Origin of the sequence: Pseudomonas fluorescens (assembly GCF_902497895.1) — a bacterium.
In the GTDB taxonomy this organism is placed as follows: domain Bacteria; phylum Pseudomonadota; class Gammaproteobacteria; order Pseudomonadales; family Pseudomonadaceae; genus Aquipseudomonas; species Aquipseudomonas fluorescens_BP.
On the sequence record NZ_CABVHQ010000048.1, the window covers coordinates 1 to 48210 of the forward strand.

General features: G+C 57.7%; 35 protein-coding genes and 3 pseudogenes. 20 read left to right on the forward strand and 18 right to left on the reverse strand.

What is annotated here, in order from left to right; genetic code table 11:
- A partial coding sequence (locus F8N21_RS21385) for a YSC84-related protein (protein WP_150644003.1) occupies positions 1-396 on the forward strand: 396 nt, incomplete at its 5' end.
- 242 nt (positions 397-638) lie between these two features.
- A pseudogene (locus F8N21_RS31045) lies at positions 639-764 on the forward strand (cupin); the annotation flags it as partial.
- A gap of 10 nt (positions 765-774) precedes the next feature.
- On the opposite strand, the gene cydB reads toward F8N21_RS31045, so the two are convergent.
- The 3 genes from cydB to F8N21_RS21405 all read right to left on the reverse strand — a co-directional run bounded on the left by cydB (position 775) and on the right by F8N21_RS21405 (position 5594).
- The gene (cydB, locus tag F8N21_RS21395) at positions 775-1776 is read right to left on the reverse strand and encodes a cytochrome d ubiquinol oxidase subunit II (protein ID WP_150644004.1); all 1002 of its coding nucleotides are present in this window, start codon (positions 1774-1776) and stop codon (positions 775-777) included.
- 11 nt (positions 1777-1787) lie between these two features.
- The gene (locus F8N21_RS21400) at positions 1788-3164 is read right to left on the reverse strand and encodes a cytochrome ubiquinol oxidase subunit I (RefSeq protein ID WP_150644005.1); all 1377 of its coding nucleotides are present in this window, start codon (positions 3162-3164) and stop codon (positions 1788-1790) included.
- 420 nt (positions 3165-3584) lie between these two features.
- Complete coding sequence (locus F8N21_RS21405) at positions 3585-5594, reverse strand: putative bifunctional diguanylate cyclase/phosphodiesterase (protein WP_150644006.1); 2010 nt, start codon at positions 5592-5594, stop codon at positions 3585-3587.
- Positions 5595-6677: 1083 nt separating this feature from the next.
- Between F8N21_RS21405 and F8N21_RS21410 the strand changes: the two genes are divergently transcribed.
- The 3 genes and pseudogenes from F8N21_RS21410 (at position 6678) to F8N21_RS30530 (ending at position 7551) form a co-directional block, all read left to right on the forward strand.
- Positions 6678-6968, forward strand: a complete 291-nt coding sequence (locus F8N21_RS21410) for a hypothetical protein (protein WP_150644007.1) — start codon at positions 6678-6680, stop codon at positions 6966-6968.
- Positions 6969-7170: 202 nt separating this feature from the next.
- Positions 7171-7362: pseudogene (locus F8N21_RS21415) on the forward strand (topoisomerase DNA-binding C4 zinc finger domain-containing protein); the annotation flags it as partial.
- A 51-nt stretch (positions 7363-7413) separates the two neighbouring features.
- Complete coding sequence (locus F8N21_RS30530) at positions 7414-7551, forward strand: hypothetical protein (RefSeq protein ID WP_191624371.1); 138 nt, start codon at positions 7414-7416, stop codon at positions 7549-7551.
- A gap of 236 nt (positions 7552-7787) precedes the next feature.
- Here F8N21_RS30530 and F8N21_RS31050 read toward each other — a convergent pair whose 3' ends face one another.
- The 3 genes and pseudogenes from F8N21_RS31050 to F8N21_RS21425 all read right to left on the reverse strand — a co-directional run bounded on the left by F8N21_RS31050 (position 7788) and on the right by F8N21_RS21425 (position 8854).
- On the reverse strand, positions 7788-7937 hold the full coding sequence (locus F8N21_RS31050) for a hypothetical protein (RefSeq protein WP_224788263.1): 150 nt from the start codon (positions 7935-7937) through the stop codon (positions 7788-7790).
- A 46-nt stretch (positions 7938-7983) separates the two neighbouring features.
- A pseudogene (locus F8N21_RS31055) lies at positions 7984-8161 on the reverse strand (SLC13 family permease); the annotation flags it as partial.
- A gap of 231 nt (positions 8162-8392) precedes the next feature.
- Positions 8393-8854, reverse strand: coding sequence for a PRC-barrel domain-containing protein (locus tag F8N21_RS21425; RefSeq protein ID WP_150644009.1), 462 nt, complete (start codon positions 8852-8854; stop codon positions 8393-8395).
- Positions 8855-9780: 926 nt separating this feature from the next.
- Here F8N21_RS21425 and F8N21_RS21430 point away from each other — a divergent pair.
- Together F8N21_RS21430 and F8N21_RS21435 are read left to right on the forward strand one after the other, a co-directional pair.
- Complete coding sequence (locus F8N21_RS21430; RefSeq protein ID WP_150644010.1) at positions 9781-10050, forward strand: hypothetical protein; 270 nt, start codon at positions 9781-9783, stop codon at positions 10048-10050.
- 650 nt (positions 10051-10700) lie between these two features.
- Positions 10701-12554 carry a hypothetical protein gene (locus tag F8N21_RS21435; RefSeq protein ID WP_150644011.1) on the forward strand — a complete coding sequence of 618 codons (1854 nt, stop codon included), beginning with the start codon at positions 10701-10703 and terminating at the stop codon, positions 12552-12554.
- A gap of 341 nt (positions 12555-12895) precedes the next feature.
- Here the strand turns inward: F8N21_RS21435 and F8N21_RS21440 are convergent, their stop codons facing one another.
- Positions 12896-14572 (reverse strand): MFS transporter, encoded by a 1677-nt coding sequence (locus F8N21_RS21440; protein WP_150644012.1) that lies wholly within the window; start codon positions 14570-14572, stop codon positions 12896-12898.
- Positions 14573-15032: 460 nt separating this feature from the next.
- Here F8N21_RS21440 and F8N21_RS21450 point away from each other — a divergent pair, with 460 nt between their 5' ends.
- The 4 genes from F8N21_RS21450 (at position 15033) to msrA (ending at position 17159) form a co-directional block, all read left to right on the forward strand.
- On the forward strand, positions 15033-15476 hold the full coding sequence (locus F8N21_RS21450) for an Ohr family peroxiredoxin (RefSeq protein WP_150644013.1): 444 nt from the start codon (positions 15033-15035) through the stop codon (positions 15474-15476).
- A 108-nt stretch (positions 15477-15584) separates the two neighbouring features.
- Positions 15585-16037, forward strand: a complete 453-nt coding sequence (locus tag F8N21_RS21455) for an Ohr family peroxiredoxin (protein WP_150644014.1) — start codon at positions 15585-15587, stop codon at positions 16035-16037.
- Positions 16038-16185: 148 nt separating this feature from the next.
- Positions 16186-16647, forward strand: a complete 462-nt coding sequence (locus tag F8N21_RS21460; protein WP_150644015.1) for a MarR family winged helix-turn-helix transcriptional regulator — start codon at positions 16186-16188, stop codon at positions 16645-16647.
- A 5-nt stretch (positions 16648-16652) separates the two neighbouring features.
- Positions 16653-17159, forward strand: coding sequence for a peptide-methionine (S)-S-oxide reductase MsrA (msrA, locus tag F8N21_RS21465; protein ID WP_150644034.1), 507 nt, complete (start codon positions 16653-16655; stop codon positions 17157-17159).
- Between the two features lie 228 nt (positions 17160-17387).
- Here the strand turns inward: msrA and F8N21_RS21470 are convergent, their stop codons facing one another.
- A complete protein-coding gene (locus tag F8N21_RS21470; RefSeq protein ID WP_150644016.1) occupies positions 17388-17717 on the reverse strand; it encodes a hypothetical protein in 330 nt (109 codons plus the stop codon).
- A gap of 590 nt (positions 17718-18307) precedes the next feature.
- Between F8N21_RS21470 and F8N21_RS21475 the strand changes: the two genes are divergently transcribed.
- Positions 18308-19525: a DUF3422 domain-containing protein gene (locus F8N21_RS21475; protein WP_150644017.1), complete on the forward strand. Its 1218-nt coding sequence runs from the start codon at positions 18308-18310 to the stop codon at positions 19523-19525.
- A gap of 65 nt (positions 19526-19590) precedes the next feature.
- Here the strand turns inward: F8N21_RS21475 and F8N21_RS21480 are convergent, their stop codons facing one another.
- Entirely contained in the window at positions 19591-20949 is a 1359-nt protein-coding gene (locus F8N21_RS21480; RefSeq protein WP_150644018.1) for an MATE family efflux transporter, read from the reverse strand.
- A gap of 248 nt (positions 20950-21197) precedes the next feature.
- On the opposite strand from F8N21_RS21480, the gene F8N21_RS21485 reads away from it, so the two are divergent.
- The 4 genes from F8N21_RS21485 (at position 21198) to argE (ending at position 24953) form a co-directional block, all read left to right on the forward strand.
- Positions 21198-22508 carry a flavin-containing monooxygenase gene (locus F8N21_RS21485; protein ID WP_150644019.1) on the forward strand — a complete coding sequence of 437 codons (1311 nt, stop codon included), beginning with the start codon at positions 21198-21200 and terminating at the stop codon, positions 22506-22508.
- 36 nt (positions 22509-22544) lie between these two features.
- Complete coding sequence (locus F8N21_RS21490) at positions 22545-22961, forward strand: RidA family protein (RefSeq protein ID WP_008027166.1); 417 nt, start codon at positions 22545-22547, stop codon at positions 22959-22961.
- 166 nt (positions 22962-23127) lie between these two features.
- Positions 23128-23805: a DUF1028 domain-containing protein gene (locus F8N21_RS21495; RefSeq protein ID WP_150644020.1), complete on the forward strand. Its 678-nt coding sequence runs from the start codon at positions 23128-23130 to the stop codon at positions 23803-23805.
- Positions 23802-24953 (forward strand): acetylornithine deacetylase, encoded by a 1152-nt coding sequence (gene argE / locus F8N21_RS21500; RefSeq protein WP_150644021.1) that lies wholly within the window; start codon positions 23802-23804, stop codon positions 24951-24953. Before F8N21_RS21495 ends, argE begins: the two co-directional genes overlap by 4 nt.
- A gap of 15 nt (positions 24954-24968) precedes the next feature.
- On the opposite strand, the gene F8N21_RS21505 is transcribed toward argE, so the two are convergent.
- On the reverse strand, positions 24969-25880 hold the full coding sequence (locus F8N21_RS21505; RefSeq protein ID WP_150644022.1) for a LysR family transcriptional regulator: 912 nt from the start codon (positions 25878-25880) through the stop codon (positions 24969-24971).
- 444 nt (positions 25881-26324) lie between these two features.
- On the opposite strand from F8N21_RS21505, the gene F8N21_RS21510 reads away from it, so the two are divergent.
- A complete protein-coding gene (locus tag F8N21_RS21510) occupies positions 26325-27740 on the forward strand; it encodes a purine-cytosine permease family protein (protein ID WP_150644023.1) in 1416 nt (471 codons plus the stop codon).
- 714 nt (positions 27741-28454) lie between these two features.
- Here F8N21_RS21510 and F8N21_RS21515 read toward each other — a convergent pair.
- Positions 28455-33224, reverse strand: a complete 4770-nt coding sequence (locus tag F8N21_RS21515; RefSeq protein WP_150644024.1) for a DUF3320 domain-containing protein — start codon at positions 33222-33224, stop codon at positions 28455-28457.
- A 275-nt stretch (positions 33225-33499) separates the two neighbouring features.
- Here F8N21_RS21515 and F8N21_RS21520 point away from each other — a divergent pair, with 275 nt between their 5' ends.
- Positions 33500-34837: an MFS transporter gene (locus F8N21_RS21520; protein ID WP_150644025.1), complete on the forward strand. Its 1338-nt coding sequence runs from the start codon at positions 33500-33502 to the stop codon at positions 34835-34837.
- Positions 34838-35014: 177 nt separating this feature from the next.
- Here F8N21_RS21520 and F8N21_RS21530 read toward each other — a convergent pair whose 3' ends face one another.
- The 5 genes from F8N21_RS21530 to F8N21_RS21550 all read right to left on the reverse strand — a co-directional run bounded on the left by F8N21_RS21530 (position 35015) and on the right by F8N21_RS21550 (position 41320).
- On the reverse strand, positions 35015-36334 hold the full coding sequence (locus F8N21_RS21530; RefSeq protein WP_150644026.1) for an outer membrane protein transport protein: 1320 nt from the start codon (positions 36332-36334) through the stop codon (positions 35015-35017).
- A 161-nt stretch (positions 36335-36495) separates the two neighbouring features.
- Entirely contained in the window at positions 36496-38397 is a 1902-nt protein-coding gene (locus tag F8N21_RS21535; RefSeq protein ID WP_150644027.1) for an acyl-CoA synthetase, read from the reverse strand.
- Complete coding sequence (locus F8N21_RS21540) at positions 38397-39353, reverse strand: fumarylacetoacetate hydrolase family protein (RefSeq protein ID WP_150644035.1); 957 nt, start codon at positions 39351-39353, stop codon at positions 38397-38399. The genes F8N21_RS21535 and F8N21_RS21540 overlap by 1 nt, the downstream gene beginning before the upstream one ends.
- A 175-nt stretch (positions 39354-39528) precedes the next feature.
- The gene (locus tag F8N21_RS21545; RefSeq protein ID WP_150644028.1) at positions 39529-40620 is read right to left on the reverse strand and encodes a VOC family protein; all 1092 of its coding nucleotides are present in this window, start codon (positions 40618-40620) and stop codon (positions 39529-39531) included.
- Positions 40621-40705: 85 nt separating this feature from the next.
- On the reverse strand, positions 40706-41320 hold the full coding sequence (locus tag F8N21_RS21550; RefSeq protein ID WP_150644029.1) for a TetR/AcrR family transcriptional regulator: 615 nt from the start codon (positions 41318-41320) through the stop codon (positions 40706-40708).
- A 322-nt stretch (positions 41321-41642) separates the two neighbouring features.
- On the opposite strand from F8N21_RS21550, the gene F8N21_RS21555 reads away from it, so the two are divergent.
- Positions 41643-42878, forward strand: coding sequence for an NADH:flavin oxidoreductase/NADH oxidase family protein (locus tag F8N21_RS21555; protein WP_150644030.1), 1236 nt, complete (start codon positions 41643-41645; stop codon positions 42876-42878).
- Positions 42879-43202: 324 nt separating this feature from the next.
- Here the strand turns inward: F8N21_RS21555 and F8N21_RS21560 are convergent, their stop codons facing one another.
- Together F8N21_RS21560 and F8N21_RS21565 are read right to left on the reverse strand one after the other, a co-directional pair.
- Complete coding sequence (locus F8N21_RS21560) at positions 43203-43850, reverse strand: TetR/AcrR family transcriptional regulator (protein WP_150644031.1); 648 nt, start codon at positions 43848-43850, stop codon at positions 43203-43205.
- Between the two features lie 2 nt (positions 43851-43852).
- Positions 43853-45508: a bifunctional 3-(3-hydroxy-phenyl)propionate/3-hydroxycinnamic acid hydroxylase gene (locus F8N21_RS21565; protein WP_150644032.1), complete on the reverse strand. Its 1656-nt coding sequence runs from the start codon at positions 45506-45508 to the stop codon at positions 43853-43855.
- 283 nt (positions 45509-45791) lie between these two features.
- Here F8N21_RS21565 and F8N21_RS21570 point away from each other — a divergent pair.
- A partial coding sequence (locus tag F8N21_RS21570; RefSeq protein WP_150644033.1) for an ATP-binding protein occupies positions 45792-48210 on the forward strand: 2419 nt, incomplete at its 3' end.

The following is a 48210-nucleotide window of genomic DNA, read 5'->3' on the forward strand; positions in this document are numbered from 1 at the left end:
ATCTCGCACAAAGCCAAAGCTGTGCTTGTCTTCCCGAAAATCATCAAAGCGGGTCTTGTATTCGGCGGCAGCTATGGCGAAGGCGTATTAATGAAGGGCACGAAAGTAGCAGATTATTACAACTCCGTTAGCGGGTCATGGGGGCTACAGGCAGGCGCCCAGTCCTATGGCTATGTGGTTTTTCTGATGACCGAAAAAGCGGTGAAATATGTAGGTGAAACCAAGGGTTGGGAAATCGGCGTAGGGCCAACAGTTGTTGTGGTTGATGAAGGGATTGCGAAGAACCTGTCCAGCTCGACGCTGAAAGACGATGCGTACGCGTTCATCTTTGACCAGCAAGGATTGATGGCGGGGATCAGCATCGAAGGAACGAAGATTTCCCTGATCAAGCGCTAAATCGGCTATTTAGTTGGGCGTCGGGCGAGTGATGGCGACCTATGCCAACACAAGTATGGTTTTCCATTCAGGTTGGGCAGCCACTCAGTCCTGGCGCACAGACGCATCAGTACATGAAAAGTGCTCTCGGCCGGAGCACGTTCACAACACGCCACGACGAACTCTTTTTTGGCCGATTTCTGTCAGACGTAATAGACATGAATCGGCCAAAAACAGACTGTAGACAGGTTGCCGCTGATGTCGATATCTGCCGTGAGGCGCCGAGCCCGGCGCAACTGGCGTATATCGACAAGCTACCGTTTCCCGACAAAGACCCGGTGCAGGGCCTTCATGGCGCAGTAGGCCAGTATTGGGTTAGCCAGCTTTGAAAGACTGCAGTCAATCACGAGCCGCACGAACCTTCCCGCTGAAGACTTTAAAGCCGTAAGTGTTGTATATGAGAGTCACCGGTATCAGCACGGCGAACCCGACCAACATGAAAATCTGACTGGTCGGACTAGAGGCGGCAGCTTGCAAGGTCAGATGCGGCGGGATGATTAACGGATATAGCGCTGCGATCATCAATGCGAACGCCAGAACGAAGACTCCCAATGCAGCGAACAGTGGCAGATACTGCCGGCGGCTTCGAAATCCCAGGATGAAGCTGATTAGCAGTGCAGTGAGAAGGGCTGCGGCCGGCAGCCAGATAAGATGATCTGAAAGCCGATGCGCATATTGAGTGTCCAGTGTCGTTGTCCAGGCAACCAACACGGCCAATAGCATTAAGGTTACGATTGCCAGCACCCTGGCCTGACGACCTGATCGTCGCTGGAGTTCTTCTTCAGTACGCCAGTAAAGCCAGCAAGCGCCCAGCCATGTGTAACCCAACACAAGCACTGCGCCACAATACAGTGGAAACATACCCAGCCACTCCCAGCCGTCACCACTGTACTGCCCGCCATGATTGGGTATGCCTTGAACAAGCGTACCCAAGACCAGCCCCTGAGATCCACCGGCGAGTAGTGAACCGCCCAACAGCAAGCTGTCGACGCCACGCTTGATTCTGTCACTGGGCGCGTAGTCACGAAACTCCAGCGCTACCGCTCGAAGAATCAAAGCCAGAAACATCAGGATAAAAGGCAGATAAAGCGCCGGCAGCAGGATGGCGTAGGCCAGCGGAAATAACGCCAGCAGGCCGCCGCCACCTAGCACGAGCCACGTTTCATTAGCATCCCAAATAGGCAAGATGGACACAGCCATGGTACGTCGCTGCTTACTACAACGGGTAAGGCCCAGCAGCACGCCAACACCAAGATCAGTGCCGTCCAATAGCACATAGCTCAGCACCGAAAACCCCAAGGCTGCGGCAGAAAGTAGTGTTATCCAGTCATTGTCCAACATGGATCATGCCCTCAGGATTCACCTGTCTCGTCAGCCAAGGTTGGCTGCGGCCCGGGCTCGTCTTCGTGCGGTGGCTCACGCAGGAGTCGCAGAAGAACCCAGAGGCCAACGCCGAATATCAGCAGGTAAAACGACAGGATGAACCATGTTGACCCGATCACCTGCTGTCGAGACACCGACGACAGACTGTCAGCGGTGCGCAGCAGACCATAGACGGTGAAGGGTTGGCGGCCAACCTCGGTCACTACCCAGCCACTCAGCATCGCCAAAAATCCAGCCGGCGCCATCAGCACACTCCCTCGGAGCATCCAACGCGCTGCGAACAGCCGTTGTCGCCAGCGCAATACCAAACTGGCCAGGCCCTGCCCCACCATCAATAGGCCCAGACCGACCATGAAGCGAAAAGCGAAGAACACCACTGGCACCGGCGGGATGTCCTGAGGCGGGAATTCATCCAGTGCGGCGATGGTGCCACTCAGGTCGTGCCGAAGGTATAGCGACCCTATGCGCGGAATCGCCACTTCCCAATGGTTGCGTCGCTCAGTCATGTCTGGAAGGGCGAACAAGCGTAATGGTTCGCCCGCACCATCAGGCGGGCGAGTCCAGGAGCCTTCGATGGCGGCGACCTTCTGCGGCTGAACTTTGAGGCTGTGTTGACCATGAAGATCTCCGACCACGATTTGCACAGGCGTGAGCAAGACAATCGCCCACAGCGCCATGGAGTATGCAAGCCGTGCTCGCGGATTTTTAGGCGCACGTAACAGCTGCCAGGCGCTGACTCCGGCCACCAGCGTGGCGCTGCCGAGCAACGCAGCCAACGTCATATGCGCAAGCCGATAAGGAAACGATGGATTGAAAATGATCGCCCACCAATCCTCGGCAATGAAGCGTCCATCGGCGCCAATGGAGTAACCGGTGGGTGTATGCATCCAGGAATTGGCCGACAGGATCCAGAACGCGCTGATCAACGATCCGAGGGCTACGGCGCAGGTGGCGAAAAAATGCAGACGAGGGCCTACCTTCTTCAATCCGAATAACATGATGCCAAGGAAGCCTGCCTCCAGGAAAAATGCGGCAAGCACTTCGTAGAACATCAATGGGCCGAGGATGTCTCCCGCCTGAGTCGAAAGCCGCGACCAATTCAGCCCGAATTGGTACTCCAGTATTATCCCCGAGGCGGTGCCCACCGCCACGTTGAGGGCAAACACTTTTAGCCAGTAAAGGTAGACGTCCAGGTAGATCTTTAGCCCACGCCACAGCCAAAGAGCTTCGAGCACCATTAGAAAGTTGGCCAAACCGATGGTGAGTGCCGCCAGCACAATATGAAAGCTGATGGTGATCGCAAACTGGGCTCGCGCCGCCATCAGCGCCGAATCAACGGCGTCCATGCCGTCCACTCACCGTTGGCCAAGGTATGCAGGAATAAGCTGCTGGCAGCAGCAAGCAATGGTTACGCGGATAGCTAAAGGTTTTGGCGGGTATAGGCATGGCACGTGTCCAATGCAGTATTTGTCGGTTGACTCTCCTCGATGCCAATGATTCCGAAAGTCAAAGCTCGAACAAAATATTACTCCCTGGACAAGCGGAATTAAGAGGCAGCTATCGTCCAGACCCGGTCGCCAGCTGCCAGCAATCGAACAGCGTCAACGACTCAGAGAGATGCTGAACGACGGCGATCCGACCAACGGTGCTGCCGAACCCGCCAGTCACTGACCCGATAGCGAATGGCGGCTACCGGTCTGGTTGTATGAATGGGCTATGCGATCGTTGTCAGCGGATGTACCCCGAAGCGGTGAATGGCTGTTGAGCTACTTGCGCTCTCGCTCTTCATACCACTGCTTGAACGCTTCGGCACTTACCGGTCGGCAGACGTGAAAGCCCTGGGCGATGTCGCAGTGATATACGCCCAGCGCATCGAGCACGTCGGCTGTTTCTACGCCTTCGGCGATGACCGACATGCCAAGGTTGTGGCCAAGGTCGACGACGCTTCGAACGATCATCTCGTTGGCCTGATCGCTTTGCATGGCCAGTACAAAGGATTTGTCGATCTTGAGTTCGCTGATGGGCAAGTCCTTCAACTGAGCGAGGCTGGTATAGCCGGCGCCGAAATCATCGATGGCGATATGGATGCCCATCGTATGGAGCTGTATCAGGATGGTACGAGCAGCATGGGAATCGAGCATGATGGCCGACTCGGTCACTTCGAGCACGAGCATATTCGGGGTCAGTTTGTGGTGCTCAAGCAGGTCGACGATCTGAAACACCAGCTTGTCGTCCAACAGGTTGCGCGCAGAAATATTGACGGCAACCGGTATGCATATTCCGGCGTCGGCCCAGACCCGCACCTGAGCCAGAGCGAGATTGAGCACGTAATGAGTCAGGGAGCCGATTATCCCGGTGAGCTCGGCGAAGGGGATGAAATCGTCCGGACGCACCAGGCCGCGTACCGGGTGTTGCCAGCGCGCCAACGCCTCGACGCCGGTGACTTTTCCTGTGCTCAGGCTGACCTTGGGTTGGTATTCCAGGAACAACTCGCCGCGACTCAGACCTCGGCGCAGCTCACCGAGCATCGCAAGACGTTCCGGTGTGCGCCGATCCGACTTCGGATCGTAGGCGAGTATCCCCTTGCCCTGCTTCTTGGCTGCATACATGGCGATGTCGGCGCGCTGCATGAGCGTCGAAGGATCATCACCGTGCATGCCGGAAACCACCACACCAAAGCTGGCTTCGACATCAAGGTCGACTCCGTCGATTTCAAAAGAGGCAGTGATCGCGGTGTGCAGCCGTAGCGCTGCTTTCAAAGCCCCATCCAGGCCCTCTACTTCGGGCAACAGAATGGCAAACTCGTCGCCTCCCAACCGGGCGACCGTGTCGATTTCCCGTGCTTCACTGATCAGCCGCTTGCCGATCTGGTCGAGCAGGCGGTCCCCGTAGTGGTGCCCCAGGGTGTCGTTGACTTCCTTGAATCGATCAAGATCGATCAGCAACAGACCCGTGGTTGACCCATGGCGGCGTCCCAGGCGCAGTGCCTGCTCGAAACGGTCGGCCAGGAGAGTCCGGTTGGCCAGCCCGGTGAGTTTGTCATGCAGCGAAGCGTGCAAGGCGTCCTTGCGTTGACTGTCGAGCTCGATACGAGTGCCCCGCAGCACCTGGGCGAACAGGCCGGCGAGGAGCAGCCCGGCGATAAAAACGATTGGAGTGGAATTGGCGTTGAAGGACTCCCGTGTACGCAGCTTCTCCAGCGCCACGATCGACTGCTGGTGGTGATCGGCCGATGCTTGCAGGACGACTTTTTCAATCTTTTCGAACAGCGGGTCGCACTCTTCGTTGTCGATCCAGCGCACCTGGGCGTCATCTCCACGATCGACGGCGTCGAACATCTTGTTGATACTTCCCAGGTAGGGAGTCAGTGCCGTGCGAACATCCTCGACAAGAAGGTGTTCCGCAGGTGATCCGGAACGGTGAACACGATCGAGTGCAATGGTCAGTTGCGTTACAACATTCTTGAATTTACGACGTACTTCCGGGCTGGGATCCAGCCGATATTTATTCTCCAGAGACTCGGCAGCTGCCACGGCAATTGCTGCCGCTATGTAGTGGTCGGACAGAGCGCTCGAGGCGATCGCCTCCTTCCCCAAGCGTCCGGTGGTAACCGAAGACCACACCGCAAAGCCGCTGATTGCCAGCAGCACGGCGACCAGACCATAGCGCGCCCACCTGCTGGGTATTGTTTTGCTCCAGCGCATAAGACTGGGTACGGCAATCACTTGCGCAAAGGCTTCAGGATGCACCGGAATTGCTGGCGGTAAATTGCTCATGCGCTACCTCAGGAGAAGTGGCTGATTCCATTCTTATTGGCAATGTCCGCCAAAACTTGAGCATTGTCGAACACCAAATTAATTTTGAGTATTCAATAATGGCTGTGCAACGTTAATGCATCTAAAAACAGTTAAGTGATATTCAATTGGATGTAAAACAACCTGAGTCTGAACAGACTCTATCAACCCTCCCCCCGCATCGTCTCATGCGCAAGCCGTGGATTCTATTGGACCTAAGCCGTAGCCTCTGGCAGCTTCGAGCCCTGCAGGCGTCAGGCAACTTGATAAAGGTTGTTGTAGATTTGCCGCAGACGTCACCCCATTTGGATATAATGATGATTACACTTCTGCGCGCCTGAAGCTAAAACAAAATCCTCAATACCAGGCACAAAGTTATTTACGCTATCAAGCCACTGACAAGTTAATTCTTCATGTAGGCGTACCGCGTTTATGGGGTGGCGAAACCGAAGTGGCTGCTTTCGGTCCGAAGGCAGCCTTTCTCGACTGGCGGCTCAGGGCCGGGATCCGCCCTTCGTGACGGGGCAATAATCGGCCCTTTGCAGCCACTCGCTAACGCCGCGTTAACCGACAGCAGGTTGCGGATGATTTCGGCAACGTGGCGGGCGACGCCCGTGCCACCATCGAAGGAACGGTGATGAGGCGGACGTTTACGTCAGGCGAACACAAACGATGAATAAAGCCGGTCTTCGAACCTATGCAAACCCGAGGAACGACAGAATAAACAGGACGATCACAACTGCCCCGACGATGTAGACGATGTTGTTCATGAAATCCACCTCTCAAGCTGAACAGGATTGCGCCACGAGGGTGTTACAAATACAAGGTACTGCACCTTTGCTCGCAATTCCATTCGGCAACACGCATAGCTCCGTTCCTCATTTGCAATGATCGTGGCCGCGTTTTTGCCCACTCTGACCAGGAGTTGCCGGTGGTCGTTGCATTTCGCTTGCCGCCGGCGTTTGGCTAAGCTGTACAGATCGAGACGAACTGAAAACCTGAGTGATAGCGGCCATCAGCGGATCTGGATTGGCATCAAGACGGTAACCCACAAAGGAGACGACTATGTATGCGGTGATAAGAACCTACTCAGGTCCTGGCGCAAAACAGCTTTTCGATTTTTTGGAAAAGCAAAAGGCCGACGTCGAAGCTGCCCTGCGCAAAGTGTCTGGCCTCGCCAGCTACACCCTGCTGCCTCTCGGAGATGGCGGTATGTCGGTGACTGTTTGCACGGACAAGGCCGGCACCGATGAGAGCATGAAAATCGCGCGCGACTGGATTCAGAAAAACGCCTCGCATATCCACGCGAACCCGCCGGTCGTCACCGAAGGTCCGGTTATTGTGCAGATCAATTAGCGCGCCCTGGCGATCCCGCACGACACTATCGCTATCGCAGTCATAGCTTTTGCCGGTCCTTGGCACTCTGCAGACAGGAAGCCCTCTCCCTCGCAGGAGAGGGCAACCGCGAACCTTTTAGTCGCTTGCGGGCACAGCGAAGGAGTAAATGAAAACGGGCGCCCTGTCGGGCGCCCGTTTTATTTGCGGCAGCGTGCGGCGTGCTACCCGGCGTGAGCATGTGCAACGTCTAAAGCAGCGCAGCGATCCATCGGCCTTACGCCAATGCCCGCGCTGCGGCAGTGCGCTGGTGGTGCGTACATTCAAAAGTGGCAGCAAAACCGGCCAACGGTTTTGGGGATGCAGTACATTCCCCAAGTGCCGGACAATGCAGCCCATAGCGCCAAGTAGCTAAGCTTTATCAGGAGGCCGCTTCGCGAAATTCTGAAAAGTCAGGAGGCTAAAAGTGAGCAAACAACCTCAACCCCGTAGCCGCTCCAACCCTCAGCCCAGATCCCGCCCGGTAGTGCCTGACCTGCCCGGCAAAACGGGCAACAAGTCCGGGGGCTTGCGCGGCAACTACCCGACGAAGAAGTCGAAATGACCTGAGGAGTACGGCAGGCTTTGCGACTATCACCATTGACCGTCTCAAGTCGTTCACTCTGGCCTTCACGATCTCCACTGTTTTGTAGTCTGCATTGCTACGTAAATCTGCCAGCGTTTGGTTAATCAGCAGACCTGAAATTTGCATAGGAAGGCGATTTTCGTTCCGGCCGACCACATTAAGGATATCGTCGCCACCCAGCAGTCTTATGCGGGCGTGTCCAGCGCATTCTCCGATCATCCAAAGCCGAACCTGCCGGTTACCAGACCAGCCATCAAGCCCACCACCATGACCGGAATCAGCGGGACAAACAGCTCGGAGGTATCAACCTGCAAGGACGCTGCGGCACGGGCCAGTGGACCGCCCCACGGCAACAGATTGGTCACGCTCGCCGCAAGTATCACCACAGGTGAGTGATAACGGCGAGTCGCAGGCGCTTGAACAGCGGCAGCATCGCGGTGACGGTAATCATGTAGGTCATTGAACCGTCACCATCCAGGGATACTAGGCCTGCCAGCAGCGCGGCAAAAACCACGGCCTTCATCGGGTCGCCGTTGATCAGCTTGATGAATTTTCGAATGATCGGATCGAACAGACCGGTATCGAACATTTACGGCGTAAGGCGCGAGCACGCCAGTGGTGCGTTTTATGAACTGGCGCTGGCTGGGACTTAGCCTTGGATTCGGCGGCGGTCAGCAGAATCCACCCTAAACCCTTGTTGCTGCCGACAGAGCCATTTGTCACCGCAATGCGCGCCTTAGGGTTTGGCACCCCCAACGCCAGCCTTGGCATGACGTTGTTTTGCTCGGCGCGCATCACTCTTCGTTTTGGATAGGGACGGTTAGCTCTTGTCGATACTTTGTCTCTGGACAGTATCGTAATCGTAGGGTTTAGTTCCATAGAAAGAATGGATTTCTGTTGCCCAAGATTCGTCGGCCATATTAGGCCAACTGTCCTTGTCAAAGCCTGGTGCATTTTCCAAGCGGTCTTTCTCTATATTGAGTATGAATCGCTTATTGAGTGTATCGAGTGACAATGCATTCCAAGGTACCGCAAACAGTTTTTCTCCCATGCCAAGAAAGCCACCAAAGGATAGAACGGCATAACTCACTCTACCGCTGCGAACATCCAGCATGATTTCCTTGATATCTCCCAAGTCTTCTTCATTATGGTTATAAACATCATTTCCAATGAGCGTGTCTGCACCCATCAGGTCGGGCCCAGGCCCCTGTTCCTCGGAGCCGGGGTCTCGTAGGAGGTTGGTTTTGTACATGCCATAGGTATCGCGATCTTCATAGTTCATTGCTATCTCCTATCAACAATCAACAATCAATCAGAAAATGTATATGCAGCCTTTATGACTGTATTGATGAGAGTCACCCGCTTTTGAAAAGTTTGAATTTTTTTTCGCGCGACGACGAATGGTAGATTGAAAATAAAAATAATATTTAATCAGCTTTTAATTAGGGTGCTATCCATCCATAAAATTGATGTTTTGTGTTTTTTTATATATTGACATTCGCCTACATTGCTTATCGTAGATACCTGAATAAAGCGATTTCCTGTTGTGGCAACTATGTCTCCAGCTTGCATATGACCTCATAAATATGACGATGAAGTTTTGCCCAAAACTGTAACCGACCTCGGTCAGCGGAGCGAACTAATTGAGTGATAGTCCATATAGGGAACTCCAGTAAAGTCCGGAGCAGGACATCAAGGCGGCAGGCAAATATCCGCTTCTGGCCGATTGCGGTCTTTCGCGAAGGGCTGCAATCGACCCATCGTTGGCCGTTGGGGATAGGAAGATCAGCCACAAACCATCATATGGATTCGGGAAAGGGTGGTGGAGGTTGAGTCTTCCTCCTTCCTTTTGAAAATGAGTAGAGGATACAAAAATATTTAGTTAACATTATAATCAATACCGTTCGCTTCGCTCACATGATCGTTAGATCTAATAGTAAAATGATTGAAGCTTACTTCCCTCCTGACGCCAAGATTGCAACCGTCTTAGTCGTTTTTGTTGTTTTGCTGGTGATATTTCATCTCCTAATGGTTTGGCCCCGACATCTGACCAAGAAGTCATGGAAACGTGTTGATTATGTATGACTAGCGTTTGCAGCAGTCGGGCTTGCAGGTGCTTCTGCAAGTGTTTGGATACATACAGCAGAGCAGGAACTCAAGTTTTCTGAACAAAGAATCGCCAATCGCTATGATTCATTTAGAAATCTCTTGGAATCATATGCACAGGAAGATGGATATATCTGCCGCTTGTTCATAAGAGCGGAATTTTTACCTCCAGAGCCTGAGTTTTCAGATACTCAAGCAGAGTTTGATCGTGTCTGCGCCTGGATGAAGCAGACAGAAAAAACCTTTCCGAAAACCCCTTCCAAGGATAGTGTTGATTACATAGAGCCAGGAAAAATTAATCCTATGACCACGAGTGGATCTCTTATCGCTGTCTTTGATATGTTGGAAACAACAATACTCTTATTATACTGATGAAGTCGCAATTGATCGAAATCTCCAATACGAGGCGAAGCCAAGTCAGGCCGAAATGGTCTTGGTTTTTTTTGGTCCATGGATGCAACAACCGGCCAGAAGCAGACCATCTGAAGTGTCTACAAAATTTGGGGCGATCCATAAAGTCTTTACCGTATGAGGCCATTGAGTCGTCGCAGAACTCAGGATAAACGCGACAATCCTGAGCACGGATGCAATTGACTCGAAGTCATGGATGCAGAAAATCGCTAGACGTACCTCGCTCAGCGATCTGTTGGTCATTTCCGACTTCCTGAGTCCCCGGCAACAAGGCCGGCCTGATAGTGTGGCGCTTACGCGCCAACCACGATTTGCCGACGGTGCCGGAGGAACAATAGCCTTCCATCGAATAGTTCCAGGCAGCGCTGTCGTTGGAGTTGAGCGATTCTCTGCGGGTATGGCACTCTGCAATCACTTTGGCCTCGGGCCACTACACGACTTTTCGAGCAGGGAATACCGGTACTAACGCCAGGAGAGGGGCGTGAGCGCCGGGGTATCTGCCGACTCCACTAGGGACAGTCCTTCTTATGCGCCTGCTTGCACACTCACGCGTTACTTATACTGGCCGCTTGATGGGTCTATATTCTGCGTACTTTTTGCTATCGGGTTGTGTGAGCTACTCGTTGGCGACCTTGCCGACCACTATTCCCGACGGGGATGGTTTTCACCGTTACCAAACCAGTGGCGACGTCTTTGAGTACACCGGCCAATTTAAAAACAGCGCACCTAACGGCCAGGGTTCGGCGCGCTCCTATAACGCTCAGGGGCAGCTAACGTCTACGTGCAAAGGCGAGTTTGCTACGTCAAATGCCCAGTTGAGCAGCGAGGGTGAATTGTTCCGCCCCAATGGCACGGTGATTTTCAAGGGGCAACTGAGCGGCAATCTAGTCCTTGGTATAGGTTGCCAGGCTGGCCCTAAAGGCCTCTACATTTCACCCACCGGCTGGACCCTGAATAGCAACGAGTTCTTCATAGTCGGTGCCGCCTCGGGCGTGTGGGTCCGGCCTGGGCCCTGCACGGTCGGTGATCCCCAAGGCAATACCTGGACCGGCAACTGCAACCTACCCAGTCAGTCCAAACATGCCGCTATCCAATACAACAACTACCCCCAAGCGCCGAGCTACTCGTTACCCGAGTTGGAGTTTTCCAGCAATTTCCTGAGGTTCACCTCCGGCGGCATCGAGCAATTCAAAATGGCCACCGGTCCTGGCGTTATGCGCTTTGCCAACGGCGAGCAAGTTGAAGGCAATTTTGATCTCGGCCACTTGGAAGACGGCTTGGTAAAAGTTACCGCAGCGGACGGCAAGGTATTCCAGGCAATCGCCAGCAACGGCAAACTCGGGCCGCGCCAATTGGCACCGGAACAACTCGCCAGCATCGGTCAAATCTGCGGCTTTCCTGGCTGGCGAATTGTCAGCGGACGCTGCGAACACAACACTTGGTCCGGTGATGTTGACGCCTACGACGCCACGGGCATGGAACGCATCAGCGGCTCGTTCAAAATGGGTATGCCTAGCGGCACCATCACTTGGTCGCGGCTGGACTCAGGCCTGCAAGTACGCGGCAAGATGGTCGCCAATAACGGCGGCCTAGGTTTTACCCAAGGCGAGGTAAGCGTTGCTGGCGTTCAAGCCTACGAAGGCGAAATGAGTGGCTTCGCGCCCAATGGCAACGGCATTTGTACCGTCAGCGGAAGCCCTGAGCGCTGCGAATTCGCTCAGGGCGAACGAGTAGATGTCCTGTACAAAACCCGCCTGGAAAACGACCGCCTACGTGGCGAAATCGCCGCCAACCAGCAAGCCCAACGACGTACCCAACAACAAGCTGCCGCACGCCAACAAGCAGCCGCCGAAGCCGAAGACGACAGCGGCGACATGTTTGGCAAGGTCCTGGCCATCGGCATTGGCGCAGGCGCAGTGAGTTCGGTGTCCGGCGTTTCCAGCACCATCCGCAACCAGATGATCACCGGCATGGCCGCCGACATCCTCACCGACGGCAAAGCCGGCGCAATAGCCACCGCCCAGCGCAACCTCGGCGTACAGAGCAGCGCCGGCAGTATGCAGCCCGTATTGTCCACCCTCAGTGGCGCTACCATGAGCAACAATGGCACTCTCAAAGGCAGCTCTGCAGTCGGTAGCAACGCTGGGGGCGACGCTTCCACTGCCACCCTACAAAACATCGCCGGCATGGGCAGCACTGCCGGCCACGCTGAACGCAGCCAAAAGCTCGACGACATTGTTGCCAAAGTCGCCGCCGACAGCGGCATGAAAACCCGAAACGTCACCTACCGTTGCGCCCCCGGCGACCCCGAGCAAAGCGTCACCGTACCGTACAAAACCGAAGCCTGCGCCGCCGCGAAAGAGAACTGGTTTTCCGTCTACGCCTGCAACGACGTCGAGCACATGAGCGCCGCCAATCAGCAGTGCATTCAGGGCTGCGGCAACGCTAATTGCGACGAACAATAAGCGAATTTGAATTGCTCATAATTTCGGAGTCAGCATTTTAGGCAGAATCAGGAACGGCCTGTTTCGAACGGCCGCTCCTGGCCGATTGCTGCCTGTCACGACTGACCGGTTTGGGTCGATTGCAGCCCCTTGCCAGAGGCAGCAATCGGCCCAATTGCTGACATTCGCGAAGGTCTGTGGGCAGGAACAGCGCGGCGATCTAAAGCGGCGTGTAGCCCAGTCGTCGGAGGTGCAGCACAAACTTGCGCAGTGCACCGTCGCCAAGGGGGACCTGGTAACTGCCAGTTACCAGCAGGCAGGAGGACCGCCCTCCCCCTCACGAGAGAGAGCAGATGCCAACCTTATGTGTGATGAATTTCCCGATCCTTGGTTTCCGGCAGGAAGAACGTGCCAAGAATAGCGGTGATCACGGCGATGACGATGGGGTACCACAGCCCGTAGTAGATATCCCCCGTGGCCGCGACCATGGCGAACGCCACCGTGGGCAGAAAGCCGCCGAACCAGCCATTGCCGATGTGGTATGGCAGCGACATCGAGGTGTAGCGGATGCGCGCCGGGAAGAGTTCCACCAGCCAGGCGGCGATCGGGCCGTAGACCATGGTCACGTAGATCACCAGGATGGTCAGCAGCAGTAGCACCATCGGGTAGTTGGTCTTGGCCGGGTCGGCCTTCTCCGGGTAGCCGGCGTCCTTGAGGGCGGTACCGAGGGTGGCGGTGAAGGCGTCGTTGCGGGTCTTGAAGTCGGCGGCCGGCATGCCGCTGCCCTCGAAGCTCGGGATCACCTTGTCGCCGATGTGGACCTGCGCGACGGCGCCAGGCTCGGCCTTCTCGTTGGCGTAGGGGATGGCCTTCTTCGCCAGCAGACTCTTGGCGAGGTCGCAGGAGCTGTTGAATTTGGCCTTGCCCACCGGGTCGAACTGGAACGAGCACTGGTCAGGATCGGCGACCACAGTCACCGGATTTTTCTCCTGCGCGGCGAACACGTCGGGGTTACCGTATTGGGTCAACGCATGGAAGATCGGGAAGTAGGTCAGCGCCGCGAGGATGCAGCCGGCCATGATGATCCCCTTGCGGCCGATGCGGTCGGACAGGCTGCCGAATATGACGAAGAACGGCGTGCCGATCAGCAGCGAGCCGGCAATCAACAGGTTGGCGGTCTGCGGTTCGATCTTCAGCGTCTGCAGCAGGAAGAACAGCGCATAGAACTGCCCGGTGTACCAGACCACGGCCTGGCCGGCGGTGCCGCCGAGCAGGGCCATGATCACTATCTTGAGGTTGTCCCAGCGGGCGAAGGATTCGGTCAGCGGCGCCTTGGAGGACTTGCCTTCGGCCTTCATTTTCAGGAACACCGGCGACTCGCTGAGCTGCAGGCGGATGTAGACCGAGACGATCAGCAGGAGGATCGAGAGCAGGAACGGAATCCGCCAGCCCCAGTCCTCGAAGGCTTCGGTGCCGAGGATGGTGCGGCAGGCGAGGATCACCAGCAGCGAGAGGAATAGACCAAGGGTCGCGGTAGTCTGGATCCACGAGGTGAAGTAGCCGCGCTTGCCTTTCGGCGCATGTTCCGCCACGTAGGTCGCCGCGCCGCCGTACTCACCGCCCAGAGCCAGGCCTTGCAACAGGCGCAGGCTGATCAGGATGATCGGCGCCGCCACGCCGATGGTCGCGTAGCCGGGCAGAAAGCCCACTACGGCGGTGGAGATACCCATGATCACAATGGTGATGAGGAAGGTGTGCTTGCGCCCGATCATGTCGCCCAGTCGGCCGAACACGATAGCGCCGAAGGGGCGTACGGCGAAGCCCGCGGCGAACGCGAGCAGCGCGAAGATGAAGGAAGTGGTCTCATTGACCCCGGCGAAGAAGTGCTTGGCGATGATCGCGGCGAGGGAGCCGTAAAGGTAAAAGTCGTACCACTCGAACACGGTGCCCAGGGACGAAGCGAAAATGACCTTGCGCTCCTCCTTGGTGATCCCGTGGTGGGGCGCGCTGCCCGTGGATGTATTGTCGATTGCGGCCATGAGTCTTCTCCGTCTTGCTCTTGTTGTAGGCCGGAGTACCTCACTACCATTACCGCACCCAGGCCCCTGGGGCTGATGTCATCGGATTACGGATTGCGCGCAGCATGGAAACAGGTTGACGGCCTCGCATTGGTGCATGGTTCCTTGAAGCATAATCACCTTCGCGCAGATATCCACTCGCCATCCTGCTCAAATCAATGAGCGGGATTTTGGCGAAGCGTCACCACACTTCCCTTCACCGCACTTACCTTCACCACATTTGCCTTCGGCCTCAGCGACCTTGGCGCTGGCGCCAGTGGCACTTATCAGTGACCCAGCGTTGACCCGACCACTCGTCGCCGAGAGCGGACTCTACCTCTTGACATCGATTGGTTCCTGGGCGAGTATTATTTACATCGGATACGATACAAGCGCATACGGCGTATAAATCTCACCTACTCCAACGTTGAGGATTCATCCCATGAGCAAGATCGAAAAAGTCCTGGCCTCCGGCAAAACCCACACCACGTTCAGCAACATTTCGCGCGGCCATCACGGCGGCCTCGACATCCAGCTTTCGTCGCCCGCAAGCGCGAAGCCAGCGCATGTGTTCGAAGCCACCCAGCCGCATCCACACGCCGAACAGCTGTTCGCCGGCGCATGGTCGGCCTGCTACATCGCCGCCGTCGGGCTCGTGGCCAATGACATGAACGTGGTGCTGCCGTCTGATCTGTCCGTCGATATCGAAGTCGATCTGGGCCAGACCGGCGAGGCCTACTTCCTCCAGGCACGGCTGACTCTCCGCGCTCCGGGCCTGGCGCACGAGGTCGCGACGGAGCTGGCCCACGCCGCAGACCAAATCTGCCCGTACTCGAAGGCGACACGAGGCAACATTGACGTGGCCCTGAACGTCCTCACGGCTTGACGCACGGCGCGGCTTTAACATCGATTGGTATTTTCGTCACATTATATATCGCATGCGATTAGATCGCATGATAACTACAATTTCATTGAAACGTTTAGGTAATCACTCATGAGCAAGATCGAAAAAGTACTGACCACTGGCAAAACCCATACCACCGCCAGCAGCGCTGGCCACACATCGCGCGGGCATAACGGCAGCCTCGACATCGAGCTTTCGTCACCCGGAAACGCGAAGCCCGCGCACGTGCTCGCCGCCACCCAGCCGCACCCGACCGCCGAGCAGCTGTTCGCCGGCGCATGGTCGGCCTGCTACACCGCCGCCGTCGGGCTCGTGGCCAATGACATGAACGTGGTGCTGCCGTCTGATCTGTCCGTCGATATCGAAGTCGATCTGGGTCAGACCGGTCCGGACTACTTCCTCCAGGCTCGGTTGACTCTCCGCGTGCCGGGCCTGGCGCACGACGTCGCGACGACGCTGGCGCACACCGCAGACCAAATCTGCCCGTACTCGAAGGCGACTCGAGGCAACATTGACGTGGCCCTTAACGTCCTCACCTCATGATGCACCCTGCGGTCGGTTCGACTTGCCCTGCTCGTCGAACCGGCCGCCGGCCTCTGCCGCATCCGCGGCTTGGAGCCCTGCCGATACAATCGCATACGAGGTATATTCACGCCTGTCAGACATCAGTCTTTGGCGAACGAGGCTAAAAATGAAATCCACCAACAAAGCGGCCCCCGCGGACCTGAAGCTCTCGGACTTCCTGTGTTTTGCGGTCTATTCAACCAACCTGGCCTTTGGCAAGGCCTACAAACCAATCCTCGAGCGGCTTGGGCTGACCTATACGCAATACATCACCATCGTTGCGCTATGGGAGGAAGATAATCAGACCGTCGGCAGCCTGGGCGAAAAGCTGTTTCTCGAATCGAACACGCTCACGCCTATCCTGAAGAAGCTGGAGGTGATGGGCTATCTGCAAAGGCAGCGCGATCCCGAGGACGAGCGCCAGGTACGGATCAACCTGACAAAGAACGGTCGAGAGCTGCGCGAAGGCCGTCCGGAAATGGGCCTTTCCAATGCGACTGGCTTGACCCAGGACGAGTTCACGCAAATGCAGAAGGCGATCGTCACGCTGCGCAACAATCTCATCAAGTCGATGAACACTGAGGAGTGAGCGATATGACCACGCAAACTGAAACTGCCATTCTGGCCGGCGGCTGCTTCTGGGGCATGCAGGATTTGCTCAGGAAAAAACCGGGCGTGCTGTCCACGCGGGTGGGCTACACCGGCGGTGATGTACCCAACGCTACCTATCGCAACCATGGCACACACGCCGAAGCGATCGAAATCGTGTTCGATCCGAATGTCCTCAGCTATCGCCAGATCCTTGAGTTTTTCTTTCAGATTCACGACCCGTCGACGTCCAATCGCCAGGGTAATGACATGGGCACCAGCTACCGCTCGGCGCTCTTTTATCTCGACGAAAAGCAGCAGGAAGTGGCCGAGGACACGGTGGCCGACGTGGATGCATCCGGTCTCTGGCCCGACAAGGTTGTCACTGAAATTGTGCCCGCAGGTCCCTTCTGGGAGGCAGAGCCGGAGCATCAGGACTATCTCGAAAGATTGCCCAACGGTTACACCTGCCATTTCATTCGGCCAAACTGGAAACTGCCCAAACGAGGGTGAGGTCCAACTGCATCCTTGTAGGAGCAGCCGGGCGGCGTTCCGTTTGCTCGCGATGGACATTAACGATAACGCGTGTTGTCTGAATAAACGCACCGCCCTGTAGGAGCGAGCTTGCTCGCGATGGACGTTAACGATAACGCGTGTTGTCTGAATAAACGCGCAGCCCTTGAGTCCATCGCGAGCAAGCTCGCTCCTACGGAAGCTGCTAATTACCCATGAAATTGCGCTCTAACGGCGCGCTAACTCATGCTTGATGCAGCCCTCATAGTACGCTTGCCTGACGCTGGCAGGCTGCATGCGGGAACCGCTGTCATAGGTTTGCTCGGTGATGCCCATCGCCATCATGCGCATCCAGGGCTGAGTGAACTTGCGTGCCTGGAGCTTTCGTCGCGCTCCGTAAAGGCTCACTCCGGAAAGCTTGGTTGCCTGGGCAGTTCCAGCGATGCCGGAACCCCAACTGCACATAAAGCGATCGTTTTTACTCAACTCCTTTGCCTGTGCCGAAATCGCGGCGCCAGCCAAGACGCATGTTGCCAGGGCAAATACAAAAACTCGCATGCCGCCACGCCTAACTTGCTGAAAGAAAAGCAATTCTGACAATAAACTGTAAGCATAGGGGCCAGCAATGTGCCCAATTCCTGTCAGTTAAGCGGCATTTTTTCGAGGAGCGCCTCAGATTGTTCGCCAGGCTCAAGAACCACCCCTCACCCTAACCCTCTCCCCACGGGGGAGAGGGAACTGATCTTGATGTCTATCGAGCTGCTGCGACCTGTGAAACCGAGTCGAGTATGGATTCAACGAATAACGTTCAGGTCGCAGCACATCCTCAGAAGCCCACATTCTGCTCCCTCTCCCCCGTGGGGAGAGGGTTGGGGTGAGGGGTGGATTTCGGATCAGAACGCAGCATCCGGATGCTGACTTCCCTTAACTGACAGGCATTGAGCAATGTGCCTGCTTTTATGGCTGCTTTTCTGGCACCTGAATCAAGAACGGCCGAGAAACCTGAGGGAGCGAACTGACGCTCCATCAGGCTGAGCGTCGGCATCGCCTGCAGAAATAGCCGAAACAAAATAGAAAACCGGTGACTCCTGAGTTCGCCAACCTGTCCCATCAACAACCAAAAACAATATCAACACGGTCTCAACCGCATGCATCAGCAAAGACAAATCCTGCACAATGAATTACACGCTCGCCCGTCCCTGTACTTCGACGAGCCGGCTCACGTGTTTCATCTGGCCTTCCTCGGCGGTGACCCCGAGTGCAATGCGCTGCTGCAAACCTGCTGCCCTGCTTCCTTCGACCCGAATGCTGCCCAAGGCATCACGCTCCTCGACGGCAACCCATTGAAATGGGAACGCCACGCCGAGTTCTTTACCCTCACCCTGGTGGTCACCTCGGCCAGCAATGATCTGTCATGGACATCATTGCCCGAGTCACTGGCGCAGAGGGTCGAGCCGTATTTGCAGCATCTGATCAACGCCGTACAGATTGTGGTGCGCGCAGAAACCACCATTGACCTCTCGAGTTACGGGTTCAAGGACCCTTGCGGCTCTTGCGTGGGCGGGGGTGATGCCGTGGTCTGGAGCGATTTTCGTCTGAACGAAGATGGCGCGAACCGCTTTCTATTCGTCAATAGTCGCCTGAACGCCTATCGCCAGGGACGGATGATCAGGCGCCTGCTGGAAATCGAGACCTATCGGATGATGGCTTCGCTGTCGCTGACCACCGCCAAGACCTTGAGCGCCCAGCTCAATGTCTTCGACAAGACGTTGGTCACCCTCTCCGAGCGCAATGCCGGCCCCGACAGCGCAAACGCCAAAGGCCTGCTGGCCGACATTGCCAACCTGTCGGCACAAGTCGTCAGCAGCACGGCGAAGACCCGCCACCGTTTCAGCGCCACCCAGGCCTACGCCCAGCTGGTATTCGAGCGCCTTGGCGAACTGCGGGAAAGTCACGTGGGGGATTGCCAGCGCCTTGGCGTCTTCATCGAAAGGCGCTTCAAGCCCACTGTCAGGTACTGTGCCGCCACCGAGCAGCGTCTGGAGCACCTGGCCAAAAGCGTGGCCAACCTTGGCGACCTGCTACAGGCGCGGGTGCAGGTCGAAATGGAAGAACAGAACTCGGAAATCCTCAAAAGCCTGAACAGCCGAGCCGATGCACAGATCAAGATTCAACGCGCCGTGGAAGGCCTGTCGATTATCGCCATCACCTACTATCTGCTGAGCCTGCTCAAGCTTGTGTACTCGGGATTGAACCTGTTGGGAGCGGACGTTTCCGCACGAGAATCCATGTTGGCCATGACCCCTCTCGCCATCGCCATCCTTGTGTTGATTCTGCTCAGAATCAAAAAGGCCAAAGAGCATTGATCCGGCCCGGGCACGCCGCTTGAACAGCCCAGGGTTTCGATCCTGGCGGCAACCCTCGCGCCCTCTTACACCAACCGCTCAATGGTCTGATGCTGCCAGACCATTTTGTAATACGCCGTCTGCAACGCCAGCATGCTCAGATAAGCCACCGGAAACGCCATCCACACCCCTTGCAAGCCGAAGCGCGCATCCAGCAGATAGGCCATCGGCAACTCCACACCGAGGATGCAAACCACCGAAATCGCCATCGGCACCAGCACCGTCCCGCTGGCGCGCATGGTGCCGCCGATGATCGCCTGGAAGCCGAACACCAGCATGCTCCAGAGCATGATGTGCAACAGGTGCTCGGCCATGGCCTGGGTGGATGGATCGGTGAGGAACAGCCCCAGCAGCCAGTGCGACAGCAGGTAACCCGACACCACCAAGCCACCGGTCAGCCACACGTTGATCAACAGCCCCGTGCGTAAAATCAGCGCGACACGCTCGACGCGCCCGGCCCCGATGGCTTGGGCGCCGAGAATCGACGCCGTGATCGCAATCGACAGCGCCGGGAACTGCACATAGTTGACGATCTGGGTCACCGCCCCATACGCCGCCGTCGCCTGGGAACCGTGCTGGTTGACCAGCGCCAGAATCACCAACTCCGACAGCGAAATCACCACCATCTGCAACCCGGTGGGCAGCCCGATGCGCAGCACCTTGCCGAGGATCGCCATGTCCATCCGCATCGCCGCAAAAAACGCCCGATCCGGCGCCAACGGATGCCCCTTGCGAATCAACCGCCACGCCAGCCACCCCATCGCCGACAAGTTACCCGCCAACCCGGCAAACGCCGCACTCTGAATCCCCATCGGCGGCAACCCCAGCCAACCGCGAATCAACGCCGGCGTCAGCGCCAGCCCGATACAGGTCGATACCACCAACGCCAACAACGGCGACAGCGTATCGCTCACCCCCCGCAGCAACTGCGTAAACAGCACAAACACCAACAGCGACGGCATGATCCACATCATCACCTGCGCATACGCCACCGCATCCTCCAGTACATCCACCGGCGTGCCCAACCCCTGCAACGCCGGCCGCGCAAACACACTCCCCACCACCGCCGCCACCAACCCGATCATCGCCCCCAACAGCAAGGTCGTCCCGGCAATGGCCTTCACCATCGCCGGCTCACGGGCGCCCCACGCCTGACCGATCAACACGCCCGCCCCTACGCCGAGGCCGATGACCAGGGCGATAAAGAAAAACACGATGGGAAACATGCCGGCCACGGCCGCCAGCGCCTGGGTGCCGAGCATCTGGCCGATGTAGATGCTGTTGATCGTGCCGGACATGGATTGGAGGAAATTGGAGAGGACCATGGGGGCGAGGAACAGGAGGTAGGTTTGCCAGAGGGGGCGCTGGGTGGAGGGGGTTTGCATGGAGACGGGAGCTCGCTTGATGGACTGGCGTGGGGGGATTCTACGGGATGCTGTAGCCATTCAGAACGCGTCGATGGGTGAGTACCAGCGCACATCGACAGAGGCACTGAGCCAAAGGCTCTGCATCAGTTATTTATACTCAAATGCCAGCTTAATAATATTTTACCGATGCAAGGGTGATCCCTAGTCTTGACCCCAAGAGATGGCAGGCCACAACCGACCTGAATCCAACTTCGAAGGGTAGAGAGATGACCACTGAAAAAATAAAAATAGATACGCTGATTGTGGGCGCCGGTCAGGCTGGCGTGGCCATGAGTGAACACCTGAGCAAACTCGGTGTGCCGCACCTCGTGCTGGAGCGCAATCGTATCGCCGAACGCTGGCGCACCGGCCGCTGGGATTCACTGGTGGCCAATGGTCCGGCCTGGCACGACCGTTTTCCGGGTCTTGAGTTCGACGATCTCAGCCCCGACGGCTTTGCCCCGAAAGAGCGGGTAGCCGACTATTTCGAAGCCTATGCCAGGAAATTCAACGCCCCCATCCGCACTGGCGTGGACGTCAAGAAGGTCGAGCGCAATGTCGGTCGGCCAGGCTTCACCATTGAAACCTCCGAGGGCGTGATCGAGGCCAACCGTGTGGTGGCTGCCACCGGGCCTTTCCAGCGTCCGGTTATCCCGCCGATCGCGCCGAAAGATGAGCAATTCGTACAGATTCACTCGGCCCAATACCGCAATCCAGCGCAACTGCCCGAGGGCGCTGTTCTGGTAGTGGGCGCCGGGTCGTCCGGCGTGCAGATCGCCGATGAATTGCAGCGTTCCGGCAGACAGGTTTACCTCTCGGTCGGCGCCCACGATCGCCCTCCCCGCGCCTATCGCAACCGGGATTTCTGCTGGTGGCTGGGGGTGCTCGGGGAATGGGATCAGGCGGCCATGAAGCCCGGCCGGGAACACGTGACCATTGCCGTCAGCGGTGCCCATGGCGGCCGCACGGTGGACTTCCGCGGGCTTGCCCATCGCGGGATGACGCTGGTGGGTCTGACGCAATCGTTCAATGGCGCCGTGGCAACCTTCCAGCCCAATCTTGCCGACAACCTGGCGCGCGGCGATGAGAACTATCTGGCGCTGCTCGATGCCGCTGACGCCTACATCGAGCGCAATGGTCTGGACTTGCCGCAAGAGCCTGAAGCGCGCATTACCTTCCCGGATCCAGAGTGCGTGACCAACCCCATTCTTGAGCTCGACCTGGCCAGGGCCGGTGTGACCTCGATCATCTGGGCCACTGGTTTTGCCACGGACTACAGCTGGCTGAAGGTCGACGCCTTCGACGACAACGGCAAGCCGCAGCATCAGCGCGGCGTGTCAAGCGAGCCTGGTGTGTATTTCCTGGGTCTGCCATGGCAGTCGCGTCGCGGTTCCTCGTTCATCTGGGGCGTTTGGCACGACGCCAAGTATGTGGCTGACCACATCGCCATCCAGCGTTCCTACCTCGACTACCGGGATGCCCTGCAGCGCGAGGCAGAGACCGTCCCGGTCGCCCACAAAACCACCGTCAGCGCTTAAACAGCGCCGGGCCGAATTTTTCTTCAGGAGCTTCAAATGTCCACGCCAACCCATACCCGTATTCGCATGTTCAACACCAAGGAAACCTACCCGAACCAGAGCCTGGACAACGACCTGTGCCAGGCCGTCCGGGCTGGCAACACCGTTTATGTTCGCGGCCAGGTCGGCACCGATTTCGAAGGTAACCTGGTGGGCCTGGGCGACCCGCGGGCGCAAACCGAGCAAGCCATGCGCAACGTCAAACAGTTGTTGGAAGAGGCCGGCAGCGACCTCAGCCACATAGTGAAAACCACTACTTACCTGATCGATCCGCGTTACCGCGAACCGGTTTATCAGGAAGTGGGCAAGTGGCTTAAAGGGGTGTTTCCGATTTCGACCGGGTTGGTGGTGTCGGCATTGGGGCAGCCGCAGTGGTTGATGGAGATTGATGTGATTGCGGTGATTCCTGAGTAACACAGGTAGACCGAGTCGCGGTCATCGCGAGCAAGCTCGCTCCCACAGTGGATCTTCAGTGGTCACAGATTTGTGCACGACGCCAATCAACTGTGGGAGCGAGCTTGCTCGCGATGGCGCCCGCACAGACACCCATTTTGCCAAGGCTAAACACGGAGCAAAAACCATGACCTTCTCCATCGCCGCCCGTTGCCCCGAAACCGGTCAGTTCGGCATCGCGATCAGTTCCTCAAGCATCGCCGTCGGCGCTCGCTGCCCCTGGCTGCTGCCCGGTGTCGGCGCCGTTTCGACACAAAACATCACCCTGCCCTCCCTCGGCCCGGAAGTCCTCGCCCTTATGGAACAAGGCCTCGCGCCCTTTGAGGCCCTGGACAAGGTCTTGACCCGCAACGGCTACAGCCAATATCGACAAATCACCGCGATTGACCACCTCGGTCGCACCGCACACTTCAGCGGCGCGCAAACCTTGGGCAACCACAACGCCGTGTCGGGTGAACAATGCGTGGCCGCCGGCAACATGCTGGCGGATCGTTCGGTGATCGAGGCCATGGTCAGGGCATTCGAGAACGGTGAGGGTCAACTGACCGATCGCTTGCTCACGGCGATGAACGCGGCTGTGGTGGCGGGAGGTGAAGCCGGGCCTGTGCATTCGGCTGCTGTGGTGGTGGTCGGCGAACTGACCTGGCCGATCATCAACCTGCGGGTCGATTGGGCCGATGAGGATCCGATTGGCCAGCTTGAAAAACTATGGGACGCCTATCGCCCACAGGTTCAAGACTACATCGACCGCGCCCTGGCCCCGGACAGGTCGCCTGGCTACGGCGTCGCCGGAGACGACCGATGAGCAACAGCCTCGATTTGCTGAAAACCTTGGTGGCGTTCGACACCACGAGCCGCGAATCCAACCTGCAGCTCATCGAGTTTGTCCGCGACTACCTCGAACGCTTCGATGTGCCTTGCGAACTGGTCTACAACGAGCAGCGCAGCAAGGCCAATCTGTTCGCGACCATCGGCTCGGCGGATCGGCCGGGCATCGTGCTCTCGGGGCACACCGATGTGGTGCCCGTCGACGGCCAGCCGTGGACGGTTGCGCCGTTCGAACTCACTGAGCGCAACGGCAAACTCTACGGTCGCGGCACAGCGGATATGAAAGGCTACATCGCCTGCGTACTCGCCCTGGTCCCGTCGCTGGTGAAGGCCACGCTACGGCTGCCGGTGCATATCGCGTTTTCGTACGATGAGGAAGTCGGCTGCCTTGGGGTGCGTTCGCTGCTCAAAGCGCTGGAGCAGCGCCCGGTCAAACCGATGCTCTGCATCATTGGCGAGCCGACCGAACTCAAACCGGTGTTGGGCCACAAGGGCAAACTGGCGATGCGCTGCGACATTCACGGTGAAGCCTGCCATTCCGCGTACGCGCCGCTGGGGGTCAACGCCATTGAATACGCCGCCGAACTGATCGGTGAACTGGGGCGGATTGGCCACAGGCTCAAAGCGCCAGAGCATCACGATACCCGTTTCGATCCGCCATTCAGCACCGTGCAAACCGGCGTCATCTCCGGGGGTAAAGCCTTGAACATTGTGCCCGCCGATTGTCGCTTCGACTTTGAAATCCGCGCCCTGCCCTCACAGGACCCAAGCGTGGTTGCGCAAGCGTTGAAGGTTTACGCCGAGCAACAGGTGTTACCCCGCATGCGCGCCGTGAGTGAACAGAGCGACATCCGCTTCAGTGAGTTGTCGGCGTATCCCGGTTTGGCAACCGATGCGCACAGCGAAGCCGCTGAGCTGATCGCCGCGTTTTCGGGTTCCCGGGAGTTCGGTACAGTGGCGTTCGGCACCGAGGGTGGTCTGTTTGACGCCGCAGGTATTCCGACAGTGGTCTGCGGCCCCGGCAGCATGGACCAGGGCCACAAACCGGATGAGTTTGTCAGCCTGGAGCAATTGAACGGCTGCGATGAAATGCTGCAACGGATGCTACTGTCGATTAGCCGCTGATGATTGGCCCGACGCTCAGGTATACAGTCGGGCCAGTTCTTCCTGGCAATGATCCACGAACAGCTGCACCGGTTTGGTCAGTTGCGCCCTTCTCAGCCACGCCGCGGACAAACCAGAGCCGGTTACGGTTTCGGCCAGCGGTACACACACGACTTTCTGCCCGTCATAGGTGTATTCGGAAAACGGCTTGGTCACCAGGATCGAAAAGCCAAAACCCCGCCCGACCATCCCCCGCACCATCTCGATCGAAGGTGAGCTGAACACAATGTGCGGCCTCAGCCCACGCTCTTCAAAAATGCTCACGAAGTAAGTGCGACTCGGCACCACGTCCAACAAAATCATCGGCTCCAGTACCAGGTCATCCAGCGACACTTTCGCCTGCTGCGCAAAGCGATGGTCCGCCGGCAGCAAGGCATACGGCTGCTGCGGCGGCATCAGCGGCACCGTCTCGATCGTGCTGTCCAGGTCATGCTCGAACAGCATCGCCAGATCAATGCTGCCAGCGGTCAGTGCCTGCACCAATTCCTGCTGCTCGCCATCGCGAATCCGGATCTCCACACCGGGCCAGCGCTCTTTGAAACCAGCGATCAACCGCGGCAGGTACAACGGCGCCACCGTTTCAAAACAACCAATATCGATCTGCCCCGCCACCACATCGTTGTCCGCCAGCGCATTCTGCTCAAACTCATGAGCGACTCGCAGCAGCTCCAGTGCCTTTCGGTAAAACCGCGAACCGCTCGGCGTCAGCGAAACACCCTGGGCGTGATGCCGGATAAACAGCTGCACGCCAAAGCTTTCTTCAAGGTGTTTGATCGCGGTCGACACCGACGGCTGGGCGATATAAAGCTTGCGCGAGGCCTCCGCCACGCTGCCGCACTCGGCGGTGGTGACGAAATACCTGAGCTGTCGCAGGTTGTAAGCGGCCATGGGGACCTCCAGAAAAGAGAACATCAAGATCAAGGAATCGGCAGCTTCCGCACAACCTCATGGCTGCACACGGTCACTGTATTGACCGCGTGTAAACCCGATCCCGTAGGAGCTGCCGCAGGCTGCGATCTTTTTATTTTGCTTTTCAAGATCAAAAGATCGCAGCCTGCGGCAGCTCCTACAGGGATCGGCTTGGCGCACAATTCTGTGGCGCAGCCGTCGCAAAACCAGGCACCACGGAGGATCTGAGGCGACCCGCGACCAAGGTTGAACATACCGGAGCCACAAAACCCCCGGGCATATATTTTTTAAGGTTTGAAGCAACAAACTTACTAATTTATCTATCCCGACGCATTGCACATCATCGCTCCAACAAGAAAAGCGTCGTTCGCGCGGCGCTCACCGAAGTACGTCCACGTACTCATCCTTGCCTTGGAGTTCGCCATGGTCACCACAGCAACAACCTCCGCTCCGCTTATCGAAAAACACACGATTGGCTACGTGCCCCCCGAAGATCGCCACGGAAAAGTCAGGGACCTGTTCACCCTCTGGTTCGGCGGCAACATCGCGCCGCTGCCCATCGTCACCGGCGCCCTGGGCGTGCAACTGTTTCAGCTGAACCTGGTATGGGGCATCGTCGCCATTCTGGTCGGGCACCTGGTCGGCGGCGTGCTGATGGCCTTGCACTCGGCGCAAGGTCCACAGATGGGCATTCCGCAAATGATCCAGAGCCGCGCCCAGTTCGGCTCCCTCGGCGCACTGCTGGTGGTGCTGATCGCCGGCATCATGTACATCGGCTTCTTCGCCTCCAACATCGTCCTCGCCGGCAAGTCCCTGCATGGCGTGGTCGACAGCGTGCCAGTGCCGGTGGGCATCGTCATCGGCGCCCTCGGTTCGGGCATCATCGGCATCATCGGCTACCGCTTCATCCACGTGCTCAACCGCATCGGCACCTGGGTGCTGGGCATCGGCATCGTGCTGGGCTTCGGCTACATCCTGACCCACGTCCAGACCGCCGACTTCCTCACCCGCGGCAGCTTCAACATCGCAGGCTGGCTGGCCACCGTATCCCTGGCCGCACTCTGGCAGATCGCCTTCGCACCCTACGTGTCTGACTACTCGCGCTACCTGCCGGAGGATGTGCCAGTCGCCGCCACGTTCTGGACCACCTACCTCGGCTCGGCACTCGGCTCCAGCCTGTCGTTCATCTTCGGCGCCGTCGCGGTACTGGCAACGCCCGTCGGCATGGACACCATGGACGCGGTAAAACTCGCCACCGGCTCCATCGGCCCATTGATGCTCGTGCTGTTCCTGCTCAGCGTCATCAGCCACAACGCCCTCAACCTGTACGGCGCCGTGCTGTCCATCATCACCCTGGTGCAGACCTTCGCCTACCGCTGGATTCCCACTGCCAAAAGTCGCGCCGTGATTTCGGTCATCGTCCTGGTCGCTTGCTGCTTCGCCGCGGTCGGCGCCTCCGCCGACTTCATCGGCCACTTCGTCGACATGGTGCTGGTGTTGCTGGTGGTCCTGGTGCCATGGACCGCGATCAACCTGATCGACTTCTACGCCATTCACAAAGGTCAGTACGACATCGACTCGATCTTCCAGGTCGATGGCGGGATCTATGGGCGGTACAACCCGCAGGCGCTGTTGGCCTATGCGATTGGTATTGCGGTGCAGATTCCGTTCATGAACACGCCGCTGTATGTCGGGCCGATTTCGGCGCACATCAATGGGGCCGATTTGTCCTGGGTGGTGGGGTTGCTGGTGACTTCGCCGTTGTATTTCTGGTTGGCCAGCCGCGACAGCGCCTACAAGCGCCGGTTGACGACCGGGAAACTGGCCAACAGCATGTAACTGAAGCGCAATCCCTGTGGAAGCGAGCCTGCTCGCGATCAGGTTCTGACATTCAATATCAACGTTGATTGTCGCCCAAAGGACAAAGCCCCGATGATTTGGGGCTTTGTTGTTTTTGAGCAGCCATTCCCGATCGGCATAGATACTGTCTTCACCCTCACCTGTCTCTTGCGGATGTACACAGGTCAACTGTGGGAGCGAGCTTGCTCGCGATGACGGCCTGGCAGCCAGCCTGGCTCTTGAGGGTGTACATATCCACTTCTGCGGTAACGGGCACTAATGGTTCCGCCCTTACGGCGGGTCACTTTGGAAAAGAGCCGGAGTGCCGGCCCAGCCCAAAGTAACCAAAGGGCTCCTGCCCCTTTCGTTCGGCCCTTCGCCTAGGCTCAGGATGCCCTCGCTCCGGTCCTGCTCCGTGGGCCCGCCGCCATCGGCCATCCATGGCCGGGGGCGGCTAACCCGGCATCCATGCCGGGTTGCCCACTGCGCAGAACCGGAACGAAGCCTCTCGAGGGGGCGTGCACCGCAAAAGCAAAAGCGAGGCGGTCGACCGGCCGGCCTGTTTGTGTGGAGTGCGCGTGCGTCCTTGGCGCGATAAAAGGTGACGATAAAAGGTGACGATAAAAGGTGACGATAAAAAACGATAAAAGGTGACGGATCTATTTTTCAATAAATCCTTCACCTTTAGTTACCCGGTTACAACGGCCTCCCCCATCAGCCAGAAGTAGACACCACCAGCCGGCCCTCTCTCAAATCCAACCGTCTATCACGCACCAATTGCTCGATTCTTGCTTCCAATAACGCTGTCACCTTGGCCGTGGCGCGGCCAAAGCCAAGCAGTCTCAGGGCTCCAGAGATCGCATCGTCATGACTCATGGAAAACCCCGAGATGATGATTTCTATCAGCGCCTTGTCGAGCTCTTCCGGCGCGACCCACTCCAGTTTGCGTTCGGTGGACTCCCAATGCGCTCGGCTACGGATTACAACCGGACGATTCTCGACCAAGTGAAGAAATTCCCCACGGCGCAAAAAGTGTCTCTGCTTAATGCCCATGCCAATGGCGTCCTCCACGGCGGCAGTGATTCTTGACCCTTGCCGTGTCACCCCGAAAGCCTCCATGAGCCGTCGAGTGACCTCCGCTGAATGCACCGGCGATTCGACATTCACCACTGTGCGGATCAACCGCAGCAGGTGTTCGGGCTGGTGTTGATGCAGTTCCACTTGGGTGGTCACTGCACAGAGCTGTACCTTTTCATAACGCTGGCTGGCAACCAGTTCGACTTCGGCAACGCTTTCGTCGCGAAGAATTTCATGCGCGGGTTCGATCAAAGTTTCTGTAACCGCGACGTTACGACGGTTGGTTATACGTTCGCGAGCCGCCTCGATCGCCGCCACTGTGCGGGTGATTTCTTGCTTGGGATTGCGGAACCAATCGGTACTCCAGATACGATGGAAGTTCCAGCCCAGGCCCTCAAGCACACCTTGGCGCAACCGATCGCGATCACGCGCAGAGCGCGAACTGTGATAGGCCGCACCATCGCATTCAACGGCCAGCACGTATCGGCCTGGGAACTCGGGGTCTCTCACTGCGAGGTCAATGAAGTAACCGGCTGTGCCGACTTGCGGCTCTACCTGGTAGTCAAGATCACGCAAAGCCCGGATAACCTCATCCTCAAAGGGCGAGTCAGTAGCCTTGCCGGTTTCCTTGGCGACTTCCAACTCGCCCGTTTCCGCGTATTTGAGGAAGTTTTTCAAGGCCCGTACGCCGTGTTTGGCGGTGGCATCAATGTCCAGCTCATCGCCCCGGAAGTTACAGAATACGCGCATTGCCAATTTGGCCCGCGTGATCAAAACATTGAGTCGGCGATGCCCGCCGTCTTTATTGAGCGGGCCAAATTCACGGGCGATACGACCGGATTCATTGCGGCCATAACCAATGCTGATGAAGATCACGTCACGCTCATCACCCTGAATGTTTTCAAGGTTTTTTACGAAAAACGGCTCGCTGCCCTGTGCGGTGAAAAATACTTCGGCCTGAGGTGTCTTACGCCGCAGCAACTCAACTTCAACGCTGATCAAATCCCGCTGTGGGACGCTAAATGCAGCCACCCCCAAAGAAAGTTCCGGCGTCTCCAACGCATGTTTCATCACCGCATGGGCGACTGCTTTGGCTTCGTCCTTGTTGGTTCGTGTGCGACCACGGTCATACAGTGCCTGTGGCAGGTAATCGAAGCTGACGCCTTTAGCGTGGAGATGCTGTCCAGCAGAAGGGAATACAACCAGCTTGCTGTCATAGAACTCAACGTTGGAGACGGCGATAAGTGATTCATGCCGGCTGCGGTAGTGCCAGCGCAGGTAGCGTTCCTGACTGCCCGCTGCCTTGAACAGACTGAGGATACTTTCGATGTCTGCGGTGGCGTCGTTCTCGTCATCAGGCGCGATGTCGCGGCTGAACAAGTCGCTAGGCGGCATCTGTTTGGTGTCACCTACCACCACCACTTGCTTGCCGCGCAATATCGCACCAAATGCATCGACGGCCTTGACTTGAGAAGCTTCGTCGAACACTACCACGTCGAAATCCAGCTTGCCTGGAGGCAGAAAGTTAGCGATGGACATGGGGCTCATCATGAAGACCGGCTTGATTTGCTGAATCGCCCGACCAGCCTTGTCGATCAGCTGGCGAATTGGAATGTGCCGGCGCTTCTTATTCAGTTCTGCACGCAGTGTTGCCATTTCACCCGGCTGGTTCACATTGGGCATGTTCTCCCAGACCTGGCGCGCCAAATACGTTTGAGCATGGTTCAACGAAGCAGCATCAAGTGCTTTGAACCTGGCGATCTGATGTTCGTGCTTGATGCGGTCAAATTGCTGTAGCGCTGGTTTTTCAGCGTAGGCCTTTTGCACAAGCCCCGAGTACCAGGAAAAGTCGAGGATGGCAGGTATCTGGTCGGGCGTTTCGCTGCGCAGGGCAATGTTTAGCAACTCGTCCAGTTGGGCCTGATGCACTTCGTCCGACAACACGTTGAAACGAGCCATCTGGTAAAGCGCGCCGAGGCTGGCCTGCCATAACTGCAAGCGTGCGCCCAAGGCAGACAGATCCAGGTTGCGCAGGGTTTGCGCGGTGTCATCCTGCATGCCGATGACTTCCAGACCCGCTAGCAATGCCTGATCAAGGCCAGCGAGATGTTCCTCGATATCACTGACCGTTTCCCCAAGCCCGCCGGCGTCCGTGTGACCCGCGAGGAATGCAATGATCCCTTGTGGTACATGGCCATTGCCGAGGTCTTCATAGAGCTGAACAACCCAGGTACTTACGCGGTCCAGTACTGCCCAGTCGGACTGCTGACGCTGCCATTGAGCACCGAAAAGGGCACTGCCCAGCCCCTCATGTTGGTGATAAACCTTCTGGCTTTGTTGATAGGCCAGAACCGAGTCGACCAGAGTGAGCTGCTCGGTATTGCTGCCAGGCAGCGCGCCCTGTGCAAGCCCTTGCAAACGACTTTTGGCCGTGCGATAGCGCCCCGAAAATACCTTCCACCACTTGTCACCGTAGGCCAGCAGGTTCTGCCGAACCTCCAACAGATCCTGTTCCCACGCGGCCTCGATCAACTGAGTGCCGTGGTTGGCCTTGCACTGGCTCATGCGCTGGCCGGCATCGAGTAATTCGCGAATTGCATCGCGACGCAGCTGCCAGTCACCTGTACTCAGCTCCACGCCTTGCAAACGAGGCGCTTCGGCCGCCCGACTTGCAGCGCGGCAGATGACAGCAACGTCCGCGAGGGTGGCCGGCTGGGTCAGCATCAGTCGAGTCGATAGCGCCTTGGCGGCAGCGTCCAGAGCGGCTAAATGCGCACTTGCCTGTTGCAACGCATCGTTCGCATTGTTCTGTTCAATGGGAGAGAAGTAAGTTCGCTTGCTTCCCCAGAACGGGTTTTGGTCCGGGCGCCCCATTTCCTTGAGATGAAGTGTCAGTTCCTCAACCAACTCTCGGCGTTTCAGCTGATCGGTGTGGGTCCAGGACACCATTGGTGCGAAAGCAATCGTCGGCAACACACCGTAGCTGTGTTTGAGTTTGAGGTAACGACCCAGTATCTCGACAAAATCCATGCCGCTGGCACCTACAGTCGCACTCACTGCCGCACAGTAACGGTTCAAGTTGCCTTGCAGTTCCGCCAGGTTGGTCAGATCATCCGCGCCCACCTTAGTCAGCGGGCGGCCTTGTTCAAGCGTGCGCCCCAGCTCTTTGAGCACCGATAGCTTGGTCGACTTGTGGCTGTGCAATTCAAGCACCGCATCACCCAGGTGACATTCGTCGAGTCGACGTTTAACCACCTCAAGAGCGGCCATTTTTTCGGCTACGAACAACACGGTTTTTTTCTGGGCAATCAGTTCGGCGATGATGTTAGTGATGGTCTGTGACTTACCAGTGCCCGGCGGCCCCTGGATAACCAGGTTGGCGCCCTCTCGCACTTCGAGAATCGCTTCAGTCTGGCTACTGTCTGCATCTTTGACGAATCGCACTTCCCCAGGTTGGAGCACCGAGTCGATGTTTACATCCTCGGCATAGGCCGGCCGCTGGTCACCGAAGCCAGACCCCAGAAGCCGGTTGATTACCGGGTGGGCATCGGGCTGCTGGTCCTGCGGCCAACTCTTCGGGTCCAGATCCTTGAACATCAGGAACTTGCCGAACGAGAAGAACCCGAGCGCAGCCTCGTTTGTTGAAACCTTCCAGCGGGGTTGCTTGCTTACCAGATCCGTCACTTCGGCATAAAAGCTGTCGAGACTACCTTCAGTGGCATCGAAGCGATCCTCACTGAACTCACAGGCCGCGAGGTCGAGACCAAAATCAGTCTTGAGCTTGGCGATCAACGACAAGTTGGGCATCAACTCGTCGCCGGAATGCCTCAGTTTGAAGGCATCCTTTGCACCGCTACGTTCGAGGGTCACCGGCAACAACATCAAGGGAGCCTTGCGCAGGGTTTCCGAGCTGTCCGCTTCGTACCAATGAAGGAAGCCCAGTGCCAGAAACAGAGTGTTTACCCCCTGCTCCTCGATAAAGCCTCGCGCCTCACTGTGAATCCTCAACAGCTGCAGAAAAAGGCGTTCCTCATCCAATGCCGTCTGCAGGCGCGTATCCGTATGCCGCCGCGCCCGACCCGACTCGTCCACCTCATCGTCGACAATACTCGATTCGCCCAAGCCGTCGAGCTCATGCAACAGTAACTCATCAGTCGCTGCGTCCTGAGCGTCCGCTCCCTCGGGCGGCACCGCCTTCGCCAACGCCGCCAACTTCTGGCGCGCCATCGGCGAGAAACTCATGGCCTTCTCCTGCCGATAAAGCAGGTGGAATACCGACTCGGACAGTTCATCCACCACCGCCAACGTCTTGGCTGAAGCGCGGAAGTTCAGCATGGTGTTGCGAAGGCCGATATCGAGCAGTTCCTTGCGGCTACCCTGCAGCTTTTGACTAATCCCAGAATTCATGAGGCTCTCTTGAAACGCGGTCGAGACGGGAAACGAAACAGATTTCCATCAATTAACGGCACAAACGCGGATCATGAACGACGATCAACGCCATCACAACGGACTAATGGTGCCTATAGAACTATTTTTCATTCAGCACTCTGCCCATCATACCTCTTAGGTATCGTACAGCACCCGAATGATATTAGACCCTGGCGGGCGCCGCACTTAGCCTGTGACTCGGCAGGCTTTGCTTGCGCACAAAAATTATAAAAATGCCTTTGATCGGAGCAGCCATGAGTACCCACTATTCCATTCCCGAGTTAATCGACAGCACTCGATTAAGCGCTTTTCAGTGGCGAGTCTTTGGCCTGTGTTTTTTTGTCGCCATCCTGGACGGATTCGATACTCAGGCGATTGCATTCACCGGCCCCTCGATCATCCAGGCATTCGGACTGGGCGCAGGCGCGTTGGCGCCTATCCTGACAGCAGGAATTGTCGGCATGGTGCTCGGGGCAATGGCATTGGGTTTGCTGGGTGATAAATTTGGTCGGCGACCGACGATTATCGGATCGGTAGCCTTATTTGGTGTCGCGTCCCTGGCGACCGCTTTTGCCCAGACAACCGAGCAGATTCTGGTGTTGCGATTTATTGCCGGGCTCGGAATGGGCGGCGCAACACCCGTTGTCCTGTCGCTCGCGGCCGAGTACGGCAGCGCTAAACATCGTGGCACGATCATGACCACGGTTTTACTCGGCTTGCCCGCTGGAGCCATTCTTGGGGGGTTGTTGGCCGCCAAAATGTTACCCACGATAGGTTGGCAAGGCATCTTTGCCGTCGGCGGTATCGTACCGCTGGCACTGGTGGTTGTATTGATATTCGCACTGCCGGAGTCGTTGTATTTTTTAACCAGACACCGACCAGTTATCAGTCGTAAAAAGATTGAGAGAATTGTCGCCACAATCACCAAAAGCCAACTATCTCCCAACAGTATTTTTAGTGTCCCGGAGATGGATGTAAAAACCAGCGTGACCTCCTTGTTCAGTGGCGGACTCGCGCGTAATACCTTTGGCATATGGACGATCTATCTTTTTAACTGGGTTGCCTGGTTCATGTTTCTATCCTGGTTACCCACCGTTCTCAAAGCCACCGGATTACCAGCTGAACAAGCGCCCATGGGGACTGTTGCGGTCAACGCGGTGTTTGTTGTGTGTGCCATTCCACTCTCGATCATGCTGCCGAAAATCAACACTCGGCTATTGTTGCTGGCCCTGTTTCTTTTCGGCATTCTTCTGTGCCTGGGACTGGCCAACAGTGGCAACAACTGGACACTGGTATTCATCCTCGCCGGCTGCGCGGGCTTAGGCATTGGCGGTCAGCAAATCGTGTTGAACTACATGGTTGCCCAGGCATATCCCACTGCATTGCGTGCAACTGCAACAGGCTGGGCGATTGCACTGGGTCGGGTCGGGGCCATTATCGGATCGGCCAGTGGCGGCTGGTTTCTCGAACACGGTGGCCCTGCGGGCTATTACTCAGCGCTGATCGTGCCATTGGTGATCGCGGCGGCAGGACTCATGATCATTCGCACCCAACCAGGTGTAATCAAAGGTCCGGCTCTCGCAGCGCATTGAGAGGTACATATGGCAGCCTCGGTGACCTGAGGCCAAGTCACCGCACTCCGTCAGCATTAGGTCCAGAGCGGATATCGGCTGATTGAGCACGGCCACGCCGCCCTCCTCGACCCACGGTTTGGTGGCCAGGTCCGTGCAGGCCGGAACTTCGTCCAGCAGGCCCAATTTGGCAAGTTATTAATACCGATAGGTTGCCTGCACTGAAAATCCATTCGCACTATTGTCGTAGTTGGCACTGTATGCCGGTTGAAGACCGGAGTTGTTCTCTTGTTTTATGGAAACTTTGGAATCCCAGAGATAACCATAAGCGAAGTCTATCGTCAGATCGTCATTCGGCGAATAAGCACCGCCCAAAGTCACGGCTTGGCGATTCCCAACCGGAATGCGCACGCTGCGATCGGCATTCCTGATGGGCGACGGATCATAGGCATAGCCTGCGCGCAGCAGCCATTGTTGGTTCAATTGGTAGGAGGCGCCAACGGCGGTGGACCAAGTGTCGCGCCAGTTCATTTCTTCGATCACACTTCCCAGGCCAGCCGCCTGGCCCACGGGGGTAAGACCGCTGTTGACTGCCTCGACCTTCTTGATCCGGCTCCAACGTTTCCAGGTGGTCCCCAGGTATCCTGTCCAGCGACTATTGAAACGATGGGTGATGGACGTGTCCACGGATTCGGGCATAGTAAGGTCTATCTTGTTGTCATACTTTCCGTCCAGCGGGATAACGCTCGGGGAGCCGTTAACCTCAGTATGCCCTTGGAGTTCATAGTCCACCTTCGAGTGATAGGTAATCCCCCAAGTAGTTGCATCACTCAAGTCAACCAGGAGGCCGACGTTGTAGCCAATGGCTGTGTCATCGCCTTTGATGGTGACCAGTGTGTCCTGACCGTTGTTCAAGGCGCCGGTGGCCAGGTAATTCTGAAGCTTTGCACTGAAATGGTTTATGGTCGGTCCGCCACCAATGGACACGTAATCATTGATCCGCCAGGCAATGGTGGGCTGCAGGGTTACTTCCTTGGTCGTGCTATAGGAACCATGGTAGCGGCCCTGAAAAGAGCCCTCGTAATCATTGATCAGACCACTCGGAGCATAGAGGCCCAGACCAATCGAAAAACGATCGTCAAGCGGCGTCGACATATAGGCGAAGGGCACGACCGCCAAAGGTACCGAGTCCCCTTCATTCGTTCCTGGGGCACTGCTCTGCGCATCACTGATGTCGTCGCTCACCGAGACGACCGCGGCGCCGCCGGAAATCTCACTGCGTTTCAACTTGGTCAAACCTGCAGGGTTTCCAAAGATGGTGCTGGCGTCCAGCGCGGATGACGACCTTCCCGCATACGCAGTCCCCGCACTGCTGGCGCTTTGTTCGTTAAGGGCAATGCCATTGGCGCCTGCCATTGTAGAGGCGCTGAGGAGTGCCATGGCACTGGTGAACTTTATCCAGACAGCACACTTTCGCTGAACAGAGAGACACGGGATCACACGGCTATTCAGTTTCATTTTCCACCTCTTGTTTCTTGTTTTTGTTGATTGCACGCAGGCAAGGCTTCGCCGTCCTGTGCACTTCTCAGTGCCGGTTGGAGTTGATCGAAGTTGTGTAAAAGGCCCTGGCCGAACAGCACCAGGGCATCATTGCTGTACTGCGGATGCGAATCAGAGACTCAATTAAGCCACTCGATTGGAAAGCTATAGCGCCCCAGGAGCGGCGCCAGGATTTCCTGGTTAGTTCCGGCCTTGATGCAGGCAACCTGCCCACGACGATTGTCCTGCACGACTTCAACAGCAATATCCGAAAGCCCCAGACGTTCCACTTCCTGCTGGACTACTTTGGCAATCTCCCGCTGCTGCAAGGCGGGCTTGAATATCTTGCCCACGGCAGTCAGTGGCAATGCTTCGAGGATTTCAATGCGCCTGGGAACGGCTGCCCGCTCGCTGATGTTGCGATGGGCGAATGCCTCAAGTTCTTCGGCGTTGCAAACTTGCCCGGGGCGCAGTTGAACGTAGGCGACTGGCACCTCGCCCGAGTAGGCATCGGGGCTGCCGATTGCAGCGGCCAAGGCGACGGCTGGATGCGCCTGCAGAGCCTCCTCGATTTGCTTGGGATCGATGTTGTGGCCGCCGCGGATGATCAACTCCTTCTTGCGTCCGGTCAGCCAGAAGTAACCCTGCGCATCCTGGCGACCCAAATCGCCGGTATTCAACCAGCACTGACCGTCGATATCGATCCAGAGGCCCTGGTTATGACGCTCCTCCAGATAGCCATTGAAGAGGTTCGGACCACTGATCGTGATGAGACCGATCTCATCCACGTTGGCGTCGCGCAGGTACTCTCCAGAATCATCGAGCAAGACCGCGCGCATATCCTGGTAGGCGATCCGTATCCCGATGGAGCCGATACGGCGCTCGCCATGGGGCGGATTGACCGAGGAAACGCAGGCGCCCTCGGTAAGACCGTAACCTTCAAGGATCTTTAGCCCGGTCCGGCGCTCGAACTCTCGGAAAAGCTCAGCCGGCATGGGTGCGGCGCCACACATTGCATAGCGAAGACTGGACAGGTCGCGGCCCTGCCATTCATTTTGCAGAAGTGCAGCATAGACAGTTGGCACGCCGGAAAAGAAGTTGATACCGAAGTGCTCGACCATCTCCCAGAATCGTGGGATCACCCCCTCGCCACGATACCCATGAGGCGTCCCGAGGATCACATGGTCGCCTTGAGTCCAAGGCATCAGTCCAGTAACCAGCTGGCCATTGACATGAAAAAGCGGCAGGCCACAAAAGATAACCTGGCCACCACTGCGTGGCTGCAAGTGAGCGGCCATGGCCCATGCATTGAATACTTCCGAGCCATGGCTACGCGCGGCGATCTTGGGAAGCCCGGTGGTGCCGCCAGTACAGATGTAGGAGGAGCACTCATCCTGGCGGATTTTCCGACCGCTCTTGAGGTGTGTGTGCGGTTGAGCATTCATCAGCGATTGCCAATCGTGGATCGCGATACCGCTGTGTAAGTCTCGCTCCTTCAGTGCCGCGGCTTTCAGGGCCCCACTCACTGGCTCGGCGACATAGGGCTCCATGCTGACCCAAACGACAGACCTGACCGTGGGTAACTGATCCAGCTGCGAAGCCAGTTTGGGCCACAGATCGCTGCCTGGAGTCGGCGCGAGTGTAACCACCACGGATGCCTTTGCGGCATTCAGTAAGCCAGCCATCTGCTTGGCCTCAAGCAGAGGATTGATCGCCATGACGATGCCCGCCGCCTCCCCGCCCCATATCGTGAAATGGGTTTCCGGCACATTGGGCAAGATAAAGGCGAGCACCTCGCCCGGTTCTATGCCCAGGTCATCGAAGGCATTCGCCGCGCGGGTGATATCCGCGAAGAGCTGGGAGTAGTTCCACTGGTAGGTGCGCTTGAAATCGGCAGCATCGGTGAAGAAGCTTAGCGCCGGCGCCTGGGGGGTGCGCTCGGCTGCCTGTCGCAGCGCTTCATAAGTGCTGCAAGCCAGGCCACGCTCCGACAAGGGGACTCGTTCGAGATTTTCGATGTCGCTCAGGGTCTGCACCACCATCAGGCTTCCCCCACGACTCGGTTGCGTTGCACGCCGAGGTCGATCACACCATCGGCGCTGCGAATGCGCGCCTCGACCACGTCACCGGCCTTGAGATACTGCGGCCGGCCCTCCTGCGCCTTGAGGAAAAGCTTCCACTTGGTGGCTTCTGGCATCAGGGCTGCAATGCGCATTTTGGCAGGCGAAGGTACCGTTAGAGCGCAGCCGGCAGGAGTGCCGGTAGCGATCAAGTCGCCAACGGCGAGATCTTGCAAGGCAGAGAGTTCGGTCAGGGTTTCTGCCGGGCCGTAAACCAGATTGGCCGTGCTGTCGTTCTGTCGCACCTGGTCGTTGACTGTCAGGCGCAGCTGCAGTGCTTTGAGGTAATGCATGCTCTTGGCATCCAGCAGGCACAGGTAGGGGCCGACCGGGCCGAAAGTGCGGTAGCTCTTGCCCTTATAGAACTGCATCTGGGGAATCTGAATGTCACGCGCCGAGTAGTCATTGACAATGACGACGCCTGCAATGAACTCATGCAAATTGGCGTCGGTGACAGCAATAGCGCCGGTGATCGAGCGCTTCATCACAAGGCCCAGTTCGATCTCGTAGTCAAGGAAGCGCACGTGGCGCGGCTTGATCAGGTCGCTGTCAGCCGCCACCAGGCAACTCGTCGCCTTGGTGAAGATCATGTTGAATTTCTTCGCATCCGGGTCCATGCCCGATTCGATCATGTGCTGACGGTAATTGGCGCCCTGGCAGACGAACTGCTGGTTACGGGTCACCGGCGACAGCAGTTTCACTTCGCCCTCCGCAAGTTCCGTACCTTTGATTTGAGCGAGGTCGTCGATACTGTTCTGGCGAATGAAGTCACCGGTGGTTTCAAAAGTACCGGGGACAACCGTGATACGGCCCTGGCGTAGCACGCCCCAGTGGATACCATTCTGAAATTCAAAGCGGACTACGTGTACAGCAGACATTGAAGGTACTCCTGGAGCGGCGTTTGTCCCGCGCTCGGTGGCGCGAGAACTGTGGTGTTGTTCTAAGGGGGGGCTGGCAACGCTGTAGACCAACGAGCCGCCGACGATCAAAGCGCCGGCTTTGAGCACATCCCGCCGGCCATACCTGGTTGAATTTTTCGACATGGCGGCAGGCCTACCCGAACATCCGCATGAGTGTTATCAACTTGCGAATGGTCAGGTCCGGGCTGCGTCGCAGGTTACGGATCAGCGCATGCAGCTTGGCCAGGCTCATCTTGGGTTTTGTAAAACTCTTGGGCATGCGCTGCCCCCACTGCGCCATTGCCTCGGGGCTCACAGGATGAATACCCGTAGGCTGTGCGGCCGTGAAGATATCCCCGTCGCAGTAATGCTCGTGCTTATCGCCCCAAGGGTCTTGCCAGTAATCGAAAATCTGACTGCCGAGAATGTGTCGGCCGATTCCCCATGAGTGTTCCCAACCGCGCTCGCGCAGGACGCGCTGCCCCATTCCCACCGCGTCTGCATCGACGACCTCATAGGCGCTATGGCTGTACGTAGCCATGAACCCTTGCGCTATCGCGAGCGCATGGTGATCCGCGGGGATGTCACCGAGGTCAAGGCGCATGAAGGTGACGATAGGTGTGCCGTCGGGGAGTACCTGCACATCGCTGGGAATAAATCCGAAATGCTGCGTATACCAGGCACAGGTCGCCTGATAGTCGGCCACTTCGATGACGATGTGACCGAGTCTGAGTACTTCAGGTGGAGCAATCGGCGGGCGTTGCGTGGCGTTGATTCGCGGTTGCTCGTGCGCCAGATTCCAGTGCAGAGGCGCTCTATGTGCCAGAGTCTCGCCTGGAGTCTGCTCGCAAACGGCTTCCACGATGAAACCGGACGGATCGGTCAGTCTGACGGAATACCCGCCACCAGGATGGTCCGATTTCTCTACCGCTGACGCGCCTGGGATTCGAGTCAGCTTTTGCAGATCCTTGCGAGACTGGACTGCCAGTCCGAACCCGACAAAACGTGCATGTTCTGCACGATGGACACGGTAACAGTATGAAGTCGCTTCGGTGGCCCGTAGATAGAGCGTATCGGCGTCCTGCCGACTTACCGTCAGGCCGAAGTCGGTCAGGAAACCCGCCGCCTGATCCAAGTCCGGCCTTTGAAAGATCAGGTGAGTCAGATCCTGGGCCTTCACCGTCGGCTGCGGATGCCGGGCGGGTTGTGGTGTCGCCAACCTGTGCAATTCGTTTCTATTGTTCATTGTTCTTGTTTTCCGGGTTTTTAGGGCAAAACTATCCCGCACCCCTGAAAACCAGAGGTGTTGTCTACTTGAATCAGTTACGAGCTCAGTCGAGAGACGGAAGTGCCGGCAACTCTATGGTCGCCAACGCACGCGCCTCCTCTGGCGGCACACCCAATGCCCGCAGCACCAGCTCGGCGGTGTCAGAGCCCGATTCGCGCCACGTTTTGTGACCTTCCAGCACCAGGAAAATCGAGCCCAGGGTGCTGCTCGAAATCAGTGTCAGTACGGAGAGCAATTGCTCCTGCTGAAACTGGTAGCGCCCAGTGGCAAGTCCGCTCAGAAGATCAGTAGTCGCTTGGCTACTAAACATTTCGCGCAACGAAGAGTTGCTCATGGCGAACTTATGGATGAACGCCCCCCACTGGGAGTCCTCGTGCGCTCGACGAATGAACAGTCGAACGCCATTGGCAAGGCGCTGAGCCGGATCGGAGAGGGAATTGAAGCTCTTGTTGACGCGTTCATGCATCTCCCTCGCGAGATGACTGGCGACCGCCTCGAACAGGCTTTCCATGCTTTCGATGTTGCTATAGACCGTTCCGCGCGCCACTCCTGCCTCTTGCGCGAGGTCGAGGATGTTCACCTGCGAGGTGCCTTTTTCAGCGAACAGGCGAAAGGCGGCTTGATGAATGCGGCGCTGTGTTGGATTTAGGGATTCCACGGTTCTCTCTCCAGGATTACCTTATGGCCTTATTGAACACGCGTGTTCATTAGACGTCAACGACGTTTTTTGAATCAAATACGTGCCTCACCATAAAAACCGTTATATGCCTCATAAATCTGGGCATTCTGAGTGATATGGCAAGATCCATGAGGAGCCTTTCAGATGTCCACGCGTTGACTTATTTGAACACGCATGTTCAGCTCCATGTTCTTTGGCTCGCCCTCTCGGCAGGGCCATCAAACCGGCCCATCGATGTAAACCAGGACTTCAACAAACCTGAGCGATGGCTGGCCGTTTTTTCATTCATGAAGGACAGAACATGACCGGCTCAAAGCTCTTCGAACCGCTTCGATTGCCTAACGGCACGGTGATTCCAAACCGTATCGCCAAGGCTGCCATGGAGGAGAACCTTGCCAATGAGGATCACGCTCCAGGGGAAGCGCTGGTCAGGCTCTATCGGCGTTGGGCGGACGGTGGGGCTGGTCTGATCATCACTGGCAACGTCATGGTTGACCGCCACGCCTTGACCGGACCGGCTGGCGTAGTGCTTGAGGACGATCGGAACCTGGGTAAATTCAGCCTATGGGCCGATGCTTGCCGCAGTCGCGGAGCCCAGGCCTGGATGCAAATCAATCATCCCGGACGGCAGCTATTGGCCTCAATGGGACAACCGGCACGGGGACCCTCCGCGGTTGCTGTCGACATTCCCGGACTATCAAAGGCTTTTGTGCCGCCCAGGGCCTTGAATGAGCAGGAGATCGAAGCGCTGATTGAGCGCTATACCCAGGCAGCAGCTCTGGCCGAGCGTGCCGGATTCACCGGTGTGGAGATTCATGCAGCCCATGGCTACCTGTTCAGCCAATTCCTTTCGCCCTTGACCAACCGGCGTAGCGACCGCTGGGGTGGCAGCCTGGAAAATCGTGCGCAAATTCTCCTGCAAACCATCGACGCAATACGTCAGCGAGTGGCACCGACCTTTTGCGTCGCGGTGAAGCTCAATTCCGCGGACTTTCAGCGCGGCGGTTTCGATGCCGAGGATGCGGCTCGCGTGGTGGAAATGCTTAACGCCAAGGCGGTCGACCTGGTCGAATTGTCAGGTGGCAGCTACGAAAGCCCGGCGATGCAGGGGCAGACCCGCGATGGTAGTCGCTTGGCTCGAGAAGCCTATTTTCTCGAGTTCGCGGAGAAAGTAGGAGAAATAGCGCGCATGCCGCTGATGGTCACCGGTGGCGTGCGCAGAAAGGAGGTGGCGGAGCGAGTAGTGAGCGGCTCGGTGTCGATGGTGGGGCTTGCCACTGCGCTGGCAATCGAGCCGGCCCTGCCGAGCCAGTGGATAGCTGGTCAGGACACCGAAGTGGAGCCTATCGTTGTCCGCTGGAAGAACAAGGCGCTGGCATCGCTGGCAGTGGCGTCGGTGATCAAGAAGCAGCTCGGCTTGTTGAGCCAAGGGAAACGGACAAAACCCAGGACGTCGCCACTCATGGCATTGATCGGCAATCAGCTGAAGGCTCGTCGCCAGGCGAAGAACTATCGGCAATGGATTGACCGGGCTTAGCCCAATGCCGTTCAGTTAAGCGAACGCAGCTTTTTGTAGGAGCCGAGCTTGCTCGCGATGGACGTTAACGATAACGCGGGTTTTCTGAATAAACGCGTTGCCCTTGAATCCATCGCGAGCAAGCTCGCTCCCACAGGTCTTGTGTCGTTCATGGGGTAGTGATCCAGAACACAGCCAAACCGAGTTGACGGAAAGGCTCAGGGCGCGATGGACGTTAACGATAACGCGTATTTTCTGAATAAACGCGCCGCCCTTGAGTCCATCGCGAGCAAGCTCGCTCCTACAACGGCATTGAGGCTTAGCCGGCCGAGGATGACATCAGGACTAGACGGGTAGCGGCTTGCCGGCAATTCTCCTGGCTCTGGCAGGGGTTACGCCCAGAGCCTTGAGAACCATTTCGGCGACCCGCAGATCGTGCTCCGCCACCGCACGCCCCTCGACAACCGCACGCATTGCTCCGGTTGTGCAGGATACGACCAAGTCCATGGCGACCCCTTCGTCCTCATAAGCAAAAGTGCCCGCGCGCAGACCTTCACGCAGGTCGCCAAGCACATGAGCAGCCAAACGCGAGCGCATGGCCTTATCGAAATGGATAATGCGCAGCAGTGCGTTCGCCCATTGATGGTCGTCGGCGGCCCGGCATACGAACATGCGCACACCAATCGAAAGCCGCTGTGCTCCGCAGTGCACGTCCGAGCTCAAGGCGGAAATGGCATCCGAGAACTCGGTGGCCATGGCGATGCCAACCGCCTCGAGTACTTCGTCGCGAGTTCGAAAATAGTTGTAGATGGTGCCGTTGGATACCGCGGCCTCCGCGGCTACCTCGAGCAGTGCGATCTCCCCCACCTCCTTACGCGCGATAAGACGCAATGCCGCGTCCACCAGGCCGCGACGGGTGCGTTCACGCTTCTTGTGGCCTCGCGTGAGAGGCTCTTGCGCAGTTGCTTCTGAAGGAAAAGTGGGGAAAGGCATCTTCAGGCTCTTAATCGAGGGGGCTCGCTAATGGTAATGGAAACGCTATTGGCTGTGGCGTCAGCGCTAGCCAACAGGCCCATGCAGTCTCGAAGGAGACTGCCTGCATCGAAGCCAGGGACGTGGTGCATGATGATGCGGTCGGGGCGAACCGCGACCAGCGTTCCTTTAGCAGCCAGCGGCAGGATGTCATGGTTCAGGTCTTCGATGAAGTCGCAACTGCCACCGGAGCGCGTGCCGCGTGTTCTGATCTCCAGGAAGTGGCCTCCCATTTTTTCCCAGGAAACGACCTGAGCGCTGGTCAGCAGTGACAACGGGTCAACACCGAATCCAACCAGGGTCAGGTAGTCTCCAAGAGCATCGTCGCTCAATTTGACCTGCTTTTGCATGTTGCGAACCCAGGCTTGGGGAAACAGACTGCCACGAACCAGCTTATCGCCACGACGATGCTGCACGAACAGTCCGTGTTTGAAGATGTTCTTCGGCTTGATGTCCAGCTGTTCGAAGTACCTTCTGGTAGCGGGAGTCAACGCCAGCATGCGCATCAGGCCATGGACGAAGAAAGCTGCGATCTTGTTTCTGGGCATCACCAGGCGGCCCATGAGTTTCGCCAGATTGATCATCTCCTGGGCATGGGGGCGACGCTCTACGTCATAGGTATCGAGCACTGAAGGCGCTGCATGGCCGCGAAGGACCCAGGCCAGTTTCCAGGCCAGGTTGGCGCCATCTCGAAGGCCTGCAACGAGACCTTGCCCGACAAAGGGAGGGGTAATGTGGGCTGCATCTCCTGCGAGAAAGGTGCGTCCCTTACTGAATCTATTGCAGCAGCGCGCGTGGAATCGATACACCGCCTTGCGCTCGATTTCCAGCTCCTGCGGATTGATCCATGGCGCGATCAGTCGGGCTATGCTTTCCGGGCTTTCCAGCTCTTCCCGGGATTCGCCTGGGTGGAGCATGAATTCCCAACGCTCCCTTCCGCCGGGAGCGGGCATGTGCGGCGTTGGGCGCCGTGGATCACAGATAAACTCAACGTGATCAATCGCTGACTTATGCCGGTTCATGACATCGACAATCAGCCAATCCTCTGCATAGGTTTGTCCTTCGAATTCCTGGCCAATCAGTGCTCTGACCTTGGAGCTTGCGCCATCCGCACCGACCAGGTACTGCGCGCGAACGGAATGCAAGTGGCCATGTTGATCACGTACGGAGGCGACGACACAGTCCGATTCCTCGACCAGATTCTCAAGTTCGAAGCCACCCAGGCTAGTCACTGACTTAAGCCTGGAAACCTGGCTGCGCATCGCTCGTTCGAGGTCGGGCTGATAGAAAGTCACAAGCTTGGGATGGCCGTCGATACACCCTGCGGTATTGGCTCGACTGAATTGCCCGAGAACCGGGGAGTGCATCCTCACTTCAGGGATAGCGATCTTCTCGAAAGCGTCTTCCGACAATCCGGCGAGTTGCAGGATGCGCAGCGCCTCGTTGTCCAGGGCAATGGCGCGGGGCATTAGCAGGACCTCATGGGTCTTGTCCAGTACCAGTGTCGTTACCCCATAGCGGCCGAGCAGCGCCGCGATTGTCGCACCTACCGGACCGTTACCGACGATCAGCACATCGACGGCGGAGGGAGGCAATTCGGAAACTTTCTTGTTGTTCATCTCGAGCCCTTGTTGTGATTGAAGTCGTGAGACGCGCAGGTCTCATCGTCAGGCAAAGTGAAGATATTCAAAAATGAGACATTTATCAATATTGATGTATTTGTCATTAATTTTTTGAGATCATTAACGCACCAGAATGAGGCCACGTGGCCTTGCCGAAGGTGTGACGGGCTGGTTTGCGTCAGTTTCCGACCGGTGAGGCTTGGCTTCTTAGCCGATCAGCGTTGTCATGGGAGTAATGGCCCAATACTAGAAACTATGTTTTAGTCTTCAGGAATCAAACGTGGCGCGTCCGCAGCCCCATCCGAACCCAGTCCAGCTCCGCTTCGTCGAGTTCGAGCTCGACGAGGCCAACGCCTGCTTGTTACGTAATGGAGAAGCCGTGGCGTTGGCGCCAACTCCATTCACACTGCTTTGCGTACTTGCGCGCCAGCCGGGATCGCTGGTGACCAAGGATGCTTTGCTTGATGCCGTGTGGGGGCATCGGTTCGTCAGCGATTCAGTGCTGAAGACGGCCATCAGCGATCTGCGCAAGGTGCTGGGCGACGACCCCAGGCAGCCCCGCTTCATCGAGACTGTGTCGCGGCGCGGCTATCGCTTCATCGCCGCGCCCTCCCCTGCACCTTCGATGCCGCCTGCATCCGCGACGGTACCCGCGGCCGGCACACATCCGTCGCCGTCATTCATCGGTCGCACCAACGAGGTCTCAAAGCTGCAAAGGGCGTGGGAGCGGGCTTACGGCGGCCAACGTGCAATAGTCTGGCTCGCCGGAGAACCGGGGATTGGCAAGACCACGTTGATCGAGTATTTCCTCGCCAGCCTTGGCGGCATCGCCTGCGCACGCGGCCATTGCGTGGAACACTACGGCACCGGCGAGCCGTACCTGCCGGTGCTGGAGGCGTTGGCCGATCTGTGCCGCAGCGACCCCACCCTGCCGGCGCTGCTGCGCGCCGTGGCGCCGACCTGGCTGTTGCAACTGCCGTGGCTGAGCACTACGCAGGAGCGAGACGCATTGCGGCGCGAGCTTGCCGGCGTCGGTCCGGACCGCATGCTGAGGGAAATGGGTGAACTGTTGGACCGCTACACAGAGCAGCGCCCGCTGTTGCTGGTGACCGAAGACCTGCACTGGAGCGATCGGGCGACGGTCCAGCTCATCGACTATATGGCGCGGCGACGTGGCCGCTCGCGGCTTATGTGGCTGTCGAGCTTGCGCCTCGCCGAGGTGGTAGCGCTCGATCATCCGCTCAGCTCGTTGCGCCACGAACTGCGCCTGCAACGTCTGTGCGAGGAAGTGGTGCTCGATCCGTTCTCGGAAACCGAGATCGCTGACTATGTTGCGCTGCATTCAGCCTCGCTAGCGCGCGATGAAGCCTTCGTGCGTGCCCTGCACGAGCGCACTGACGGTGTGCCGTTGTTCGTGTCGTCAGTCATCAGTGAAGTGATGGACCCAACGGACGACGACGCCACTATCGAGGCTCGGCTTGCGGGTGTGGCGGTCCCTGAAAACCTCGCGGCCATCATTGATCACTACATCGCCAAGCTTGGGCAGGAGCAGCGTGCGCTGCTCTCGGCAGCAGCGGTGTGCGGAGTCGAATTCCGGGTTGAAACGGTTTCGCTGGCCCTCGAGCGCGACCTCGCTTCTGTGGCCGACACCTGCGAGGAACTGGTACGCGAGCAGGTATGGCTCACACGGTCGCGGGCCACCGAAGTTGAAGAGACGGTAGAGCTACCCTACTCGTTCCGGCATGCTCTCTTCCGCCAGGTGCTGTACGACCGCACACCGCGTTCATTGCGCACCCACCTCCATCGCCAGGTGGGCGCTGCCCTCGAACGCGAGCGCGCGGCCGGTGTGCCGGTTGCTGCCTCGGAGCTGGCAATGCACTTCGACCGGGCTCGGCAGCCGATGATCGCGCTGCGCTACTACGCCGAGGCCGCAGAAGCCGCGCTGCTGCACTTCAGCCCGGTCTTGTGCATCGGCCTCACTGAGCGCGCGTTGGTCCTGCTGACGCAGGCACCAGAAGGGACGGAGCGCGATGCGCTCGAAATTACCTTGGCCACGCTGCAGGGGGTGTCGGCTTTCCACACGTTCGGTGTCGGCAGCGAAGCCAGGAACGCGTTCGAACGCGCGTACAGGCTACTGGCGGATGTGCCCGAGCATCCGATGCGCGGTCGCCTGCTGCACGGATTCGGCTATCTACTCGGTCTGCGCGGCGAGTATGCGCTGGCGCTGGAGGTGGCGGAGCGTGCTGAAGCCCTCTCCTGCGACGCAAATGATCAAGAGCTCATGCTGGCGGCGTGCATCGTGCAGGGCGAGGTGCATCACCTCCAGGGTCGCACGCAGACGACCCGCAGTTGGCTGGAGCGCGCCCTCGCGATCGCCGAGCCGCTGAACATCGGGGCGAACGAGATCTTTGCGGCGGATCCTCAGGTCATGCTGCACGGTATGCTGGCCATAGAACTCGTGCGTTCTGGCCTGGTTGAGCAAGGCCGAGCCCACATGCAGCGGGCGCGGACCCGCGCACAGGCGCTTCGCCAGCCTATGACCTGGCTGGTCGCCACCTGGCAGGAGGTGTTGATCGAGGTGCGGATGGGGAACCCTGTGCGTGTGGCAGCGCTGGCTGACGACATGCAGACGCTGGTCGATGAGTATTCGCTCGCACTCGGGCGTACGGCTTGCCGCTGGTGGCGCGGCTGGGCCGACG

Coding starts and splice junctions, on each gene's coding strand:
- cydB (WP_150644004.1), bottom strand. CDS start 1,776: ATGTTGGACAATGACTGGATAACACTACTTTCTGCCGCAGCCTTGGGG.
- F8N21_RS21400 (WP_150644005.1), bottom strand. CDS start 3,164: ATGGACGCCGTTGATTCGGCGCTGATGGCGGCGCGAGCCCAGTTTGCG.
- F8N21_RS21405 (WP_150644006.1), bottom strand. CDS start 5,594: ATGAGCAATTTACCGCCAGCAATTCCGGTGCATCCTGAAGCCTTTGCG.
- F8N21_RS21410 (WP_150644007.1), top strand. CDS start 6,678: ATGTATGCGGTGATAAGAACCTACTCAGGTCCTGGCGCAAAACAGCTT.
- F8N21_RS21425 (WP_150644009.1), bottom strand. CDS start 8,854: ATGAACTATGAAGATCGCGATACCTATGGCATGTACAAAACCAACCTC.
- F8N21_RS21440 (WP_150644012.1), bottom strand. CDS start 14,572: ATGGCCGCAATCGACAATACATCCACGGGCAGCGCGCCCCACCACGGG.
- F8N21_RS21450 (WP_150644013.1), top strand. CDS start 15,033: ATGAGCAAGATCGAAAAAGTCCTGGCCTCCGGCAAAACCCACACCACG.
- F8N21_RS21455 (WP_150644014.1), top strand. CDS start 15,585: ATGAGCAAGATCGAAAAAGTACTGACCACTGGCAAAACCCATACCACC.
- F8N21_RS21460 (WP_150644015.1), top strand. CDS start 16,186: ATGAAATCCACCAACAAAGCGGCCCCCGCGGACCTGAAGCTCTCGGAC.
- msrA (WP_150644034.1), top strand. CDS start 16,653: ATGACCACGCAAACTGAAACTGCCATTCTGGCCGGCGGCTGCTTCTGG.
- F8N21_RS21470 (WP_150644016.1), bottom strand. CDS start 17,717: ATGCGAGTTTTTGTATTTGCCCTGGCAACATGCGTCTTGGCTGGCGCC.
- F8N21_RS21475 (WP_150644017.1), top strand. CDS start 18,308: ATGCATCAGCAAAGACAAATCCTGCACAATGAATTACACGCTCGCCCG.
- F8N21_RS21480 (WP_150644018.1), bottom strand. CDS start 20,949: ATGCAAACCCCCTCCACCCAGCGCCCCCTCTGGCAAACCTACCTCCTG.
- F8N21_RS21485 (WP_150644019.1), top strand. CDS start 21,198: ATGACCACTGAAAAAATAAAAATAGATACGCTGATTGTGGGCGCCGGT.
- F8N21_RS21490 (WP_008027166.1), top strand. CDS start 22,545: ATGTCCACGCCAACCCATACCCGTATTCGCATGTTCAACACCAAGGAA.
- F8N21_RS21495 (WP_150644020.1), top strand. CDS start 23,128: ATGACCTTCTCCATCGCCGCCCGTTGCCCCGAAACCGGTCAGTTCGGC.
- argE (WP_150644021.1), top strand. CDS start 23,802: ATGAGCAACAGCCTCGATTTGCTGAAAACCTTGGTGGCGTTCGACACC.
- F8N21_RS21505 (WP_150644022.1), bottom strand. CDS start 25,880: ATGGCCGCTTACAACCTGCGACAGCTCAGGTATTTCGTCACCACCGCC.
- F8N21_RS21510 (WP_150644023.1), top strand. CDS start 26,325: ATGGTCACCACAGCAACAACCTCCGCTCCGCTTATCGAAAAACACACG.
- F8N21_RS21515 (WP_150644024.1), bottom strand. CDS start 33,224: ATGAATTCTGGGATTAGTCAAAAGCTGCAGGGTAGCCGCAAGGAACTG.
- F8N21_RS21520 (WP_150644025.1), top strand. CDS start 33,500: ATGAGTACCCACTATTCCATTCCCGAGTTAATCGACAGCACTCGATTA.
- F8N21_RS21530 (WP_150644026.1), bottom strand. CDS start 36,334: ATGAAACTGAATAGCCGTGTGATCCCGTGTCTCTCTGTTCAGCGAAAG.
- F8N21_RS21535 (WP_150644027.1), bottom strand. CDS start 38,397: ATGGTGGTGCAGACCCTGAGCGACATCGAAAATCTCGAACGAGTCCCC.
- F8N21_RS21540 (WP_150644035.1), bottom strand. CDS start 39,353: ATGTCTGCTGTACACGTAGTCCGCTTTGAATTTCAGAATGGTATCCAC.
- F8N21_RS21545 (WP_150644028.1), bottom strand. CDS start 40,620: ATGAACAATAGAAACGAATTGCACAGGTTGGCGACACCACAACCCGCC.
- F8N21_RS21555 (WP_150644030.1), top strand. CDS start 41,643: ATGACCGGCTCAAAGCTCTTCGAACCGCTTCGATTGCCTAACGGCACG.
- F8N21_RS21560 (WP_150644031.1), bottom strand. CDS start 43,850: ATGCCTTTCCCCACTTTTCCTTCAGAAGCAACTGCGCAAGAGCCTCTC.
- F8N21_RS21565 (WP_150644032.1), bottom strand. CDS start 45,508: ATGAACAACAAGAAAGTTTCCGAATTGCCTCCCTCCGCCGTCGATGTG.